Consider the following 54,743-nt stretch of genomic DNA (forward strand, 5'->3'; position numbering starts at 1 on the left):
CGACCGCTACCTGCTCTGCTCCGACGGGTTGTCCGGTATGGTGAGCGCGGAGACGCTGCACGCCACGCTGACGAACATCGACGACCCGGAAGAGGTCGTGCGCCAGCTGATCGACCTGGCCAACCGGGGCGGCGGTCCCGACAACATCACGTGCGTGCTCGCCGATGTGATCGAGCTGACCGACGGGCAACAGGTGCCCGCGGAGGCCGCGGTCGTCGGCGCTGCGGGCATGAATCGCTCCCACCCCTCGGGCAATCCGGCGGGGCGAGTAAGCGCGGTGACCGCGCCCCAGCCGGCCATCACCGACGATGACTTCGACGAGCCGGGCGTCCAGACGTCCCGCCGTTCGCCGAAGCGTCGCCGGGTGTGGCCTGTGCTGGTCACCGTGCTCGCCGTCGGCGCGGTCGTCGTAGGCGTCGGCGGCTACGTCGGCTGGCAATGGACCCAGGACCAGTTCTTCGTCGGAGCTAGGGGCGACGAAGTGGTCATATATCGCGGCATCCAGCAACAAGTCGGGCCGCTTGAGCTCTTCAAAGTAGTCAAGGGGACCGGCCTGCAGATATCCACCCTTTCAGACCCCGACAAAGCCGACATCCAGCAGGGCATCCCTGTCGAAAGCATTGATGACGGCATCAAGAGGATCAGCGGCTTGAAGCCCTCCACGAACAAGTCAACTCCGCCGGCTTCCACCTCGCCCACCCCGACAGCGACGAAGAAGTCGCAGTAGGGTCCGAACAGGTGAGTAACGAAGTGGCAGCAGCCCCCGTCCCCATGCCCGCGAAACGGCGTGTGGCGCAGCTTCTCATGCTCGCGCTCGCGGTGGTCGTCGTGATGGGCGCGTACGCCAACGTCGGCCTGGCCATGGACGAGAAGATCCCGTCCGGCATGCTCACGTACGGCCTCAGCCTGGGCGGACTCATGCTGGCCGCCTACCTGGTTCTGGCGAAGTTCGCGCCCTGGGCCGACCCCCTGATCCTGCCGCTGGTGACGCTGGTCAACGGCCTCGGCCTGGTGATGATCTACCGGTTGTCCGAGTCCGACTCCCCGCTGCCGTCGGCCACGCTGGCCTCGCCCAACACGCAGCTTCTCTGGACGCTGATCGGCATCGTGCTGTTCAGCGCCACCCTGATCTTCCTGCGCGACCAGCGCGCGCTGCAGCGGCTGACCTACACCGCCGGCGCCGCCGGGCTCTTCCTGCTGGTCTCGCCGCTGATCCCGGGCCTGGGCCAGGAGCTCAACGGCGCCCGCATCTGGATCGGCATCCCGGGGGTCGGCCAGATCCAGCCCGCCGAGTTCGCCAAGCTGGCGCTGGTCGTCTTCTTCGCCGGCTACCTGGTCGCCAAGCGGGACGTGCTCGCGCTGGCCGGGCGACGGCTGCTCTTCATCGACCTGCCCCGCGCCCGCGACCTCGGCCCCGTTCTCATCACCTGGGGCGTCAGCCTGGGCGTCCTGGTCATGCAGAAGGACCTCGGGTCGTCGCTGCTGCTGTTCGGCACGTTCATCGCGATGCTCTACATCGCCACCCAGCGCATCTCGTGGGTCATCATCGGCATCCTGCTGTTCGTGGGCGGCGCCGTACTGGCCGGGCTGGTCTTCGACCACGTGCAGCAGCGGTTCGAGGTCTTCCTCAACCCGGGCGACCCCGAGCTCTTCACCAAGATCGGCGGCAGCGAGCAGCTCATGCAGGGCCTGTTCGCGATGGGCTCGGGCGGCATCCTCGGCACCGGGCTCGGGCAGGGGCACCCCGAGCTGATCCCGCTGGCCTTCTCCGACTTCATCTTCGCCGCGACCGGCGAGGAGATCGGACTGACCGGCCTGATGGCGCTGCTGATGGTCTACGCGCTGATCGTGGAGCGCGGCCTGCGTACCTCGATCGCGGCCCGCGACCCGTTCACCAAGCTGCTGGCGGGCGGCCTGTCCTTCCTGCTGGCCTGGCAGGTCTTCATCATCGTCGGCGGCGTGACGAACCTGATCCCGCTGACCGGCCTGGTCACCCCGTTCATGTCCCAGGGTGGTTCCGCCCTACTGGCTAACTGGATACTTATCGCCCTTTTGGTACGCATGTCGGACGCGGCGAGAAGGCCTCCGCCCCAGGCGATCCAGGACGAAGGACTGACGCAGGTGTTCCAGCGATGAACAGCACACTCAAGCGCGCCGCCGTGGCCTGCCTGGCCATGTTCGCGCTGCTCATGATCAACGTCAACTATCTGCAGGCGGTCAAGGCCGACGGCTACCGCGAGGACTCCAGGAACAACCGCAACTACTTCGAGCGGTACGCCGTCCAGCGCGGACGCATCACCGCCAGCGGCAAGACGATCCTCGCGCAGTCGACGGAGACCAAGGGCCCGTTCAAGTTCCTCAGGGAGTACCCGGAGGGCGAGCTCTACGCGCACGTCACCGGCTTCTTCTCCCCGGAGAGCGAGTCGGCCGTCGAGCGCGCCGAGAACAGCCTGCTCGACGGCTCCAGCTCCGACCTGCTCCTGCGGCGCAGCATCGACCTGTTCACCGGCGAGCCCACCAAGGGCGCCAACGTCGACCTGACGATCAACCCCAAGGCGCAGAAGGCGGCCTACGACGCGCTGCGCCAGAGCGGCAAGCGCGGGGCCGCGGTCGCGATCGAGCCCAAGACCGGCAAGATCCTCGCCCTGGTCTCGCTGCCGACCTACGACCCGGCCAAGATCTCGGTGCCGGAGAAGCCGCAGGCGTTCTCGGCGTACAACAAGCTGGAGAAGAACCCCGACAAGCCGCTGATCAACCGCGCGATCGGGGACTTCTACGCGCCGGGCTCGACGTTCAAGGTCGTCACCACCGCCGCGTGGCTGGAGGACGACTCCAGCCGCGACGGCCAGACGGTCGTGGACGCGCCCACCCGCCTGTCGCTGCCGAACACCACCACCACGCTGCCCAACTACGGCGGCGCGGCCTGCGGCGGCGGCCAGGTGCCGATGGTGTACGCGCTGGAGCGCTCGTGCAACACCCCGTTCGGCAAGATCGGCCTGGATCTCGGCTACGCGAAGATCGCCGAGCAGGCCAGGAAGTTCGGCGTGGGCGAGCCGCTGAGCATTCCCATGGGCGTCGAGGCCAGCACGATCGGCAAGGAGGAGACGGACGACCCCGCCGCCATCGCCATGACCTCGATCGGCCAGCGCAGCGCGGTGATGACGCCCCTGCAGATGGCCATGGTCGCCGCCGGCATCGCCAACAACGGCACGGTCATGAAGCCGTACCTCGTCAACAAGATCACTGACGCCAAGGGCGACGCGGTCGACGAGGGCGAGCCCGAGGAGTTCTCCGAGGCGATGAGCCCCGAGAACGCCACCAAGCTCAAGAACATGATGGTCAGCGTGGTCGCCAACGGCACCGCCAAGACCGCCCAGATCCCCGGCGTCGAGGTGGGCGGCAAGACCGGCACCGCCGAGACCCGCGAGGGCAAGGCGCCGCACGCCTGGTTCATCTCCTTCGCCCCGGCCCAGGACCCGCAGGTGGCCGTGGCCGTCTTCGTCGAGTCCGGCGCCGCCAGAGTCGGCGAGGAAGCCACCGGCGGTGGCGTCGCCGCCCCGATCGGCAAGGCGATCACCGAGGCGGTGCTCAACAAGTGACCCCGGGCACGCAGCTGGCCAACCGCTACCTCCTCTTCTCCCGCATCGCCGCGGGCGGCATGGGCGAGGTGTGGCGTGCGCGCGACCAGCTGCTCGCCCGTGAGGTCGCGGTCAAGGTGCTGCGCAGCCACGTCTCCGGCGACCCCACCTTCCGCAGCCGCTTCCGCAACGAGGCGCGCATCACCGCCGGGCTCGCCGACCCCGGCATCGCGCAGGTCTTCGACTACGGCGAGGAGGCCGATCTGGCCTTCCTCGTGATGGAGCTGGTCCAGGGCGAGCCCCTGTCGGCCATCCTCGGGCGCAACGGCTCGCTCGGGCCCGACGTGGCGCTCGACGTCATCCACCAGACCGCCAAGGCGCTGCACACCGCCCACAGCTCCGGCGTGATCCACCGCGACATCAAGCCCGGCAACCTGATGGTCACCCCCGACGGCAAGATCAAGGTGACCGACTTCGGCATCGCCAGGGCCCTGGAGGCCGCGCCGGTCACGCAGACGGGCACCGTGCTCGGCACCGCCCAGTACGTCAGCCCGGAACAGGCCCAGGGCACCACCCTCACCCCGTCGACAGACCTCTATTCCCTCGGCGTCGTGGCCTACGAGTGCCTGGCCGGGCGGCCGCCGTTCCAGGCCGACACCCAGGTCGCCATCGCGCTGATGCACCTCAACGAGACGCCGCCGCCGCTCGGCGTGGACGTGCCGCGGCCGGTGCGCGAGCTGATCATGGCGCTGCTGTCGAAGGACCCCGAGCGCCGGCCCGCCTCGGCGATGGAGCTGGCCGATCGGGCGTACGTGCTGCGCGACTCGCTGGCCGCGCTCCAGCAGCGGACCGATCTGAGCATGTTCACCGACCCGGCCGGGTTCCGGGTGCGGGAGCCGTACACCGGTGAAGCGAGCGGGCCGCGATCGGGCGAGGTCGAGGGCGTGGCTCAGGGGTACGGCGAGCCGTACCCGCAGCCGGAGGGGTCGGATCGCACCACCGACGACCTCGGCGGCGGCGCGCCCCTCACCACGCGGCAGGCCCCGGCGGCCCGCAAGGGCCGGCGCACCGTTGTGCTCTTCGCCACCGCGGCGTCCGTGGCGGCGGTGGGTTTCGGTGCTTTCATGGTGGCAAGAGGGCAGGAGGCGCCACCGCCTGACGTGGCCGAACCCACCCAGGCGTCGCTCAACCGGCCCGCCGAGATAAAGCCGCGCAAGACGAAGACGCCGACCCCGCGTCCGTCGGTGGTTCCGGTGAAGTCGACGCGGCCGGTAACCTCGCGGTCAGCTACCGTAAGCTCGTCGGCAACTCCAAGTCAGAAGCCGACTCCGAAACCGACCCCGACGACGACCCGGACCCGGACCCCGACTCCGACACCCACCCCAACGCCCACGATGTCGCCGACACCGACACCGACGGCCTCACCTGACCCGGGTGATACAAACCCGCCGAAGGAGGAGACGTGATGCGTCTCGGGGTCGATGATGGACACCGGCGGCCACTCGTTACAGCACGGTGCAGGCCGGTACCCAAGATGAACGGTAAGGGACAGTGCAGGAAATGACTCAGCCTCGGCTACTCGGTGGTCGCTACGAACTCGACGGTGTCGTCGGGCGCGGCGGCATGGCCGAGGTGTATCGCGCCCGAGACATCCGGCTGGACCGCATCGTCGCCATCAAGACGCTCCGGGCGGACCTCGCCAGGGACCATACGTTCCAGGCCAGGTTCCGGCGCGAGGCGCAGTCGGCGGCATCCCTGAACCACCCCGCCGTCGTCGCGGTCTACGACACCGGCGAAGACGGCACCGAGGGCACCCCCGTGCCCTACATCGTGATGGAGTACGTCGACGGCCGGACGCTGCGCGACCTGCTGCGCCAGGACCGGCGGCTGATGCCGGAGCGCGCGGTCGAGCTGGTCGACGGCATCCTGCGCGCGCTCGACTACAGCCACCGCGGCGGCATCGTCCACCGTGACATCAAGCCGGCCAACGTGATGATCACTCGGGCCGGCGACGTCAAGGTGATGGACTTCGGCATCGCCCGCGCGATGGCCGACTCGGCCGCCACGATGACGCAGACCGCGCAGGTGATAGGGACCGCCCAGTACCTGTCGCCGGAGCAGGCCCGCGGCGAGCGCGTCGACGCCCGCAGCGACATCTACTCCACCGGGTGCGTGCTCTACGAGCTGCTGACCGGGCAGCCGCCGTTCACCGGCGACTCCCCCGTCGCGATCGCCTACCAGCACGTGCGCGAGGAGCCCATCCCGCCGTCGCAGATCGACCCCGAGATTCCCGCGTGGGCCGACGCGATCGTGCTCAAGGCGATGGCCAAGGACCCCGCCCAGCGCTACCAGAGCGCCCAGGACATGCGCGCCGACATACAGCGCGCGATGTCCGGGATGCCGGTCGACGCGCAGACGATGGCGATGACCAACTACGGCGCGGGCACCCGCACCATGGCCGCCACGCAGCAGCAGGGTGGCCCGGCCACCGGCCGTACCGGCGCCGTCCCGCCCTACGAGTACGGCGAGACCGAGCACGGCGGCCGGGGTGGTCGCCGGCGCGCGGGCGGCGGCGGCAACAAGGCGGTCAAGACCGCCCTGTGGATCGTGATCCCGCTGCTGATCATCGGCGCGTTCATCGGTGTCGCGTACGCCTTCCTCGGCGGAGGCGGCGGCGGCACGCCCACCACCGCGGCGCCGGTGAAGGTGCCGCTGCTCACCGGCATGACCCAGAAGGAAGCCGAGACGCAGCTCACCACACTGGGGCTCACGCCCAAGGTGGAGGAGGAGTTCAGCAGCGACGTCAAGAAGGGCGTCGTGATCTCCAGCAACCCGGCGGTCGGGGCCGAGGTGCCCAAGGGCGGCGAGGTCACGCTCACCGTGTCCAAGGGCGTGCAGAAGGTGAAGGTGCCGGAGGGGCTCGTCGGGCTCGACAAGGACGCCGCCCGGACGATGCTGACCGACCTCGGGTTGAAGCCCGTGTTCAAGACCGGGGTGTCCGGCAAGTCGCAGGGCAAGGTGTACAAGACCGACCCCGTGGCGGGCACCGAGGTCAACGAGGGCACCACGGTCATGCTCTTCGTTCCGGCGGAGCTGTCGGAGGTGCCGAGCGTGCTCGACCTCACCGAGGCCGACGCCGCCGCGGCGCTGCGCGCGGCCGGGTTCCGGGTCAAGGTGGTCCCGCAGTCCAGCGCGGACAAGCCCGAGGGCGTCGTCATCCAGCAGAACCCGGGTGAGGGGACCAAGGTGGCGCCCAAGACCACGGTCACGATCGTGGTCTCCACCGGGCCGGACGTGCAGCCGACCGACACGCCCACCACCGACCCGACGTTCCCCACGGAAGAGCCGACCGGGGAGCCGACGGAGGATGATCCTCCGGGCGACGACTTCTAGGCCAGACGACGGGCCCTCCGGTTTCCGGGGGCCCGTCGGCGTTCCCGGAAGTTGTGGCACAAAAAGGCGCCCCCGCCGCTCGGGGGCAACGGCGGGGACGCTTAATGAGTAGTCGTGTGCGGCCCCGAGCGCGTTACAGCGTTGAGTTCAGCCAGTTCGCCAGGAGTCGGTGCCCATGGTGGGACAGAATCGACTCTGGGTGGAACTGGATGCCTTCCACGGGCGCCGTGCGGTGGCGCAGGCCCATGATGACGCCGTCGGGCGTCCGGGAGACGACGTCCAGGATGTCGGGGACCGTGGCCGGGTCCACGGCCAGCGAGTGGTAGCGGGTCATCTCGACCGGGCTGGGCAGGCCCTCGTAGACGGTCTTGCCGTCGTGCTCCACCTGGCTGGTGCGTCCGTGCATGAGCTCGGGGGCGGTCGAGACGGTCGCGCCGTAGGCGACGGCGATGGCCTGGTGGCCGAGGCACACCCCTAGCAGCGGCAGGCCGCGGTTCGCCGCGTGGTGGACCAGCGGGACGCTGATGCCGGACGCCTCGGGGGTGCCGGGCCCCGGGCTGATCAGCACCGCGTCGAAGGCGTCGGCGTCGGCCGGAAGCACCTCGTCGCGCGGGCGCACGTCGCAGGCGGCGCCCAGTTCGCGCAGGTACTGGACGATCGTGTGGACGAAGCTGTCGTGGTTGTCGACGACCAGCACCCTCGTCACGTGGAGCTCACTTTCTGACGGTGACCTCGTCGAGCGTCACCGCGGGTTCGAGCAGAGGAAAAACCACATACCAGAGTACGGCTGCCGCGATCGCGGCCAGGACCGCGGCCGTCAGGAGCCGTTTGCCCAGCGGGGTGGGGAGCTTGCGCCAGAGCCAGCCGTACATGTCAGACCTTTCGTTCCTCGGTCTCCTTGAGCACGCCGTAGACGATCAGCCGTTGGGCGGCCGAGTACTCGGGATGACAGGTAGAGAGCGTGATATATGAGCGGATGGGGCTGATGTCGGGCTTGCCGGGAACGGGGGCGATGATCTCGATCTCGTTGGGTTCGACGATGTCCTGGGAGGTGACCCGGTAGGTGTAGCGGGCCTCGCGGGCCTCCACGACGATCTCGTCGTCGCGCTGGAGTTCGTCGATCCGGTTGAACGGGGCCGAATACGTGGTCCGGTGACCGGAGACGACGAAGTTGCCGACCTGGCCGGGCAGGGCCGTACCCGGGTAGTGGCCCGGACCCTTCTTCAGGTGGTCGGTTTCCACACCCTCCACCACCGCGTAGCGGTAGTCGCGGCCGAGTTTGGGGATGCGCAGCAGCGCCATCGCCTTCCCCAGCGAGATCTTGGGGATCTTGCCGTCGGCGGCCGGCTGCGCCGGAGTGGCGCTCTCCTCCGCGAGTTGCTGCTGCAGCAGGAGTTGCTGGCGCTGGGTGTAAGCGCTGGTGCCCCAGAGAAGGTAAGCGCAGAAGAGCAGCATGATCACGCCCGCCGTGATGCTCAGCTCGCCCACGCTCCGCAGGATGGCCCTCACCCGGCCAGGGTATTCGTGACTGATCCGGTTCCCTGGGGATCGCCATGTCATGCGCGTGGCGACTATCCTGGGCCACGCTTCAACTACGCTAACCACAGAGCCTGTGGACGATCCGGATGCCCCAGGCCCTCAGCAGGAGTTATCCAGTGTCCAAGCCCAAGGCTCGCAAGAAGGCGGTTTACACACCGCCGCAGAAGACCCAGCAGGTCAAGGTCAGCCCCCGCTGGCTGGCACCGACGATGGTGGGCACGTGGATCATCGGCATCCTGTGGATCGCCGTCTACTACATCGCGCCCGACGCGCCCTTCATCGGCGACCTACAGAACTGGAACCTGCTGATCGGGTTCGTTTTCATCATCTTCGGTGTGGTGCTTTCCACCCGCTGGCGTTAGTTCTTTCCACAGTCTTTTCCACACCTGGGGAAAGTCAGCTCACGATCGCGGACGTCCGGAGCAACACGAGCACGCCGAGGACGACCACCGCCCCCACCACCGTCAGCGTCTGTACCAGGGCGCGGTTGTTCTTGGGGGCGTACGCCAGCGCCGCGGCCAGCGCCGATCCGGTGATCAGGCCGCCCACGTGGCCGGTCCAGCTGATGTTGAACCCGGGCAGGAACGTGATCACCAGGTTGATCACGATCAGCACGGCGATGCCGCGCACGTCCATGTTGAGCTTGCGGCCGACCACGAAGATCGCGCCGAACAGGCCGAAGATGGCGCCGGACGCGCCGACCGTCAGCGTGTCGGGCGTGTCCAGCCAGTAGCCGAGCGTGGAGCCGCCGAGCGCGCTGACGACGTAGATGGCCGTGAACTTCACGTGCCCGAAGGCGCGCTCCAGGTAGGGGCCGACGACGTACAGCGCCCAGCTGTTGAACAGGATGTGGAAAACTCCGCCGTGCACGAACGCGGCGGTGATCAGCCGGTAGTACTGCTCGCCGAAGGCGACGCCCACCGGCCACATCCCCAGCCGGGCCGTGACGGCGTTGCCGGTCAGGTATTGCGCGCCGAAGACCAGGATGTTGACCGCCAGGATGGCCCAGGTGACGTAGGGCGTGGCGACTACCGCGCCGCCGAAGGCGGCTTTGGCCTGCCGTACACCCTTATTGCCTTCGGCTACGCACTCGGGGCACTGGAAGCCCACGGCGGCGTCACGCATGCAGTCGGGGCAGATGGGCCGGTCGCAGCGCTGACAGCGGACCCAGGTCTCACGGTCGGGATGCCGGTAACACGTCGGCACCGCCTCGGCGGGATGCTCGGGCGGGCTGGGCGGCTGGCTGGTCATGCTCGCAGCCTACGGCCTGCAGCCCGCCCGACGCGCACACGAACTCAGGCGGGCTGGCGGTCGAAAGTGAGCGACTCGATGACCACGTCCTGCTGCGGACGGTCGTTGCGACCGGTCGGCACCTTGCAGAGGGCGTCGACGACGTTCTTGCCCTCGATGACCTCGCCGAAGATCGTGTGACCTCCGTTGAGGTGCGGCTGCGCGCTCACGGTGATGAAGAACTGCGAGCCGTTGGTGCCCCTGCCCATGCGGATGCCCGCGTTGGCCATGGCCAGCAGGTACGGGCGGTTGAAGTTGTTCTGGGCGTGGATCTCATCGTCGAAGGCGTAGCCGGGGCCGCCGATGCCCTGGCCGAGCGGGTCCCCGCCCTGGATCATGAAGCCGTCGATGATGCGGTGGAAGATCGTGCCGTCGTAGAGCGGCTTGGTGGACTTCTCCCCCGTCTCCGGGTGGGTCCACTCGCGCGTCCCCTCGGCGAGTTCGACGAAGTTGGCGACCGTGTTCGGAGCAAGCTCAGGGAAGAGCTTGATACGGATCAGGCCGTGGTTTGTCTTCAGGTTTGCGATCAGCTTCTCAGCCACGAGACAGCTGCCCCCCTCTATGCACAGGGTTGGTTTTGTGGTGTTTTGATGACGATGGCCCTTGGGCCGTTGGCAGCATCCTCCCACGGCTCACGATGATTGAGCCGCCTTGTACCGGGAAGGTCACGCTCCGGGGCCCCAATGACAGGGGAGGTTGTCGTGTCCCTGACACTTAGAAGACGCCGTGCGGTGATCGAAGTACCCGATACATGGATGGGCCGCGTCAAGGCTCAGGCCGTGCAGGCGGGCCGCCGGCTCGCGCCGATGGCGGACCAGGCCAAAGTGGCCACCGCCCAGCGCATCGAAGATGCCCGCTACTGGGCAGCGCCCAGGCTGGAAGACGCGGCGCATCACGTGGAGGATCGGCTCGCGCCGGCGGTCAGCACCATGCTGACCCAAGCCGCGCACAAGATCGATCCGACGCCTATGCCCAAGTCCCGCCGGTGGCCGGTGATCCTGCTGATGACCGGACTGGCGGTGGGCGTTATGGGCTACATGTTCTACCGCCGCAACGCGCAGCAGTGGACTGACCACATGAAGGACTCCGCCTCGGACGCCTCACAGTGGGTGAACGACCGGGCGGAGAAGGCTGCCGACCGGGTCTCCGACACGGCGGACAGGACCGCGGACCACATCTCGTCCACGGCCAATGAGGCATCTCGCAAGATGTCCTGATTTATCCGCAGAAAGCGCGCCACCGAAGGGGTGGCGCGCTTTCCGCACCCACTCCCCTAACTAGCCCCACCACGCACCCCCCACCACCGACCGCCCCGCGCCTCACACCCCGCACCCCCGCGCCTTGCACCCGCATCCCGCACCCCGCACCTCACCACCGCGCTGCACCGTGCCCCGGGTCCTCGCACCTCCAAACCCGGCGCCCCGCACCTCGGACGCCGCGCACCCGGGAACAGCAGCACCGCGCAGACCAGAGCGGGCGAGCCAATGGGGGGCACACCGGCCGGGTGGAATGGCCGGGCAGGGGGTGGGGCGTTGACGTTGTACCAAGCGCTTGCTACAACCCTGGCATGGCGCTCTCACCCCTGGACGACTACCCGATCCATCAGGCACCCCAGGTCATGCGGCATGTGGCCACCTCCGACCGCAACTTCTACGACCGCTACTACTTCAACTGCCACGCCGCCACCGACGAGCTCATGCTCATCATCGGCGTAGGCCAGTACCCCAACCTGGGTGTCACCGACGCCTTCGCCTGCGTCAGGACGCAGCGGCTGCACCGGGTGGTCCGCGCCTCGCGGGAGCTGGGCGCGGACCGGATGAACACCGAGATCGGCCCGTTCCGGGTGGAGGTACTCGAAGGGCTCAAGCGGCTCCGGGTGCTGTTGGAGCCGAACGAGCATGGCCTGTCCTTCGACCTCCACTGGGAGGGCACGATCCCGGCGACCTTGGAGCCGCGCCACTTCGTGCGCTGGCAGGAGCGGGTCATGTTCGATTCGGTACGGATGGCACAGACGGGACGGTGGTCAGGAAATATCCGGATCGGGGAGGAAGAGATCGCCGTCACCCCGGACCGCTGGCAGGGCACCCGCGACCGATCCTGGGGCGTACGACCCGTTGGCGAACCCGAGCCGCCCGGCATCCAGTCGAAGAACCCGGGCACGTTCTACTGGCTGTACGCGCCCATGCAGTTCGACGACCACGCGATCCTCTGCATCATCCAGGAGGACGAGAAGGGCCGCAGGGTGCTGGAGGAGGCGACACGGGTCTGGTCGGACGGCCGGGAGGAGGAGTACCTCGGCCGCCCCGAATACCAGCCCGTGTACGCCCCCGGCACCCGTGACGTGGTCGAGGCCGTGATCGGCTTCTCCCCGCCCGGCGGCAAGCCGTTCGAGGTACGCGCCCGTCCGATCCTGCCCGTCCACCTCATGGTCGGCACCGGGTACGGCCTGGAGCCCGACTGGAAGCACGGGATGTACCAGGGTCCGGACCCGGTGGTCCAGGGTGTGACCTATACGCTCCCGGACGACGCGGCGCGCATGTGGGGCATGGTCGACGCGGTCGGCCGGTTCGAATACGACGGCCAGGTAGGGCACGGCCTGTACGAATACTGGGCCCTGGGCCCGCACCCAACCTTCACCTAGACCTCACACCAGAACCCCACACCGCCCGTACTCCCCGTCCGTACGGCCGGCGCACGTCCCATCCGGCACATGACCCCGACACACCCCGCAGCCAACCGATCGGCCACAGTCGGCTGCGGTCGGTCGTGGCCAATCGTGGTCGGTTACGGCGAGCCATGGTCGACCCTGATCGATCGTGGCCAGTCACGATCGGTCGGGGTCAGCCGTGGTCGGTCGTGGCCGCCGCTGCGGGACATGACATCGGTGCGGGACATGTCACCGGTGCGGGACATGACATCGGTGCGGGACATGACATCGGTGCGGGACATGTCACCGGTGCGGGACCGTTGCCCCTGCGGGGGCATGGCACCGGTGCGGGACTGGTTGACGGTGAGGAATGGCTGCCGGTGTGGTTAGTCGACCTTCGCGCACTTGATGGAGATCGTCTTGGCCAGTCCCTCCGCGGGCGGGGCGCCCATCACGGTCAGCGAAGGCTTGGAACCGGCCTCGGTCTTGCCGCCCTGCTCCGTGCCCTTTTCGGCCGGAAGTGCGGGTACCGCCTCCGTGAACTCCAGGACGCCGCCCTTGACCGGGTCGTCGGCCTTCTCGGCGTCCTTGCCGGAGGTGGGCGTGGCGCCCTCGGCGGGCACGCCTTCCGCGTCGGCCGAGGTGGTGACCTTGCCGTCCTTGTCGATGGCGATCGCCTTGGTCGCCTGGGTGAGTTCGGCGATGACCTTCCCGTTCTCGTCGGTGCAGACGACCTTGCCGCCTGCGCCGGGCGCGGGTGTCTCGTCGGCCATCGCCGATCCGGCCAGGGCGGCGAGCCCCAGCACGCCTACCGCACTGAGGACCATTACGCGGCGCTTGAACATGAATTCTCCTGTCGTGTGGGTCGGACGGGAACGAATCTGCTCTGCCGTACCTGAAGAGAGGCTGAAGGCGCCCTAAATGATCTTCAGGTTGGCTTTAGGTGGCTTGCTGCACTCTGAGAGGCGTGCGAGTGCTATTGGTTGAGGACGAGCAGCGGCTGGCCGACCTGGTGAAGGGCGGGCTGACCGGCGAAGGGTTCGCGGTGGACGTGGCCTACGACGGGCGCGACGGGCTGTGGATGGCCACCGAGAACGACTACGACGTGATCGTGCTCGACGTGATGCTGCCCCGGATGAACGGCTACGCCGTCTGCGCCAAGCTTCGTGAGGCGGGCAACTGGACGCCGATCATGATGCTGACCGCCAAGGACGGCGTCTACGACGAGGCCGAGGCACTCGACACCGGCGCCGACGACTATCTGGCCAAGCCGTTCTCGTACGTGGTGCTGCTGGCCCGGTTGCGTGCGCTGGTGCGGAGGGGCGGGCGGGAGCGGCCGGTGTCCATCACGGTCGGGGACCTGGTGATCGACCCGGCCGGGCTGCGCTGCCGCAGGGGTGAGACGGAGGTGTCGTTGACGCCGAAGGAGTTCGCGGTGCTGCACGGGCTGGCCAGGCGGGCGGGCGAGGTGGTGTCCAAGAGCGACCTGCTGGCCGCCGCCTGGGACTTCTCCTACGACGGTGACGCGAACATCATCGAGGTGTACATCAGCGCGCTGCGCCGCAAGATCGATCTGCCGTTCGGCAGGACGACCCTGGTGACCGTCCGCGGCGCAGGCTACCGGCTGGAGGCGGAATGACCGGCAACGGCGACACAACCCCCCACAACCCCCAGCCCCACCCGCACCCCGCCGCTCAATTGCCCAAGACCACTCAGCCAGCCACGCGAGAGCACAAAACCACGGGTGAAAGCCAGGCAGCGAGGGAACACGAGGCCACGGGGGCGCACACCGCGAGGGAACGCCAGACCACGCGGGACCAGCAGACCACGGGCGCGCACAAGACCGTGCGGGCGCGCCAGGACACTCCCGCTGCCGTGCAGATGCGCACGGATGCCCCGGCCGCACGGGGGCGCCAAGACGCTCCCGCGGCTGCGGAAATGCGCACGGACGCCTCGGCTGTTCGGGGGCGGAAGACCGTGCGGGCGCACGTGGCCGTGGAGGAGCACGAGGGTGTGCGGGCGCGCAAGGCCGCCGTGCGAGGGGACAGGGCTGTGCGGGGGGCTCGGGGGCGGCGGGGTGTGCGGGGGGACGAGGTGCGGGGGCTGGGCTCGGGGAGGGGTCGGGTGGGTGGGTCTCTGGTTGCTCGGGTGCGGGAGGGGGCCTCCTCGGTACGGCTGCGCGCCACCCTAGCCGCCACCCTGGTGGTGGCCCTGGCCCTGGGGGTGACGGCGCTCGTGCTGACCCAGTCCATGCGCGGCAGCCTCCTGGCCAGCGTCGACGCGGACGCCACCCGGCGGGCCGTCGAGGCGGCGCCCGTTCTGCAGGCGTCGGTGGCGCGGGCCGATGCGCAGAAGGCCGAAATGGCCACCCTGACCGGCACTACCCTGCCCTATCAGCCCACCATCGGCACTACCCAGCCCTACCAGACGACCCTCGTCGATCCGGACGTCATGCTCAGTGCGGACGGCAAGACGTTCACCACCGCCTGGGAGCAGGTCGACGGGTTCCGGGTGGTGGGGATGTCGGTGGCCACGGAACTGGGGCCGGGTATGGTGCTCGCGCGTTCCTCGCTGGCCCCGGCGGAGGAGGCGCTGACCACGCTCAACAGCGTGCTGCTTCCTGGCGTGCCCGCGCTGCTGCTGGTGGTGGCGCTGATGACGTGGCTGTCGGTGGGCCGGGCGCTGCGCCCGGTGGCGGCCATCCGGGCCAAGGTCGCCGACATCACCGCCCGCGACCTGCACCAGCGGGTCCCGGTCCCGCGTTCGGGGGACGAGATCGCCGCCCTGGCCACTACGGTCAACGGCACCCTCGACCGGCTGGAAACGGCGGTCGACCGGCACAAGGGCTTCGTCGCCGACGCCGCCCACGAGTTGCGCAGCCCGATCGCGACCCTGCGGGCCAGGCTGGAACTGGCCGAGCCGAGCGAGCTGACCGCCGAGGCCCTCGCCGACGTCGAACGCCTCCAGGCGCTGGCCGGTGACCTCCTCCTGCTGGCCCGGCTGGACGCGGGCGAACCACTCCAGGCGGCCGACGTGGACCTGGGCCAGATCGCCGCCGAGGAGGCCGTGCGGGTCGAGCGCCGTTCCGAGGTGGAGCTGAAGCTGGACGTGCAGCCGGACGTGGTGATCGAGGGTGCGCGCGGGCACGTCGGCCGACTCGTGACAAACCTCGCGAGCAATGCGGTACGGCATGCCGCCTCGACCGTCGTGGTCCGGGTCCGCCGGGAGGGTACGACGGCGGTGCTGGAGGTCGAGGACGACGGGCCGGGGATTCCGGAGGGGCAGCGGGAGGCGGTGTTCGGCCGGTTCACCAGGCTGGACGAGGCCAGGGCGCGCGATGCCGGTGGCGCGGGTCTGGGCCTGCCGATCGCCAGGGACATCGCGACGCTCCACGGCGGCACCGTGCACGCCATCTCCGGGGGATTTGTCGCACGTTTCCCCATGAACCACTACGCCGATGCGGTACGTGTGGACGGTTGAAGGAGGCAACCATGCTCACACGCCGTGCCTTAGTCACCCGCGGCACCCTCACCGGCACCGCGATCGTGTTCCTGTGGCCAAGCCGGGCCGACGCGGGCTCAGGGTCCACCACGCCAAGCCGGGCCGACGCCGAAGCGAACGCCGCACCGAGCCGGGCCGACGCGGACGCGGAGTCTGCCAAGCCGGTCCTGGCCCTCACGAAGAACATTCGCGTCGGCGGTGGAAGGATCATCAAGAACAAGTACGTGATCACCCAGCCGAAGAAGAACGTCTTCCGCTGCTTCAGCGCCAAGTGCACCCACCAGGGCTGCACGCTGGCCAGCGTCAGCCGCGGCACGATCAACTGCCCGTGCCACGGCAGCAAGTTCAACATCTCCACCGGCGCCGTCGTCCAGGGCCCAGCCACCCGCGCCCTCCCCCGCAAGAAGATCAAGGTGGCGGGCGGCAAGATCAGGCTGGCGTGAGCATCCTCGTGTAGGCGGAGGTGCGCTGGACCACGGTGAACCCGGAGCGCTCATAGACGCCGAGTGCTCCGGTGCCGTTGTCGGCGTCGACGCTGAGGCCGGCTCTGCCGTACCCCTGACTCCTGAGTTCGGTGAGGGCGTGTGAGATGAGCGCGCTCGCCACGCCCTTGCCGCGCCAGGGCGCGAGGGTGCCGATGATCTGGATCCACGCCTCGCGCACGCCGGTCACGGCGGTGTCGGCGGCGAAGTAGTGGGTGATCAGGATGCCGACGACCTCGTCGCCGTCGAGGGCGAGGAAGGAACCTTCCGGGACGAAGGCGCGGGTGCAGGTGATCTTTTCCTTCCAGCTTGCCGGGGTGTGGGGTGTGGTGCCCCAGTGGCCGCTGAAGGCTTCGTTGCGCACGTTCAGGGCGCCCGCGTCGCGGTCGGGGGTCCAGGTGGTGAGACGCAGGCCGGCGGCGGGCGGGCGGGACTCGATCTCGGTGGCCAGGTCGCGTTCCATCTGGAAGAACCAGCGCGCCTGGGCGAAGCCTCTGCTCTCGAAGAGTTTCGCCGCCCAGACCTGCGTGTCGCGGGAGTGGAGCTGGAGTTCGAGCGGCCTGCCGGGGTACGCGCGCTCGTGCAGGCGCGGCGCGGCCTCGACGGCCCAGTCGAGGACGCGCGTGCCGAGGCCGGTACGGCGGTGCTCGGGGTGGACGCCCGCCCACAGCCCCATCCGGTGCACTTCCGGCGCGGTCTGCCTGATCGGGAGGAAGGCGAAGGCGACGAGGCGGTCGCCGTCCCTGGCGGCGAGCGTGCCTTCGGCGAGGTCGACCAGCGGGCTGGTGAGGCTCTCCGTGAGGTCCTCGGCGCCGTAGTTCTCGCCGTCCTGGTCGACGGCCTGGATCGCGGCGGTCAGTTCCGCCCATCGTCCGGCGTCGTCCTTGCGCAGCGGCCCCCACGTGATGCTCATGGAGCGGCAGCCTAAGCCAGCCTGGTCGAACACCCCAAACGATTTCCTAGCTGGACAAGCCGCTCGGCGAAGCCCTCCCGGGTGGACTCCTTGAAGCCGACGAAGAAGCGGTTGGCGAGCGGTACGCCCCAGCGCATCCAGGTCGCCACGTTGAAGACGCGGTGGACCAGGAGCGAGCCCTGCGGGTGCGGCTCGACGCTCCATTCGCCCCGGTACCACCACCCGCCCTGGAAGGCGATGGTCCGCCCGGCGACCTCGACGGTCGAGGTGTGGCCGGGGGCGTCCTCCACGGTGAACCGGCCCTCCTGGTGGCCGCCGGGCAGCAGGCTCCGCGCCAGGTCGTCCCAGACCTTGGCGCCAGGGGCCTCGACCACGCCGGACACCTCGGTGATGAGCTTCTTCACGGTTTCCTCCTATTCGAGGGTTTTCTCCATCAGCTCGCGGGTGAGCGTCCCCTGCCAGGACAGCTCGCCCTTCTCCAGCCGCGCGATCAGGTCGTCCATCCAGGACAGCTCGGCCTGGCTCAGCGTCCGCTCGTAGTCGACCTCGATCATGAGCAGTTCGGGCAGGCCGTTGTCGCGCATGGCGGCGACGTGTCCGTCCATGGCGGTGATCAGCCCGCGTACCGAGGCCGCTCTGGACCGCAGCGCGTTGAGCGCCTCGGGCACGGGCAGGCAGCCGATCAGCGAGACCGCCGCGGTGAACGCGCGGCGGTCGCCGCCGGGGCTCTGCAGGAGCGACCTGAGCCGGGTGGACAGTTCCTTGCGGCCTTCGCCGGTGATCTCGTAGACCGTCCGCTCGGGGCGGCGGCCCTCCTTGGTGGTCTCCACCGGGACGATCAGCTCGTCGCCGGCGAGCTTCTCGACCGCGTGGTACAGGCTTCTCGGGAGCCCGGTCACGTAGTCCTTGTGCGTGTCGACGATGAAGCGGTGCAGCTCGTACGGGTGGCTGGCGCGTACCGAGAGCATGGCCAGCACGGTCAGGCCCACCAGATCGGGACGACGCGCCATGTTGCCTCCTTCTATATTGCATTATGCACTAGTGCGTACCGGCTAGTCGAGCTGCTTGAAGGCGCGCTCGATCGCCTGGCGGGCCACGTCCTCCGGGTAGGGGAAGCGGCCGATCAGGTCGCGCAGGCCCTCGGCGTGGGCGCGGCGGGCCAGTGCGGCGACCTCGGCCAGCTCGTCACGCTGGCCCTGCGCGAAGGCGAGGTCGACGACCGCGCCGTGGCCGGGCACGATCACGGGCTCCGGCAGGCCGGCCAGCATCGCGGACATCGTGGCCGGCCAGTCGAGCGGGTAGGAGTCGCTGAAGGCCGGCGGCGCGCCCTCCTCGACCAGGTCTCCGGCGAAGACCACCCCGGCGTCCGGCACGTGCAGCACGATGTCGTTGTCGGTGTGCCCCCGCCCGAAATACCGCAGATGTACGGCCCGCCCGCCGATGTCGAGCGTGGCCCGGTCGGTGAAGGTGTGGTCGGGCGCGACCAGGTCGATCTCCTCGACCTCCGCCCGCCGCTCCTCCGCCACGAAGCCCAGCACGCCCGCCCGCTGCGCCTCGCCGCCGGACCTGATCTCCTCCGCACACCGGGCGTGCCCCCAGATCTCCGCGGGCAGGAACATGGCGTTGCCGAAGAAGTGGTCCCAGTGGGCGTGGCTGTTGACCACGGTCCACGGATCCGGCGTGATCCGGCGGACGGCGGCGATCAGGTCCACGGCCTCCCGGTGGGACATGCGGGTGTCGAACACCAGGCAGTGCCCGTCGCCGACGACCAGGCCCACGTTGAGGTCGACGGACTCGTGCCTGCGTACGAAGACGCGGTCGCCGACCTCCTGCCACTGCTCGTTCACGCGCCCGTCCCGAAGGTCAGCTCGGGCCGTTCCCAGGTGATCCTCGGCGGCTTCGGCGGCGACGTGCCCACGCGTACCGCGCCCATGCGCAGGTAGAAGGCCTCGGCGGGCGGGTGGGAGACCACCCGGACCCGGGTCAGCCCGGCCGCGCGGGCCTGGGCCAGCATGTGCTCGACCAGGCGGCGGCCGAGACCCGTGCCCTGCGCCCGGTCGGCGACGAACAGCAGGTCCAGTTCGTCGCCGACCAGGGCGTAGAAGCCGAGATGGCCGTCGGTGGTGAAGACCGGGTGGGCGGCGATGTACGCGGCGGTGACCTGGTATCCCTCCAGGATCGTGGCGTACTCGCCGTGGTAGGCGCTGGAGGCGTGCATGAGCGCGGTGAGCGCCCCGGCGTCGCGGGGCTCGGCGCGGCGGATCGTTTCAGGCATGGTCTGGCCTATGTTGTCGAACATGAGCTATGGCTTCCAAGTGAGCGTCGACGCGGCCGACCCGCACGCGCAGGCCGACTGGTGGGCGGACGCGCTCGGCTGGGAGGTGGAACCCCAGGACGCGGACTTCATCCGCGACATGGTCTCCAAGGGGTTCGCCACCGAGGCCGACACCATCGTGCACGACGGGCAACTTCGCTGGCGGGAAGGCGTGGCCATCCGGTGCGAGGGGCATCCGCGGGTGCTCTTCCAGCTCGTGCCCGAGTCCAAGACCGTCAAGAACCGGGTCCATCTCGACGTCCAGGTCGGTCAGGACAACGTCGAGGCGGAGGTCGAACGGCTGACCGCCAGGGGCGCGAGCTTCTCGCATCGGGGACAGCAGGGACCGCACTCGTGGGTGACGATGACCGACCCCGAGGGCAACGAGTTCTGCGTCACCTAGTCAGGTAGGCCAGCACCGCCAGTACGCGGCGGTGACCGTCCTGTGTGGGCGGCAGGTCGAGCTTGGCGAAGATGCTCGCGATGTGCTTGGCGACGGCCGCCTCGGTGACCACGAGTTCCCTGGCGATGGCGGCGTTGGCCCGGCCCTCGGCGATCAGCGAGAGCACCTCGCGCTCGCGCGGGGTGAGGCGGGAGATCGGGTCGCGGCGGCGGCCGAGCAGTTGCCGGACGACCTCGGGGTCCACGACGGTGGCGCCGGCGGCGACCCGGCCGAGGGCGTCGGCGAACTCCTTCACGTCGCCGACCCGGTCCTTGAGCAGGTAACCGACGCCGGTGCCGGTCTCCAGGAGTTCGGCGGCGTAGGTCTGCTCGACGTACTGGCTGAGCACGAGCACGGGCAGGCCGTCGCGCCGCAGTTCCAGGGCGGCGCGCAGGCCCTCGTCGGCGAACCCCGGCGGCATGCGCACGTCGGTGAGCACGATGTCCGGCGCGTGCTCGCGGACCGCGGCGAGCAGGGCGTCCGCGTCGCCGACGGCGGCGGCCACCTGGTGGCCGAAGCGTTCGAGCAGGCTCACCAGGCCCTCGCGCAGGAGGACGGCGTCCTCGGCGATGACTACGCGCACGGGATCTCCGCTCTGATGGTGGTCGGGCCGCCCGGCGGGCTGGACAGGGACAGTCTGCCGCCCACCACGTCGAGCCGGTCGGCCAGGCCGGTGAGCCCGGTTCCCGCCGCCGTGTCGGCGCCGCCGCGGCCGTCGTCGGTGACGGCGATCGACAGGCTTTCACGCGATTTTTCCACTTTTATCGTGATGTTGGTGGCGTTGCTGTGTTTGGTGGCGTTGGTGAGGGCTTCGCTGGCCACGTAGAAGGCGGCGATCTCCACGGGCGGCGGGAGCCGTACGTCCAGATCTGTCGTGATCGTCACGGGGATGGCCGAGCGCGCGGCCAGTTCGCCGACGGCGGCGGCGAGGCCGCGGTCGGTCAGCACCTGGGAGTGCACCCCGCGGATCAGCTCCCGCAGCTCGGCCAGCACCTGCTTGGCCTCGGCGTGCGCCCGGTCGAGCGTACGCGCCAGCGGGGCCTCGTCGGGAACGTCCAGCCTGGCCAGCCCGAGCGTCATGGTCAGCGCGACCAGCCGCTGCTGCGCGCCGTCGTGCAGGTCGCGCTCGATCCGGCGCCGCTCGACCTCGAAGGCGTCGACCAGCCGCGCCCGCGACCGCCTGACCTCCTCCAGCTCCGCCCGCTCGGGCGCGAGCACCGCCCTGACCATCGCCGCGCGCACCCCCGCCCAGGCCGTCAGCACATACGCCCCCACGGGCACCAGCGCCGCCCCCACCAGCGACCCGGCCACTGCGACCCCGCCCGCGGAATCCGGCTGCACCACGGGCGAGAGCACCAGCAGGATGGGCCCGCCCACCGCGACGCCGACGATCGCCAGGTCGATCCACCAGAACGCGACCAGCGTGAGCACGGCAAGACCGATCTCCCGCCGCCGCTCCCGGGTCCCGGGCACCGGCGACAGGTCCACAAGCCGCATCCGCCACCGCTCGAAGCGCGTCACGAACGGCCCGAACGCCACCAGCGCGACAATCCCGGCGCCCACCGCGGCCCATCCGGGCAGCACCTCCGACAACGCCGCCACCACCAGCGGCACGACGCAGAAGACCGCTCCGGCCAGCAGGTACGCCAGCGCCCGCCAGGGCCAGGACGAACGCAGGAACGGCAGCGGCCGGGAGCCGAGCGCTTCGAGGGCGGAGGTGCTCACCCCGTCAAGGTAACCAGAGGGCGGAAACCTAAATTTAGGTCAATGACAAAGTTGAGTCGGTCATGCCAAAATGGCGGCATGACGACAGGGCTCCGCGCGATGAAGAAGCAGCAGACCAGGGAGAACATCTCCCAGCACGCCACCAGGCTCTTCCTCGAACGCGGCTACGACAAGGTGACGATCGCCGACGTCGCCACCGCCGCGCAGGTGGCCAAGATGACGGTGACCAACTACTTCCCCCGTAAGGAGGACCTGGCGCTCGACCTGGGCGACGCGTTCGTCTCCGGGCTGGCGCACACGGTCGCCGAGCGGCCCGCCGGTCAGTCGGCGCTGGCCGCGCTCCGTGCCGCCTTCCTGGCCGCGGTGGAACGCAAGGACCCGGTGATCGGCTTCGCACCCCTGGAGTTCGCCCGGATGATCACCGACAGTCCCGCGCTGGTGGCCAGGCTCCGCGAGTTCCACGACGAGCGGGAGGCCGCCCTGGCCGACCGGCTCGCGGCCGAGACCGAGCCCGGCTTCCTGCCCCGGCTCGCGGCGGCCGAGCTCGGGGCGGCACACCGGCTGCTGTTCGACGAGACGCTGGCCCGGGTGCTCGACGGCCAGGACCACGACGGGATCGCCGCGGCGCTGACCGAGGCCGGGCGCATGGCCTTCGACCTGCTGGAGCCCTCCCTCGGAACCTATGCCGTCGCCGCGGATGCGTAGCCGCAACGAGCTCGCCGCCGACTACGCCGCCTTCCAGACCCGCGGGCGGCGGGCACTGCTCGACGGCGAGTCCACCCACGACCTCCCCTTCACCGAAGGCAGCCCGCGCTGGGGCATGACCACCATCCTGCGCCCGACGGGCCCCGCGCTGGACCGCCTGGAGTCGCTGGCCAGAGCGGCTGGCGAGGCCGCGGGCCCCGGCCACTGGACTCACGGCCGCGGCGTCCTGCACGTCACCCTCCGCTCGCTGGAGGCGTACCGGCAGGTGATCCCCGCCGCCGACCCGGCCCTGCTGACCTTCGCCGCCGCCCTGCGGACCGCGGCCCGGGGGCTGCCGCCGGTGCGGATGCGCGTCGAGGGCGTCAGCCCGCACGCCGGTGGCGTCCTCGCCTTCGCTTACCCGGAGGACGACACGATCTGGACCCTCCAGCGGCGGTACGCCGAGGCGCTGGGGGTACGCGGGGCGTTCGAGTCGTGGCCCCGGGAGCGCTGGTACATCAGCCTGGTCCACTTCGCCGCGCCGCTGACCGACCCCAAGAAGGTGGTCGCCTGGTGCGACGACCACGCGGGCGAGGCGCCGGGCACGACCGAGATCCCGGCCGCCGACCTCGCCCACGCCACCATCGCCGGCCCGCACGTCCGCCTCACCACCCTGGAACGGGTCATACTGGACAGGTGATGATCGCCTTAACCTGGGTGACCCTCGGTTTGCTGGCCGCCAACACCGTCGTGGCCGCGTACGTCATCTTCTTCGACCGTTTCCCGCCCTGGACGCCCTGGTTGCGCAGGCACGGCTTCAACCGGATCAGCGGCTGGGGAAACCTGCTGATGTCGGCCGCAGTGGCGCTGAACGTCATCAACGGACCACTCCCTTGCGCTCATGGCGGTCGGGTTCCTGTGCCTGGTGGGAGCGGCGGTGTTCTGGTATGTGGGCGGGACTAGAAGCTCGTCCCCAGCAGGCGGGCCACCTCCGTACGGTCGTTGACGCCCAGCTTGTCGTAGACCGCCTGCAGGTGGTTGGCGGCGGTGCGCATGGACAGGGTGAGGCGGTCGGCGATCTGGCGGTTGGTCAGGCCGGCCGCGGCGAGCTGGACGATCTCCCGCTGGCGCGGGGTCAGGTCCGGGGTGGCCAGTTCGACCAGGGCCGGGGTCGTGACGCCGGGGCAGCGCCTGGCCAGCGCCCAGGCGCGGGTCTGGGCGCCCTTGGCGGCGGTGCCGCGGCCCATCCGGCGGTAGGCGGCGGCCTCCTGCGCCGTGGCCTCCGCGGCGTACAACACCATGCCGAGCGACTCGAACTCGGCCGCCACCGCGCGCAGGCCGGGCGGGTCGTTGCGGGCGGCGGCGCGGGCGTGGCGGACGCAGATCTGGGCGAAGGGGCCCTCCATCCGACCGGCCAGCTCGTCCAGCGGGCCGGTCACCAGGTCGGCGGCGCCCATTCTGACGACGTCGTGCAGAGCGAGCATCCGGTAGCCCAGGTAGGGGCAGTCGGCGGCCATGGACAGCGCCGTCCGAACGGCCCCGTCGAGGTCACCGTCGGCGGCGGCCAGCCAGGCCTTGGCCAGCAGCACGGGCTGGAGCGTGTAGTTCCAGCATCCGGCCAGTTCTTCGGCTTCGGTCAACGCCTTTCTGGCGGTTTCCAGGTCGCCCAGGAGCGCCGCCGAGTGGGCCAGTTCTGCCAGGCACCTGCCCAGGTACGGCGAGCGGGCGCGCAGCCGTACGACATCCTCGCGGCACCAGCGCAGGGCGGCGGCCACGTCGCCGCGCAGGCGGCAGATCCGCGCGCGGTAGACGCCGAATCCGCAGACCGACAGGTCCGGCGCGGCCAGTTCGGTGCCCTGGACGGCGACGCGGGCGGCGTCGGCGAGTTCCCCCGCGAACAGGTGGGCCGCGCACCGCGCGTCCAGCATGACCGGCAGCGCGTGCGGGGCGCGGTCGCGCCAGGCGTCCGCGTCGGCCATGGCACGTTCCACGACGGACACGCAGCGGGCGCTGCGGCCGGAGTGGGCGCTCACCCAGGACTCCAGCGCGGCCAGGTGCCCGCTGCCGGGCGCGGTGTCGGGGGCGAGGTCGCGGGCGCGCGTGAGCGTGTGCTCCGCGGCGTCGAGGCGGCCGGTGAAGAAGTCGACGACGCCGCGGTGGACGAGCAGTTCCTGGCGCCAGGCCGGGTCGGCCAGTGTGTCGGCGGCGCCTTGGAAGACGCGGCCGGCCTCGTGGGTGTCGCCGGACCAGAGCATGTTGACGCCGAGCGCGAGCGCGTGCTGGGCGCGTTCGGCGTCGGTGGCGCCGGAGCCGCCCTGACGGCGCAGCACCTCCTGCGCGCCGCCGGTGTCGCCGAGGATCGTCAGCACCTGCCCGAGCAGCGCCACCGCCTCGATGCCCGCGCCCGCCTCGACCGCGGCCCGGCCGAGCCGGGCGGCCAGGTGCGGGTCCTGGCGCCCCCACGCCAGGTGCGCGGCGACCAGGAGCATGCGCGGGTCGGCGGGCGAGCCGCTGTCGAGCCGCCACACGGCCGCGCGCAGCATGTCGTCGCGTCCGCGCATCCCGCTGGCCTCCAGCGACTCCGCCAGCGTACGCAGCCGCCGCCGGGCCCTGAGCGTACGGCAGCGCCCCCGCACCACCTCGCCATAGAGCGGATGGCCGAGCCGCATGCCGGGTCCGTCGGCGACGATGAGCCCGCGGTCCTCCACCCGTTCGACCGCGCCCGCCGAGGCCATCGTGACCAGCAGGTCGGTGCCGAGCGGTTCGCCGAACGCCACGAGCTCCAGCACCTCGCGCTCGTCCGGGTCGAGATGCCCGATCCGCTCGCTGACCAGCTCGCGCAGGCGGGTGGTCATCGACAGCCCGCCCCGCCAGCGCCACTGGCCGCCCTGCTCGGACAGGCAGCCGAGGTCGCGCCCGGCGTGGACGAGCTCGCGCAGGTAGAGCATGTTGCCCTCGCTCACCCGCGCCAGGTGGCGTACGGTCTCGGCCGCCACGTCGCCGCGCAGCGCCGCGGTGAGCGCCTGGCCGACCTCGTCGCGGGTCAGCGGCGCCAGCTCGATCCTGGTGACCAGCTCCTCCTTCCAGAGGGCGGCCACCGGCTCGGGCACGGGCTCGCCGGTCCGCACGGTGACCAGCAGTGCCGCCTCGCCGCGCGTGGCCAGGTAGTGCAGCAGCGCGGCCGAGGCGGCGTCCAGCCGGTGCGCGTCGTCCACGGTGACCAGCAGCGGGGCCTGGCCCGCCCGGGTCCGCAGATGCCGGGCGGCCCAGCCCAGCAGGTTCTCCCCGCCGTCCGGCGGCCCGCCCAGCACGTGCGCGAACGCCCCGAACGGGATCATCGCCGCGGTCTCCGTGCCCAGGGCCCGTACCACGCAGTACTCCGTCAGGCCCGCCGCCACCTCGGCCGCCAGCCTGCTCTTCCCCACTCCGGCCTCGCCCGCGATCATCGCTCCCGTGCAGGATCGCAGCGCCCGGCGGACGGCGGCCAGCGGGCCCTGCCGTCCGATGAATGGCCATCGATTGCTCATCGCAGCCCCTCCTCCCGGATCTCATCGTCTGGATCCCGGTTCGCGGGAGGTTCAGGTCTTCAGTCCCGCCGCCGCCAGCAGGAGATCCACCACCGCTTCGGTCCCGCTGAACGGCACCGGTTCGCCGCCCACCTCCTCGAGCAGCCCGCGGAGCTGACCGCCGGACTGCTCGGGTTCTACCAGGCGTACGATGACCGTCCTCATGCCCGCACGATCCACCGGCGCGGTTCAGGTCTGGTTCAGGTGAGTTTTCAGGTGGGGAACGGCGCGGGCTCGACCTCCAGCTCGCGCATGCGCTCGGTGTAGACGTGGTAGCGGCGGCGGGCGTCGCCGCGCCGTCCCGCCTGGTCGAGGGAGCGGATGAGCCCCAGGTGGGCGCGCTCGTCGTAGCCGTCGCGCTCCAGGAGCCGCAGCCAGTAGCGGGCCGCCTCGTGATGGCGGCCCTCCTCCGCCCGCGCGCCGGCCAGCCGCGCCGCCGCCTGCACGTAGGCGAGCCTGGCCTGCTCGCGCAGCCCCACGGCCCAGTCGGCGTAGGGGTCCTCCTCGCAGAACTCCCCGCCGTAGGCGGCCTCGGCCGCCTTCCACCGCGCCAGCGCCTCACCGCCGCGCCCGGCCTGCTCCAGCCGTACGGCCGCGCCGACCAGCCCCAGGAACCGCTCGATGTCCACGTCGGCATGGTCCAGGTCGAGCCGGAGCGCGCCCTCGTCGGAGACCACGATCTCCACCTCGTGCGCCGGGTCGAGCACCGCGCGCAGCGTGGAGACCATCACGTTGAGCCGTTTGAGCCCGACCGCCTCGTCCTCCTGCTCCGGCCAGAGGATCTCGACCAGGCGCTCCCTGCCGATCGCCCTGCCTCTCCTGCTGACCAGGATCTTCAGCAGGTCACGGGCCTTGCGGGACTGCCATGCCGTACGCGGGACGGGGAAGGAGCCGCGCAGCACGCGGAAGGCGCCCATCGTCTCGACCGTCACCCGCGCGCCCGAGGCGGGGGTGACGCGCGCCAGCAGCGCGTCGATGCGGTCGTCGAGCATGCGGCAGCCGATGGCGTGCATGCGCTCGGCCACCTGCCCGGCCACCTCGGCGCCGACGGCGGGGTCGGCGAGCGCCGCTCTGACCAGTTCGGCTCTGGCGCGTCCGACGGGGTCGCCGAGCGTGCTCCAGATGCGTACGGCGTCGTCGGCGCGGTCGTGGTCCTTGTCCAGTTCGGCCCGGAGTTCGGCGATGCCGGCCAGGCCGGTGTGGTGGCGGCGTTCGGCGGCGATGGGCTCCGCCTCGTCCAGCAGTTTCCTGGCGGCCTCCGCGCGGCCTGCGACGACGGCCACGCGGGCGGCGGCCACCCGGGCGCTCACCGCGGCCATGCCCTCGGTGTGCTTGAGCGCCTCGGCGGCCAGGCGGGCGGCCTCGTCGGGGTCCTCGGCGGCCAGGAGCTCGGCCAGCTCGGTCAGCGTGTTGCCGAGCGCCTGGGCGTCACGCGAGCGCCCGGCCTCCACCTGGACCCGGCGGTAGGTGGCCGCGGCCGCGGCGCGCTCGCCGCGCAGCGTCTGGATTCTGGCCAGTTGCAGCAGGCCGTAGCCGATGCGCGAGCCCATGGCCTCCCAGCGCGCGACGGCGTCGGCGGCGTCCACGGCGGCCTCTTCGAGCCGGCCGAGCCCGATGAGCGCCTTGGCCCGGTTGGAGACGGTCAGGGCGGCCCACGGTGCGAACGCCACCAGGTCGGACAGCCGGCCGGCGATGTCCACGTCGGCCAGCGCGGCGTGGTAGTCGGCCTCGTCGATATGGCGTGATGCCCGGTTGGCCCGGATGCGGATGAGCTGGAGGATGTCGCCGGCGCGCTCGGCGTACTCCAGCGCCCGCAGGTAGTAGGCGTCGTTGGCGCGGCGGTCGCCGTCGAGCGCGGCGACCATGGCGATCACCGTGGTGGCGGCGGCCAGCGCACCCGGGTCGCCCAGCAGCGCGGCGGCGTCGAGCGCCCGCTCGGCCATCTCCGCGCAGGCCGCCCGGTCGCCGCGTAACCACAGCACCGAGGCGGCCGAGGCGGTGCAGATCACCGCGTCGGCCTGCGGCGAGCCGTGCTCGGCGCCGCGCAGGTACATGGCCATGGCGGTGTCGAGGTCGCCGCGCAGGTGGTCGATGAAGCCGAGGCGCCGGGCCAGGAAGGCGTCGAAGGCGGGGCTGCCGGCCGCTCTGGCGAGCAGTTCGCGGGCGCGCCGCCAGTCGCCGCGGTTCTGCTCGGCGATCCCGGCCAGCCTCAGCATGGCCGGGCTCTCCCGCCGGTCCTCCGGCAGCAGCGCCAGCCCGGCCAGGACGTCGTCGCCGCGCTCGGCCAGCCGGGGTCCGTGCGCGGTCAGCAGCGACGCGGTCAGCTCGGGGTGCCCGGTGGCGACGGCGGCGCGCAGCGCCTGCTCGGGCTGGTCGTGCTCGACGTACCAGCGGGCGGCCACCTCGGCCGTGTCGTGGGACTCGTGCCGGTCGAGCGGCGCGTGCCTGGCCAGCACGTGCCGGCTGGTGGCGGTCAGCCGGTGACCGTCCTGGGCCGCTTCCAGGAAGAGCCCGCGGCCGGCCAGCGAGGTCAGCGTGTCGGGCGGCACGCCGAGCGTGGCGGCCAGGTCGGCGGTGAGCACCGGCAGGACCGTCGCCGCCCGCAGCAGCTCGCGCATCTGGGCGGGCAGATCGCGCAGGGCGTCGAGCGTGAGGCGTTCGAGCGTGTCGGAGGTCGCGGCCAGGCCCGAGGCCATCGCGGGCCACAGCGCGGGCTCGGCGCGGGCCATGGCGTCGAGCGCGGCCCGCACCGCCGCGGGCCAGCCGCCGCTGGCCGCGTGCAGGGCGGGGGCGATGGCGGCGCCGGACGCGCCGAGCCGGTCGCGGGCCCAGTCGGCGCACTCTCCGACGCTCAGGGCGAGGTCGGTCGCGTCGAAGGTCAGCACTTCGAGGTCCTGGCGCAGCCGCGCGGTCGGGAACGGCAGCGGCGCCCTGGACGCGGTCACGATGTGCAGGTGCCGGGGCGCCGCGCGCACCAGCGTCTCCACGAACCGCACCGGACCCGGCGCGCCGGCGATCACGTCGAGGCCGTCGAAGACCACCACCAGGCCGCGCCGCAGCCGTAACCGCAGAGCCTCGGCCAGCGCGCCGGCCAGCGCCGCCGCCCTGGCGGGTTCGTCGGCGTCGGGGCCGAGCGGGGCGTCAGCGGCGGCGGGCAGTTCCGCGGGCAGGTCGGGCACGCGCGTGGCCAGCTCCGCGATCACCGCGGCGGAGAACGGCGCGAGCTCCCGGTCGCCAGGGCCGAAGCGGTGCAGCACGCCGCCGACGGCCTGGCTCCACCCGGCCAGCGCGATCGACTTGCCGTAGCCGGTGGCCGCGACGAGCGTGGTGAGCCTGTGCGTCAGCGCACCGTCGAGCCGCCGGTCGAGGGCTGGACGGGGCCGCACCCACCCGCGTTCCACCCCCGCATGTTACGCCCCGTTTCGCGGGCGACTCCAGAGTTCGGAAAGTGCCACCTCCCGTTCACGCGCAGAGAGGAGCACTATGGTCAGGTACCTCTTTCCGAGGAGGGCGCCGTGGATCAAGACCTGCCCGGCGGAGCGCGCGTGATCGTCGGTGTGGACGAGTCGCCGGCCGCGCGCTTGGCGCTGGCCTGGGCCATCGGCGCCGCACGACTACGCCGCATGCCGCTGGTCGCCGTGCACGTGAGCCGGGCGCCGATCCATCCTTTCCCCGAGGCACTGCCGCTGCAGCACGCGGCCAGGTCCGGAGAGGAGGCTCGAAGTACGGAGGTGGTCGCCGACGCCTTCGCCGAGGTGTGCGGCGGTGTGCCCACCGACATCGTGACCGCGGTCGTCGGCCGGATGGGCGACCCCGGCTACCACCTGGTCGACCTGGCCGGCGAGTGCGACCTGCTGGTGCTCGGCCGCAGCAGGCGCGGCCTGCTCAGCCGGATGCTGCTGCCCTCGACCAGCATGTACTGCGCCCGCCACGCGCGGGCCACGGTGGTGATCGTGCGTGAGCCCGCGCCGCCCGACGAGCCGGAGGTCTCGGGCGAACGCGGGCACCGGCGATTCTGGAGCCGTTGACTTACCTCGGGCGATTTGTCAGGAGAAGCAGGGCTTTGTCCAGCCGGTCCCGGCGGGCCTCCGGCGTCAGCGCCTGAAGCACCGGCAGCATGGCCAGATAGCGCCCGGTCTTGTCGAGCCGCTCGAACGCCTCCTTGGCGGCGGGATCCGCCTCCAGCGCCGCCGCCAGGTCAGGCGGCACCGCGGCCGTCTTCTGCGACTCGTAGGCGGCCGCCCACCTGCCGTCCTCCTGCGCCCTGCGCACCTCGGCCAGGCCGGGCTCGCGCATCCGGCCCGCCGCCGCCAGCATGGCGACCTTGTCCACGTTCACCTGCGACCACAGGCTCTTGGCCCGGCGCGGCACGTACTTCTGCAGGTAGTACCGCTCGTCCAGCGAACGGCGCAGCCCGGAGACCCAGCCGTAGCAGAGCCCGATGTCGACGAGCTCGTCCTCGGTCACCGTCGCGATGCCCGACTTCTTCTTGGCCACCTTGATCCACACGCCTTCCTGCCGCGTGTGGTGTCCGGCCAGCCAGCTCTCGAACGCCGGGCCGTCGGCGAAGGCGAGGACCTCCACCCCGTCGAGCTCATCCATGCGCGTCAGGCTAGCGCTAGCACTTCTTGACGCCCGGGAAGGGGTCCTTCCAGGTGTAGAGGGTGCTGGCCGGCACCCAGCCGTAGCGGCCGCTGTCGTCGCCCTGGGTGTAGTACCAGACGTTGTTGCCGCCGCTGTGCTTCTCGCCCCTGGTGTAGCACTTGAACCAGCTCGGGTTGGAGCGGAGCGTGTCCACCCTCCTGGGCCAGGTGTGCTGGTTGTCCGGGTCGCCCCAGCTGGTCTTGTTGTAGACCGGCCTGGGCGCGTAGTTGCCGCACTTCAGGCTGCCGTCCCCCTGGGCGTAGCAGGGCGGGTTCTGGGCCTGGGCCGCCGCCCCGATGCCGACCGTCACCCCGGCCGCCGCCACAACCGCCATGACCACCGTACGTACTCGCATGATGTTGATTCCCCTCGTATCCGCGAACAGGGGAGACGCTAGACGCGCGGGCTATCGATTCGCTTTAGAGCGGTTATCAGCAGGCGGACGCCCTCGGGGATGGCGGTGCGGGAGATGCCGCCGTAGCCCAGGACCACGCCGTGGGCGGGTGTGCCCTCCGCGTAGTAGGAGGACAGGGACTCCACGGCCAGGGACGGCGCCGGCCGTACCTCCAGGGTGGGGTCGAGGCGGGCGCAGACGTGCAGGCCCGCGGCGGACGGGACCAGCCGGAAACGGCCGTCGGCGGCGAGCAGGGCGGTGATCCGCGCGTGCCGGGCCGCGTACTCCTTGGTGGCCTTTCTGATGTGCCTGGCCAGCAGGCCCTCGTCGATGAAGCGGGCCAGCGCGGCCTGCGCGAACGGGTCGCCGTGCCAGTCGGTGAGCTGCTTGGCGGCGCGCAAGGCGGCGCGGAGGGAGGCGGGCGCGACCAGGAAGCCCAGCCGCAGCGTGGGCAGCAGCGTCTTGGAGAAGGAGCCGACGTAGACGACCCGGCCGGCGCCGTCGAGGCTCTGCAACGGTTCCAGCGGGCGTTCGCCGAAGCGGAACTCGCTGTCGTAGTCGTCCTCGATGATCACCGCGTCGCGGTGCCGCGCCCACTCCAGCAACGCGGTACGGCGGGCCAGCGACATCGGCACGCCCAGCGGGAACTGATGCGACGGCGTCACGTAGACCAGCCGGGCTGCCTTGGGCAGGGCTGCGACGTCCAGGCCCTCCTCGTCCACCGGCACCCCGGCCACGCGGGCGCCGAGCGAGCGGAAGAGCCGGCGGGCCGGCGGATACCCGGGCTCCTCGACGGCCACGCACGCCCCGGGCTCGATCAGCACCCGTCCGATCAGGTCGAGCGCCTGCTGGGCGCCCTGGGTGACGATCACGTCGTCGGCGCCGGCCCGTACCGAGCGGCTGATGCCCACGTGCCGCGCGATCGCCTCCTTGAGCGAGCCGTCGCCCGCGGGGTCGATGTAGCCCGCCGAGCCCACCCGCAGCTCCCGTGCCAGCAGCCGCCGCCAGCTCGCGATCGGGAACAGCTTCGGATCCGGCAGCCCGACCGTGAAGTCGTGGAGCACCCGGCCGCACGGCGGCATCAGCGGCTCGGCCGCGCGCCAGAACGCCCTCGGCTGCACCACGCCTCTGGGCGCCGACCTTCCCCTGACCGGCTCGCCCGTCACGAACGTGCCCGCCCCGGCCCGGCCGGTCAGGAAGCCGTCGGCCACCAGCCGGTCGTAGGCCACGGCCACGGTGTTGCGCGAGACGTCGAGGCGCCCGGCCAGCTCGCGGGTGGGCGGCAGTCGTTCGCCCGGCCGGAGCCGGCCGTCGAGTATCGCGTCGAGCAATTGCCGGTATATTCGCGCGGCCAGGTCGCCGCGGCCTTCGAGGCTGACGTGGAAGTCCACTCTTCACCCTCCTTTTCGGCCGGGTGGACCTAGCTCCACCCTGGCGTGCATCTGAGTGCATTCCTGGGGCTGTGCCGTACTTCTAGCGTCATTGATATGAATGTCACGCGTCGAGGTTTCATCGGTGGCACGGCCGCTGTGGGCGGCACGGCGATGCTGGCGGAAAGCGCGTACGGCGCCGCCGGCGACCACCCGGCCATCGGTCCGGTGATCGTCAAGCCTACCGACCCCCGCTACGACGACCTGGCCGAGCGCCGCACCAACCAGCGCTTCCGCCACGAGCCCGAGTACTTCCACATGGCCGGCTCCACCGAGCAGGTCGTGGCCGCGGTCAACCAGGCGGTACGGGCCGACCGCCGCGTCACGGTCCGCAGCGGCGGCCACTGCTACGAGAACTTCGTCGGCGACGGCGCGCAGGTGGTGATCGACCTGTGCGAGATGAAGGAGGTCACCTACGACGAGAAACGGCGGGCTTTCCTGGTCGAGGCGGGCGCGACGCTCATGCAGGCGTACCGGACCCTCTACTTCGGCTGGGGCGTCACTCTCCCCGGCGGCCAATGCGGGGGCGTGGCCGCCGGGGGCCACATCGCCGGCGGCGGGTACGGCCCGCTGTCGCGCCGGCTCGGTCTCACCGTCGACTACCTGCACGCCGTCGAGGTGGTCGTCGTCGACGCGTCGGGCCGTGCCCGCGCCGTCGTGGCCACCAGAAACCCGTCCGACCCCAACCACGACCTGTGGTGGGCCCACACCGGCGGAGGCGGCGGCAACTTCGGCATCGTCACCCGCTACTGGCTGCGCGACCCGGCGGCCCGCGGCGACGACCCGGCCAAGCTGCTGCCGAAGCCGCCGGCGAAGGTCGTGTCCGGCATCGCCATCTGGTCGTGGGCGGGCATGACCAAGGAGTCCTTCCGCCGGCTCCTGCGCAACCACGGAACCTGGCACGAGCGCAACAGCTCCCCCGACTCCCCCTACGCCGGGATGATGGGCTCGCTGATCATCCCCGGCCGCAAGTCCGGCGACGACCCCGGCGGCATGATCCTGCCCACCCAGATCGCCGGGGACGTACCCGACGCCGAGCGCCTGCTACGCGACTTCTTCGCCGCCGTCGGCGAGGGCGTCACCCCGGAGGCGTTCGTCCCGCCCGTCCTGCACCAGCCCTGGTTCCAGGCGGTCCGCGACCTCTCCCTCGGCGCGGAGCAGGAGACCGGCCGCTACAAGGGCAAGTCCGCCCATCTCCGCAAACGTTTCACCGACGCGCAGGCCGACGTCGCCTACGACCACCTCACCGCCCCCGGCCCGGTGGCCGACGGCGGAATGCTCTGGCTCCTGTCGTACGGCGGGCGGATCAACACCGTCGCCCCCACCGCCACGGCCACCCACGAACGTTCGTCCATCCTGAAGGTCATCCACCTGGCCGGATGGGCCCCGGAACAGGACGGCAAGGCCCACCTGGAATGGGTCCGCAGCCTCCACAGCAAGACGTTCGAGCGAACCGGCGGCGTCCCCGTCCCCGGCGGCAACTGCGGCGGCGCCTACATCAACTACCCCGACACCGACCACGCGGACCCGCGCTGGAACACCTCCGGCGTCCCCTGGTCCACCCTCTACTACGGCGAGAACTATGCCCGCCTGCAGCGGGTCAAGGCACGCTGGGACCCCCGCGGCGTCTTCCACCACGCACTGTCCGTGCGCGCCTGACGAGTCTGTGCCCCGGGAGCGGCTGGCGTGGGCGCGTTCCCGGGGCGTTGGTGGTCTCCGCGTCCACCCGGGGGGCGCCATTCCCGTCGGGCAGGCCGGAAGCCGCGTCCCTGTTCTTTCAGGACGACTTTTCTCGATAAAGGCTTTTGTGTCACGAACGATCACTAAGATAGCCGGACGATTTGCGGATGCGCCAATGTATTTATCCGCCCCTTCACTGCACCCTTCCCCCTAAAAGGTAGGCTTTGGGGGGTTGAGTGGATACTGTCCTGAACTGGACAAATGCCCGCTCATTGCTTTGATGGTGAGAGTGGCCCTTCTGAGAAGATCGCTTGCCGCTTTCGCCCTAACCGGTTTCGCCAGCGCCCTCTACCAGAGCTGGCGCTCACATCAGGATCGCCTCCGGCACCCGCCGCCAGGACGCCTCGTGGACGTCGGCGGACGCATGATCCACATGCTGGAGGCCGGTCGCGGCTCCCCCACCGTGGTGATCGTCCCGGCGCTCGGGACGACCTCGATCGAGTACGCCCCCCTCCTGCCCGTCCTCGGCCGGGAAACCTCGGCCGTGGTCTTCGACCGCGCCGGCATGGGATGGAGCGACCCCGTCAGCTCGCCGCTGGCCATGCTCGACGCCGCCGCCGACCTGCGCAGAACCCTCGCCCTGTCCGGGTACGGCCCGCCGTACGTGCTGGTGGGGCACTCGATGGGCGGCTACGTCGTCCGGCTGTTCGCCGCGGCCCACCCCGGCGAGGTGTCCGGAGTGGTGCTCGTGGACTCCAGCCACCACGACCAGGCCAGCCGCTACCCGGGCTACCACCTCACCACGATCAGGCGCGCCCTCATCGAGCGGCTCACCCCGTACGGCCTGCGCCGCCTGGCCATCGACCTCGGCCTTCTGGACAGCCCCGGCCATCTCGACCTCGGCGACCACCAGCGCCGCACCACGTGGTGGGAGCAGACCCTGCGCGCCCAGATCGGCACGGAGACCGGCCGCCGCGCCCCCACCCTGGGCGACATCCCGCTGACGGTGGTGACGTGCAGCGAGCACAACGAGGACAACAGGACGCCCGAGCAGGCCGCCAGCTTCAGCCGCCACTACCGCATCTGGTTCCCGATGCAGCGGGAGCTGACCGGCCTGTCGACCAGCAGCAGGCACATCGTGGCCGAGAACGCCGGGCACTACGTGCACCGCGCCCGCCCGGACGTGGTCACGAAGGCGATACTCGAGCACGTGAAAGGCGCCGGCCCCCTGTGAGGTCGGGGCCGGCGCCTAGAACTGAGAATCTACTTGAAGGCCTTCAGCCGCAGGCTGTTGGACACCACGAAGACGCTGGAGAAGGCCATCGCCGCACCCGCGATCATGGGGTTGAGCAGGCCCAGCGCCGCCAGGGGCAGCGCCGCCACGTTGTAGGCGAACGCCCAGAACAGGTTGCCCTTGATGGTCTTCAACGTCTTGCGGGACAGGCGGATCGCGTCGGCCGCCACCCGTAGGTCGCCGCGGACGAGGGTCAGGTCGCTGGCCTCGATGGCGGCGTCTGTGCCGGTGCCCATCGACAGCCCGAGGTCGGCCTGGGCGAGCGCGGCGGCGTCGTTGACGCCGTCGCCGACCATCGCCACGACCTTGCCCTCCTGCTGCAGCTTCTTGACCACGTCGACCTTGTCGGCCGGCAGCACCTCGGCGATGACCTGGTCGATGCCGACCTCGGCGGCGACGGTGGCCGCGACGGCCTGGTTGTCGCCGGTGAGCAGCACCGGGGTCAGGCCGAGCGCGCGCAGCCGCTCGATCGCCTCCTTGCTGGTCGGCTTCACGACGTCGGCCACGACGAGGACCGCGCGGGCCTTGCCGTCCCAGCCGACCGCGACGGCGGTACGGCCGGCGTTCTGCTCGGCCTCCAGCGCCTCGACCAGGTTCGCGGGCAGGTGCTGCGACCACTCCTCCAGCAGCCTGGGCCGCCCGACCAGCACCGCGTGCCCGTCGACGATGCCCTGCACGCCGAGGCCCTCGACGTTGGCGAAGTCCTCCACCGTGGCATCCGACTGAGCGGCCTTGGCGACGGCCTGCGCGATCGGGTGCTCGGAGGCGTGCTCCAGCGCTCCGGCCAGCCTGAGCACCTCGTCGCGGTCCTCGCCCTCGGCCAGGTGCACGTCCGTGAGCGTCATCCTGCCCTCGGTGACGGTGCCGGTCTTGTCCAGGACGATCGTGTCGATCTTCCGGGTGGACTCCAGCACCTCCGGGCCCTTGATCAGGATGCCCATCTGGGCGCCCCGGCCGGTGCCGACCAGCAGAGCCGTCGGCGTGGCCAGGCCCAGAGCGCAGGGGCAGGCGATGATCAGGACCGCGACCGCCGCGGTGAAGGCGGCACCGGCGCCGTTGCCGGTGCCGAGCCAGTAGCCGAGCGTGCCCACTGCCAGCGCGATCACGATCGGGACGAAGACGCCCGAGATGCGGTCGGCCAGGCGCTGCACCGCGGCCTTGCCGGTCTGCGCGTCCTCGACGAGCTTGGCCATCTGGGACAGCTGCGTGTCGGCGCCGACCCGGGTGGCCCGCACGATGAGCCGGCCGCCGGCGTTGACGGTGGCGCCGGTGACGGGGTCGCCCGGCCGTACCTCCACCGGGACGGACTCCCCGGTCAGCATGGAGGCGTCTACCGCGGAGCTGCCTTCCTGGATCACGCCGTCGGTGGCGATCTTCTCGCCGGGCCGTACGACGAAGATGTCGCCGACCGCGAGCTGGTCGGTGGGGATGCGGCGCCCGTCGGCGAGCTCCACGTCCTTGGCGCCGAGCTCCAGCAGAGCGCGCAGGGCGGCGCCCGCGCGCCGCTTGGAGCGCGACTCGAAGTAGCGGCCGGCCAGGATGAACGCGGTGACGCCCGCGGCGGCCTCAAGGTAGATGTTGCCCGAGCCGTCGGTGCGCTCGATCGAGAACTCGAACGGGTGCGTCATCCCCGGTACGCCCGCGGTGCCGAGGAACAGCGCCCAGATCGACCAGAGGAACGCGGCGATCGTCCCGATGGAGACCAGCGTGTCCATGGTGGCGGCGCCGTGGCGCAGGTTCGTCCAGGCGGCCTTGTGGAACGGCCAGCCCGCGTAGACCACGACCGGCGCGGCCAGCGTGAGCGACAACCACTGCCAGTACTCGATCTGCAGCGCCGGGACCATCGCCATCGCGATCACCGGGATGCCGAGGACGAGCGAGGTGATGAGCCGGTTGCGCAGCGGCCTGAGCTCGTCGTCCTCTTCGGCGGCGGTTCCCGCCTCGGCCTTCTCGACCTTGGGCAGCGCCGCGGTGTAGCCGGCCGACTCGACCGTCGCGATCAGCTGCTCGGGGTCCAGACCTTCAGGAAAGGTGACCTTCGCCTTCTCCGTCGCGTAGTTGACCGTCGCGGTCACGCCGTCCATCTTGTTCAGCTTGCGCTCGATGCGGTTGGCGCAGGACGCGCAGGTCATGCCGCCGATCGATAGCTCGACGGCGCCCTGGGGCTGGTCGTCGGTGAGGGAGGACATCACCTCTCCTTTCTGTACGTCGCGTCCTGCTAGTGGCCGTGCGGGGTGGAGTCGTGGTCGTTCTTGGCGGTCGGCTTGGCGACCGTGCCCTCACCGGCCTTCGCGGTGAAGTCCGCCGTGTGTACGGCTCCGCCGTGCTGGAAGTCCAGGAACAGACGGTAGTCGCCCCCACTGGGTGCCTCGGCGTAGAACGTGATTCCCGGGCCCGGCTGCGTCTTGCCGTCGCCCGGCGCGCCGTCGGGGTGCACGTGCAGGTAGGCCAGGTCGCCGGCGCGCAGGGCCACGAGGTGTCCATATGCCCCTAGATACGGCTGCAGGTCGGTGACCGGCTTGCCGTCCTTGCTGACGTTCAGCGTGAGCTTGCTCGACTGGCCGGGGACCAGGTCTCCGTCGAGCGTCACTGTGTAGCCGTCGACCTCGGAGGTGCGGCTGACCGCCTTCAGCGGCTTGGGCTGGAAGTCGCCCGCGACCTGGATGTCGGCGCCGAGCGTCAGGGCCTGGCCGCCGGTCGGGGTGAAGTCGGCGAACGCGCGGAAGGTTCCGGCGGCCGGGAAGGCGATCTTGACCGACCAGGTGCCGTCGGCGCTCATCTCGGGGTGGACGTGCTGGAAGCTGGACAGGTCACGGGAGACGACGATGAAGTGGAGCTTCTTGTCGTGCTCGACCTGGTAGTCGGTCACCGGCTTGCCGCTGGGGCCCGTCACGGTGAACTGGAAGTCGGTGGGCGCACCGGCCTTGGCGGCGGTGAGCGGGTTGAGGGTGTAGCCGTTCTGCGACACTTGGAGCCCCCCGGGGGTATCACTGGCGCTTTGCGTTGTTGCTGGCTTGGAGGTTGGCTGCTTGGAGGTTGGCTGCTTCGACATTTCCGACATGTCGTGACCTGCGGTGACGGGCTTCTGCGGGGTGGCCTGGGGGCCGGCCAGGTTGCCGACGCCCCAGGTTCCGCCGAAGACGACCGCAAGACCGAGCACATATGTCCCGAGCTTCGCGGCGGTGTTCACTTCGTCACCAGCTCATATCCGGCCTCTTCGACGGCCGAGCGGATGTCCGCGGCGTCGATCGGGCTCACGCTCTCCACGGTCAGCAGTCCACTGGCCAGGTCGACCTCCACAGAGGAGACTCCCGCGACCTCGCTGACCTCTTCCTTGACGGAGCTGACGCAGTGGCCGCAGGTCATGCCCTTGACGGTGTAGGTGGCGCTGGTCATGTCGATCTCCTTAGCTTCTCTGTCTGCCTCTGAGTGTAACACCGTACCCCCCTAGGGTATTTCGGGGCTACACGGAAACCTCGTTCTGATCCTGTACGGCGGCGCGCGGCCGGCGCATGAGCACCACGCTCAGCAGGGCGCCGAGACCCGCCACCACCGCGGCGCCGATGAAGGCGCCCTGGAAGCCGTCGATGAGCTCGGCCTGGGAGGTCGCGATGGCCGTCATGACGGCCAGCCCGACCGCGGACCCGACCTGGTAGGTGGTGTTCACGATGCCCGAGGCCAGCCCGGCCTCCTCCGGCTTGGCGCCGGACATCGCCGAGATCATGGCCGGGATGTAGGCCAGGGACATGCCCACGGCCGCGATCAGGCTCGCCGGCAGCACGTCCACCACGAACGTCCCGCCGGGCCGCGCGAACGACAGCCCCGCCACGCCCGCGGCCAGCACCGCCAGCCCGAGCACGATGAGCGGCTTGGCCCCGAACCGGCCGAGCAGCCTGGCCGTGATGCCGATCATGAAGATCATGACCGCGACCGTCATCGGCAGCAGCGCCGCCCCGCTGGCGAACGCGCCGTAGCCGAGGGTCTGCTGCAGGTAGAGGTTCAGGAAGTACCACATCGGGATCCAGGCGGCGCCGAGCAGCGCCATGGCCAGGTTGGCGGTGGCCAGGCCGGGCGTACGCCAGATCGACAGCGGCATCAGCGGCTGCTTGACCATGCGCTGCACGATCAGGAACAGCACCAGCAGCGCCGCGCCGGCGGCTCCGGCGATCAGGTTCTCCGCCACGATCGCGTACACGACCAGCGCCAGGCCGGCGGTGACCGAGATCGCGCCCACGACGTCCACCGAGCCGCGCCTGCCCTTGACCGCGGGGAGCAGTCCGGTGGCGGCCAGCGTGGCCAGGCCGATCGGGATGTAGACGATGAAGACCCACGGCCAGCTCAGGTACTCGGTGATGACACCGCCGAGGAAGACTCCCGCGGTGCCGCCGGCGGGGGCGGCGGCGCCGTACAGGGCCATGGCCTTGCCGAGCTCCTTCTGGTTGTGCCCGAAGAGCATCATGAGCAGCGTCATCGCCGCGGGCGCGATGAGCGCCCCGCCCACTCCCTGTACGGCGCGGCCGAGCACCTCGACCCACGCGGTGCTCGCGGCGGCGGCCAGCACCGAGCCGGCGATCAGGATGATCCAGCCGGTGGTGAAGACCTTGCGCGCGCCCAGCAGGTCGGACAGCCGGCCGCCGAGCAGGAGCAGACCGCCGAACGCGATCACGTAGGCGTTGAAGACCCACTGGAGCCCGCCCGGGGTGAACCCCAGTTGCCGCTGCATCTCGGGGAGCGCCACGCCGATGATGGACGTGTCCATGATCACCATGAACTGGGCGGTCGCGAGCACGAGTAGCGCCCACCACCGCCTGGGATTTTCGGTAGCCACTGCGATCTCCTTTGTACTTATACCCCCATGGGGTATCTCGACGGCGAGGAACGTAACATACCCCATGGGGGTTTGTCTACTTGCCTGATTCGGGAGGTTCCTGGGTGCTCGACAGCGGGAGTACGGCCATCACTTGCTAGGCTGCATCCAACCGTTGGGTCTCACCCCGGCAGGTGAGACCGTCGAAGAAGTGGGGTCACACCGTGAAGAAGCTGATCGTTCTGGCGCTGATCGCCCTTGGGGGGTTGCTGATCTGGCGTAAGGTGCAGGCCGACCGCGCCGAGCTCGACCTCTGGACCGAGGCGACCGGCAGCGAGAACTAACCGACCTGGCGAGGCGATGAGCGACGTCGTCGTCCCCATCAAGCTGGCGTGCATCGACCTCGCCGGCACAACGATCGGTGACATCGCCATGGTCGAGCGTGCGTTCGCCGAGGCGATCGCAACTCAGGGCATCGTCCCCGGGACCGGGGCCTATGCGCGTGCCATGGTTCACGTGCACCGGTCCCGGGGATGTCCCAAGATCGAGGTCTTCCGCGGGATCTTCCCCGGCAACGAGGCCCAGGCACAAGCGGCGAACCTGACGTTCGAACGCTCCTACGAGGGCGCCCTGGACCGCGCCGGGCTTGTCCCCATCCCTGGGGTGCTGGAGACGCTCGACAAGTTGCGGGGCTCCGGTGTGCAGCTCGCGCTGATCACCGGATTCAGCCGCGCCACCTTAGGCCGGGTGCTTGGCGTACTCGGGTGGCATGACCGGGTCGATCTGGCCATCTGCCCTGAGGATGCTGGGGGGCGTGGTAGGCCTTGGCCGGATATGGTGCTGCATGCCGTGCTCCGGTTGGGTATCGAGGATGTCCGGCAGGTCGCCGTCGTCGGAGACGCCGAGAGCGACATGCTGTGCGGGCGGCGGGCCGGGGCTTCGGTGGTGGCCGGGGTGATGACCGGAGTACACAGCCGCGAACGCCTCCTCAAGGGCGGCGCCACCCACATCCTGGACTCGATCGCCGACCTTCCTGACTTGATCTTGATCGAAGACTTGGGGACGCACCAGGTAGCCGCTGCGGGCCGGTAAGCTAGTGCGTCGTAAGGGGCCTTAGCTCAGCTGGCAGAGCGCCTGCTTTGCAAGCAGGATGTCAGGAGTTCGAATCTCCTAGGCTCCACAGGCATGGTCTTGCCCCTCATGCGCGCTTCGCGCGTGGGGGGCAAGGCTGTTTCTCCAGTCGAGCTGAAGCTCGACCCCTGAAGGGCCTCCCTCCGGTCGGACGCCCTCCCCGGCCCGCCCGTTGCCCTGCTAAGTGGTTGGGCAGCTGGATCCCACCCCGGTCAAAGGTGCTCCGCTTCGCTCCGCGCGCTTCTCCATGCCGCTCGCGCCCGAGCATGCCCATCGTTCCTACGTCAGCGGCTTCACGGACGTCCATTGGCATCCCCGTGCAAGGTCGACAGTTCTACTTCAGGGCGGGCACTTCTTGCTCTGCACCGGAGATGATGACTCGCCATAAGGCGACACCACCTGCGCAAAGGCAGCACGCCGCCGTGGCGTCGTCGTGTGCCTTGCCCCGCGGCCAGCGGTTGCCTTCAGGGTCGGAGTGTTCGGCGTCGCGGACCTGCTTGAGCAGGGCTTGGGGGCCCTTCTCAGCGAGAAGGTCGAGGGTTTGTTGCCGGCCCATCCGAGTATCGGACGGAGACCGCTGGACAAATGCTCGCGGACGCGGCCGAGCGGCCCGTTCAGAAGGCACAGATTGCCCTGCCGTTCCCCGCCACCAGTACCGCCCTGGCGTCGCTGCCGCTGGAGATCTCCAAGATTCAGACACCGCTCACGGAGATCGAGCGTGTCCACGAGACGAAGCTGGACGAGATCCTGAAGATTCTCCGCGACGGTGAGAGCTCCGGCTCGTAATCGGCGTTGGCGACAGGGTCCCCCGCTGTCCCCCAACTCGTTCTGACCGCACAAACAGAACTGATCCAGAGGGCGCTCGCCATTGTTCAGTGTCCCCTGTGTTCCCGCTCAATCACGCGGGCGACGGCCCGTATAGCGCCTCAATCACGAACACGGACGCCATGCCGATCAAGGGGAGCACTGGCATCGAAGCCACCACCAACCAACGAATGCCGATCCGACCTTTCTGCAACCACAAGAGGGTAAGGCCGGATATCACCCAGGCCAGCGGAGAAGCCAGCCAAGACCAGAATGTGACGCTGCTCCACGCGGCTACAGGCGCGCACATGGCGGTCTCGTGGTTGGTTAGAGGGTCAAGACCGCACTCCTTGTTCTCTATTGCACCGGGAACGAGAAAGTACGCGAAGAACAGCAGAGCCCAGACAACCACCGAGATTCCCAGAACGCACACCGCAACTACTCGCTGTAAGTACAGAGTGTCCGACATCTCAGCATCCACTCGCGACTCCACCATGGCGGCGAACTTAGAGCCTCCCCCGGGGACAGGCAACCTCGGCGGAGCCGTCGGGTTGCTGGCTCAGGAAGTGTCCCCATGTCACCGCTGTTCCCCTAGTCTGTGCTGACCAGCGCGAACGGTACCGATCAAGAGGGACACTCACCGATAGCCGGTTTCCTCGTGTCCCAGGAGAGGTGCGAGACGCCTACTTGACCTTTCCTGCGGGAGCCTGGTCAACCAGGTTGAGGGGGCGATTACGGCTGATGCCGATCGCGTGAGCCCTGTCCGTATATCAGTCTGTTGGAACTTCTAAGAATGCCTATGCAGTGCAAGCTTGGACGGGGTCGCCCTGCAGCCGACCGACACGCTATGTGCTATCTACTCCCGCTTCGCAGAAGTGCTAGCGGGTGCGCAGATTGTGCATGGGTCGTGATCGAAAGAGCGCTGCTCGGTCAAAGACTCACCAGCGTTTACTGGTCGCCTTCGGTGAGCATCCCCCATCGCCGCCCAGCATCCGGATCCAATGGTTGACTCGCGAGAGAGGCATAGGGTTCGGCCGACATAACAGCAGTGATGGCCGAAACTGCATCGCTTGGATTCAGGAGGTCCCTTAGAGCCCGTGACGCTACGTCGATTTGGACTCCGCGTGCCGCTCGAAACGTTGCGAGGAGGACGTGTTCTACTCCAACAAATCCATGACCCATATCGCGCGCGATCTGCTCAGCGTCATGAAGCCTTGCTATCAGTTGCGGCGTGGGGCTGGGGCGTTCAATAAGGGACACTGCCTCTCCTTCTCTCATCGAAAAGCACTAGGAGCACTTTGCAGGTTCTGTTAGTGCTACTGGACTTCTGCGAGCATAGGTAAGGTAGCTCTAGAATTTTCGGAATGCAAGCATTCAAGGCAGATTCGGTTCAGACAATATCAAGCAAGCCATTTGGCTGTCGGTTGCCCAATCCAGATAAGGCCGACACGGGAGAGTGTAATGCACTTTATGGCCAGGCCGAATCTTTTCTAGAATAACCCTGCCATACACTTCGCACACCGGCGACGGCTCATACCAGACGTTGGGCATTGCCCCTCGGGTCCCGGTGTCCCCCAACCCATTTTACCGGCGCAAACGGAGCTGACCAAGAGGGATGCTCTGGTCCATCCAGCATCCCTCGTGCCCGCCGAAGAGATAGAAAGACGCTCCGCATACAAGTGCGGCTGAAACACTTTGGGGTAATCCACGTGGTCGCCCGGGATGTCTCTCGGAGTTGATGGTGTTTGAAGCGCGTTGAGGCCCGGTGCCCTGGACGGCGGAATGCGGTGGCGATGTCGGCGCCGACGCCGGCAGGCGGCTACGTGGTTCCAAAATCCGAAACGAGCGCCATGACGCGTGAAGCGCCTATCCGACCTAACGTAGCGGCGGTGGGCGTGGGTGTGCTCCGGGGTGTCAGATGGGAGTTCATCTCAGCCCGATGGCGGTGCCGATCTGGCTTCACGGTCGTCGCAGATGACCATGGGTTCCCCTGTACCGAATCGGGCCAGCACCAGCCGTTCCACGGCGTCAGCCGTACGGCGACGGTCGCGGACGGAGAGCCGGGATGGGGCAGATCGCAGGTGCGTCAGCGCAAGGGAGGAGAGTGCAGGCGTTTGTCGCTATTCTGGGCCAGACAATTGGCGCAGTTCGCTCGGAGGCAAGAGATGTGGCGACGTCGCAGCCGCACGGTCCAATCCGACTCGGTCCCGACGGACGCCGAGACGACGGAGATGATGCAGAGCCTCGCTGAGACCTTTGTTCATGGAGCCACGCTTCAGGGATTCTCCATTGACTGGACCTCGGCCTCTGCTCTGCAGCTCGATCTATATTGCGATGCGTTCATGGCTGGAGAGCTCAGCCCGACGAGTCGCTGGACCGGTAGGCCGACGAAGGACTACATCCACACCATGGTGATGAGTATGGGGGCGTATCTCGGCGAGCTCTTGGTCCGTAATGGCGGTGGACGGTGGGCCTATGACATAGAGCAGAACAACGCCTGTGTCGATCTGGACAACGACCTCCGAATCTGGCCGCACAACAAGGTCTTCAAGCGGCTCACCATAGGACCTGAGCATTCTCTGGCGCCGTACTACCACTACGGCCTCACCCAAGAAGTTCTGGACGGGTCGATCGCGCGCGAATGGACCGACGACACCAAGCCCTCGTGATCGGTGGGTCCGCGGCGTCACCACGAAGCCATCCAGTCGTGCCCGTTGCGTGCCCGATGGGGAAGAGCGGAGAGTCACGAGGACACGATCGAGGTCGACATGTGTACCTGGAAGCAGGATGTCAGGAGTTCTGATCTCCGGATATACGGCCTGCTAGAAGGCCGGGTCCACTTCTAACCCGCGTCTTCTTCATCTGAAAGCCTGGGTCGCGGACGCGATAGAAGGGCCCGTCGATCTCGATCATGAAACCCACTCTGTCAGGCTTGCCGCAGGCCATTCAGAACCGTTCAGAGTGGACCGGCCACACCAGTTGCCCCACATCGACATGAGCGGCCAGACATCACAACCCGTGCCTTCCGATCGGTCCAAGAACCAACCCACGGACCTGGCCATCACACCATGCATGAGGTCATTTCAACGAGCGAGCGCGTGGCTGGCCGCGTTCGTTATCGGTCTGCCCGCGCTGGGCCTGGTCGCGGTGATGGTCGCGTTGCGGGGGCGGTCGTGGGTGCTGTTCTCGGTGCCGTACCTGGTGCTGTTCGTGCTGGCCTACCTCGCGAGCCTGGTCCTGCTCGTTCTGCTGCGCTTCCGGCCGGACTGGCTGCGCGCGCTGGTGGCGGCCGTGGTCGTGTACATGATCGCGTCGGTCACGCCGTTGGTCGGGACGATGATCCATTATCCGTATCACGTGCTCAGATGCGGTGGCCTGCCCGTCGTCGCCACCGGCTTCGCGGCCGCCATGAGCTACAACGTCCCCGGTGACGAGAGCTACGCGGTGACACCGTTCGACGAGACGTTCTTCTGCACTGAGAAGAAGGCCAAGGCCGCCGACTACCACCACTACGACTTCTGAGCGGGTTCACGAAGTCCTCCCGCAGCCGGTGGCGTGGCGACGCTTCAACGGATGACCAGGTTTCGAGCGCACAGTGAATCGATAATCAGTTCGATAAAGACTTCCCTGTACGGCCGTGGGCGTTTACGATCTTCATGCTGCTTCACCTAGGCCATCACCGATGGGAACGGGGAAGATCGACATGAGACGCAAGTTGCTCGCCTGCGGTTTCGCGTTAGGCCTGCTCACCACCGCCGCCCCTGCCGCGCTCGCGCAAGCGGCCGACGTGGTGTCGGCCCCGCTCGTCTTCGGAGTGCCGGCGGCCCAGCAGGCCGTGGCGTATTGGCTGGCCGACGGGGGCGCCAAGCTCAAAACTGCCACTCCCCTCGGCCAGCCGTACGACATCAGTGGAGAACGCGTCTCCGACCCCATCGTGCCGTCCGGCAAACCCATCCAGTTCAGCCCCATGGCCCCGCTGGCGGAGGACGAACCACCTCAGACCGCGGGCAAGGTGTACTTCGTCGGCGGCGACCACCAGCCGCACTGGTGTTCGGGCGTCTCCGTCTACAGCAAGTACCGCAACCTCGTCGCCACATCCGCGCACTGTGTGTACGACATGGTGAGCGCGCCCGCCACGAACTACCACTGGGTCTTCATCCCAGGCCCCGCCACCGACGGCACGGCCCCGTTCGGCATCTATGCCGGCAAACAGGTGTTCACTCACTACGACTTCACCCAATACCACGACCCCGACCGCGATGTCGCCTTCGTCAACGTCTACAGCGGTGTCGTCCCCGCCGACGACGGCACGCTGACCACCAACGGCCATCTGGGGGAGATCGTCGGCATGCAGGGCCTGGCCTACAACCGGACGATCAACGAGACGACCGCCCCTGCGGCGGACCTCTTCGGCTACCCCGCCGGCCCCCACCCCGACGGGACCCGGCCCTACACCGGCCAGAGTCTCGAACGCTCCGCCGGGCAGGTGTCCGCGACGAACCTGTCCAGCCCGTCCGCCGACCAGCTGGTCGGCGTGGAGTCCCCGTTCACCGGTGAGGGCTCGCTCGGCTCCGCCTGGCTGCAGGACTATCAGGACGATCAGGGCCTCGGCTACCTCAACGGCATCACCGTGGGAGTCTCCGACACCGACAGCGACGGCCGCTACGACACGGGGGTCTCCCCGTACTTCGACACAGGGCTGTTCAGCGTCTACCGCGCCGCGGCCTCCTACTGGACCGGCCGCATCACCTGAAGCACTCGGCCGCGCGTTCAGCGAGCAGGCGTACTGCCAGCCATCGACAGACGTCCTTCTACGACCACATCACGCAACGCTCCGTTGACCTCGGGGTCGAACAGAACCTGGACGTCATCCCACAACAGGTCGGGCACAGCATTCATCATCCCTTGAGAACTTGCCTTCGGGGAGCCTGATCATCTCGTCCACCATCGACTAAGCGTCGCCAGTCAGCCGCGCGTCATCCCCGAAGTGGGGACGACGCCGCTGCCGCCACCATGGCAAGTCAGGTGAGGCACGGGGATCCGGCGACGTTCGGACGAGGAAGCTTCTGTCGATGGGAAGCACCAGGCCGTAGAGATACGGCCTGGCCCAGCGGGGCAGCGCTACGAGTATCCGTTCGAGGTCTCCACGCGGATCTTCCCAAGAGCATCCATCGCATGGGCACGTTGGCGGGAGTTCGGTGGTGGTGCCGGGGCTTACGTCCCGCGTCCAGGTGAGAAGCGCAGTTGCCACCTCACCAGGCCTCAGGATGGTGTGTTCCAGGGCAATCACCGCGGCCATGGGTCGGCGCGTGAGACCGGGAACCTGGTGGATGGAGGGTCTGTGGGTTCCGCATGGCAACCTTCCCGAGCGGACCTCGGAGGGGCGCCTACGCGGCATGACCCTTTCTGGTCGATGTCATGGCATCGATGATCTCACGTTGAGGCCGATCTCCAGGTTCGGTCTGCAGCTGAACGGGGCCACGACAGGATCACGATGCTTCTCAAGCGGCATAAGGCTGAGAAGCGGTGGTCGCAGGCGATGGGAGTGCCGAGCGGGGTGGCTGTCCCGCTCGGAGTTCGAGCGGGACAGCCGTGCGCAATTCGGAGCGTGTTAACGCACAGTCGTGCCTAGCGCTGGCTGCCGAAGGCGGCTACGGCATCTTCTGTCGTGTCGTACAACACGAAAGGGAGTGCTGCCTCGTGGAAACGTTCGGCCAAGTCGGGTGGTGCGGCGGCGATGACCAGCCATCCAGCCTCGGACCAGGCCTGCTTTCCGGCGGCGATGAGGGCGCTAACTGTCGTCTCATCCCAGTCCGTCATTTCGGCCACGTCCAGCACCACGCATGCGGGAGTAGGGAGCAGGTCCATCACCTCTCGGAGCCGCATCGCCGGCTCGGTTTCCGTGCCGAACGTGCCGACGAGTCGCAGGACGGTGCAAGTGTCGTGATCCACCCGCTGGACATCAGACATCGATAACTGCCTTCCGCTCGGCCGTCTTTCGCTTCATTGTGCCGTCGGCGGGGCCTCGCTGCTTCCTGAACGATCGATGGCGTCGAGGACTTACGCGGGCCGACGCCCGCAGAATCGGCTGAATAACTCAGGTTTGGGAGGTCATGTCCTGGACGTCGCAGTCGTGAATGAGTGGTACTGGTATGGCGACCATGACACAAACTGGCCCTAGGGATCTAAAAGGCGTTTATCCGGTACGGCGTTCGCCGCTATGTTTTGCGGCGGCCGGCTGCCCACTCAGGGAGTTTGCTGGACATGGCGGCGGTGGCGAAGGCGCAGCGTTCGTCCATGTCGGCTTTGCATTCGGCTGGATCCATGTCGCGCCATGTCGACTGAGACCACAGGCCGTTCGGGGTCAGGTATGGAGCTGCGTGGCGGGCGTCCAGGTGTAGGAGTGCGCCGAGGGCGTCGTTCTGGTCGTAATGGCAGTCGAGGCGGGGCAGGTAATAGTCCAGGTAGGCGGTCAGGATTTCCGTGTCTCGGGGTTCGGCGAAGCGGGCCAGTGCGAAGCAGTAGCCGCTGCCGGCGTAGACGAGTTCGCTTTCCAGGAGTAGGCGGCCCAGGTACTCGCGGAACTGGGTTCGGGGGTCCAGGCCGATCAGCCAGGCCGCTGTCAGGCGCGCTGTGGCGCGTGGACATTATCCAGAAGCGTTGTCCACAGGGTGTGGAAAGTGCCTGTTGTTTGGACACGCTGCCGCTCCCGGGGGCGGCAGGTGGCTGGGCTCAAGGCAGGTCGAAGTGCTCGATGGTGCGTGCCGCCACTGCTTCAGGCGATAGGGCGGTGTTGTCGATGCTTAGGTAGTCCGCCCGGTGGTCGAACTCGCCGTTTGAGTTGAGGCGGTACTGGGCGTCGGCGTCCAATAGGAGCTGTCTTGATTGGGTGAGGTCGCGTTTGGAGGGCTTTTCGGCAAGGCGGAGTTCTCCTTGGTTTCGCTCCAGGCGCACTTCCTGGGTTGCGGAGAGTTCCAGGTGGAGAATTCGGCTGCCGTTGTTGCGGAACGGGGTGGTGTAACCGTCCAGTTCGGCTTGGCCCTCCGGGACGTCGAATGCGCAGACGTAGGTGAAGATCAGGCCGGGTAGGGAACTCGCGGCCACCTCCTCGAATATTCGCCTGCGGAACTCTCCGACCAGTCTGCCGAAGGGCTCGGTGCCGAAATCGAAGAATCGCAGCACCGGCTCGATCGACAGATGATTGTGGAACAGCTTGTAGCCGGTTCGTTTCGCGATTTCCTCGCCGACCGTCATCTTGCCGACCGCGGGTGGACCGACAATGCACAACAGGGTGGGGCTGTTCGATTCGATATCTCTCACCGTGACACGGTAGACAGGACGTCCGGGATTCAGCAACGGCTTTCCGCACCGCCCACAGATGCCATCTATGGTTAGTCGATCCAGTGGAACCAGGCGTCGAACACCCTGTACGGCGGGTCGCCGAGGAATGTCTCCACCCGGAGTCGCGGGTCCAGAGGCAGGGCGAGTGTCTGGGAGTCGAGCAAGGCGATGCCGTGCTGATCGAGGATATGGCGGAGCTCCCGGCATTCCTCTTTCCATCCCGGGACGTCGCAATCCGCGACCCGCCCCAGCTGAGGCATTTCACGGAAGCTCGAAGACCTGATTCCAGGCTCGAAGAGCGCTGCGAAAGGAGCGAGCCGGCACAGTGCCAGGCCCAGCCCCTCGATATCCGGACCGGCCCGCCTGGCCACGAACACATCGACGTAGGACGCGTATCCGGAGCCGTAATTCCGGAACTCCGCGTGGGGAACTCTCACGTGAGGAAGCCGGCCGATATCGGCGACGACCCTCCGGAGAAATCCCTCGACGGCGGCTACTCCACCGCCCCAGGCTCCTGCCGTGCATGCCGGCTCATCCTTCACGGCCTTTTGGAGGGCTGCCAGATCGGCCGGTTCTGTACTCACGAAGCGGATGCCCATTCTCGCGTCCACGGCCAAAGGCACGGTCTCCGGTGCTGTCCAGCTTCCTCGGCGTCGTGCCCGATCGCCTACCGCTCGGCGTACCGAGCCGTACCCACGCGGGAAGGAGCGGCGCAATGCCGAAGACCGTACCCATGAATGTTAGCCCCGGGTCTCAACCCAGACGCCGATCGTGATCCGGGTGAAGGAGACGGATCCCCCGGGGCCGGCCTCTGGGGAGAAGTGTCGCTGGACGACGTGGATGCGGTGTTCGATGTATCCAGATCAGGCAGGGCAGATGTACTTCTTGATCGCGTTGTTGATGCCCTTGCCCTTCGCCGCCCCGAACCCCTTCGGGTGGCCCGGGGAGGTGAAGCGCTTGTCCACCTGGATGAGCGCGTCCATCTTCACCTTCGGCCACTGCTGAAGCCACGGGCACTGGTTACGCCCACGGTCCACGGCCTTCTGCTCGTCGCCGTGCACGATGTCCCGGTCGATCGTGTCCAGCGCGCGGATGTAGCCGGCCCACGCCTCCGGGCCCGGAGCCGGCGGGATACGAACGTCTTGAGAAGCGCGGGGAGAAGCCGGGGCACCGGCGCAACCTGAGATGAACGCCGCGATGGCGATCGTGGCAACGGCTAGGCGCATGGAAGGCTCCTTAAGCGGGGGCGTTCCATCCTCGCAGCTTGGTAACGTCGCCGACCATGCGGATCCTTGTTCTTGGCGGCACGTCCTTCATCGGCCGCGCCATCGTGGAGGACGCCCTGCGGACGGGCGCCGAGGTGAGCCTGTTCGGCAGGGGGAGGACGGGGCCGGAGTTGTTCCCGTCGGCGATCCGGTACCGAGGAGACCGGGACGTCGGCGACTACGCGGCGCTGCGCGACGGTGCCTGGGACGCGGTGGTGGACGTCAGCTGCTACCTCCCACGCCACGTGGAGCAGGCGATGGCGACGCTGGAAGATCGGGTGGGCCGGTATCTGTTCATCTCCAGCCATGCCGTCTACCAGCGCACGGGCGTGGGACCCGGCTCGGATGAGGACACTCCGAGAAGGCCGCCGTTGCGCGACGCCGAGGAGATCGACGACGACACCTACGGCCCGCTCAAGGTCGCGTGCGAGGACGCCGTCGTGGCCAGGTACGGCTCGCGGTCCACGATCGTGCGACCGGGCAAGGTGGCCGGGCCGTACGACCCGTCGGACATGTTCACTTATTGGGTACGGCGGGCCGCACAAGGCGGCCGGGTGGCGCTCCCCGCGGACCCCGAGCAGCCGATCCAGATCGTCGACTCGCGCGACCTGGCCCGCCTGGTGGTGCGGTTGCTCGCCGACGAGCGTCCCGGCGCGTTCCACGCGGTGGGACCGGCCGAGCCGGCCACGCTCGGCGGGCTCATCGAGACCTGCGCGCGGGTGGCGGGCAGGTCGGTGGAGATCGTGCCGGTTCCGCCCGAGTCGGTGCCGCCGTTCTTCCCCCTCGTCCGCCCGAACTGGCCCTCGCAGCAACGCAACCCCGCGAAGGCCCGAGCGGCGGGCCTGCCCGCGACCCCGCTGGAGACGACGGCGGCCGACGTCCTGGCGTGGGATCGCGAGCGCGGCGAGCCGCCGCTGCGCAGCGGATTCACGGCGGCCGAGGAACAGGCCGTACTGGCAGCGGCCACTCCCCGGTGACCCGGACAGTGACCGCCAAAAGCCAAAACCACTCTGGAGCAGGTCAGCCGCAGTGTTCGAACGGGCTGGTGTACGCGCTGCTGCCCACCGAGCCGCCCCACCTGACGCACTGCTTGGCCGCGTTCGACCGGACCGGACCGGCGTAGTAGCCGTAGTTACCCGAGTCGGCGGCGCGGCTCTCGCCCTGCGGTTCGAGGAAGGCCGAGACCGCCGACGCCGTGCCGAGGTTCGTCGACTTCATGGTCACGACGCAGTTGTTGCCGTTGCCCGCGTTGTAGAGCAGGTAGGTACGGCCGCCGGTGAGCGCGGCGGAGTCGATGACCGCGTAGCCGCTGCCGCAGGCCTTCTCGGGCGTGTACGGGTTGGTCGGGTTGCCGCCACCGCCGCAGCCGTTGGTGCTGCTGATGGGCCTGCGCTGGCCCAGCGACACGGTCACGCCCTCCACGGTCGGGCTGGTGTCCATCGCACCGCCGGAGGTCCGCTGCTCGTAGTGGAGGTGCGGGCCCTTGGAGCCGCCGGTCGAGCCGACCGCGCCGATGACGGTGCCCTGGCCGACGCTCATCGAGCCCCCGGCGCCCCGGACCATGCTCGACAGGTGCGCGTACCGGGTTCTGCTGCCGTCACTGTGGCGGATTTCAACCCACTTTCCGTAACTGGAGCCGCCCGCGTCGCGGAAGTACGCGGTTCCGGCGGCGGTGGCGCGCACGGTTTCACCGTTGATGTCGTCGCCGTTGTGGTTCTGCCAGTCGATGGAGCCCACGGGGTTGTGGTTCGGGGTCCAGTTATTCGCGCTGAAGGTCTTACCGCAGTTGAACGGGCTCTTGTGGGACACGGCCAGGACACTCGCGTCCTGTGCCGAGGCAACCTGGGGGATCGTCGCGACGGCGAGCGCGCATAACGCGGTCACGGTCGCGGACTTGAGGAGCTTCGGCATGCTCACCTCTCTGAAGGCGCATTTCGGGGGGTGCGGTCCCCCGATATAGATCATGAAGATAGTGGCGAAGGTTGTCTTCATTCAATCTTTGTCGAATGAAATTTTGCGGCTCTTAATCTTGGTGTCGTACGCCATAAACACCTGGAGAGATTGACCAGCTACGGACGGTCTCGTACGTTCCATTCAGCGCGTTGGACGTATCGCCAGGAGGCGACCTCAATGGAACAGTCCAGCACCACATGGCCCTGGCCGGACCTGCCGCCCGGCCCTCTCGGCTCACCCTCGCCCGACCTGCCCCGCCGGCACGCCGAGGCTCCGCTGGAGCCGACGACGATGCCCAGCGGCGACAAGATCGTGATGGCCGTCCGGTACGAAGACGTCCGCACCCTGCTGACCTCGCCTTCGTGCAGCCGGAACCTACGGACCCCCGGCCTGCCCAGGATGGTCAGCGGCACCAGCGTGGACGACGACCCCGCCGCCCTCATCAACCAGGACCCGCCGGAGCACACCCGGTACCGGCGCATCATGCAGGGCACGTTCACGCCCCGGCACATCGAACGCTGGCGGCCGCGCGCCGCGGCCATCGCGAACGAGCTGCTCGACCGGGCGGGCACGGACTTCGACGTGGTGACCGACTTCGCGCTGCCGCTGCCCGCCCGGGTGATCTGCGAGATGCTCGGCGTCCCGATGGACCGCTTCGAGCAGTTCCGCGGCTGGACCGAGACGTTCCTGTCCACCTCCGACGCCGGCGCCGAGGCCAGGGCGGCGGAGTTCGGCGCGTTCCTTGACTACGCCCGCGAGCTCATCGCCGCCCACCGGGCCGAGCCCGGCGACGATCTGCTCGACCTGCTCATCGAGGCCCGCGACGAGGGCGACCGGCTGAGCGAGGACGAGCTGACCAACATGGTGTTCACGCTGATCCTGGCCGGGCACGAGACCACCGCCTCGATCATCATCAGGGGCGTGTTCCGCCTGCTGAGCCATCCTGAGCAATACGGGCAACTGGTGGCGTACCCCGGACTGCTGGGACCCGCGGTGGAGGAGATCCTCCGCTACGAGGGGTCGGGCGGCAACGGGCTCCTGCGGGTGGTGACCAGGGACGTCGAACTGTCCGGCGGGGTCGTGCCCGGCGGTTCCGTCGTGCTGCCCAACCCGTCGGCCGCCAACCACGACCCGTCCGTGTACGCCGATCCCGGCCGGTTCGACATCCGGCGCTTCGCCGCGTCTCCGCCCCAGCCGCACCTGTCCTTCGGGCATGGGACGCATTACTGCCTGGGCGCGAACCTGGCCCGGATGGAGCTCCAGGAGGCCTTCCGCGCGCTGTCCGGGCGGCTGCCCGGGTTGCGGGCGCGGGAGGACCTGGCCTCGATCCGATGGAGCTCCGACGGGCTGATCTACCGGCCGCTGCGGCTGGAGGTGAGCGCCTGAGCGGGTGGGCCCAGATCCACCCATAGGGAACGCAGCCCCCGGAGGCGGTCGCTCCGCATCCAGACGGGAGGGCGTCCGGGGGCTCGGGAGAAGGCGGGGAAACGGGCCAGCAGCGCGGTGAAGGCGATCTCCGCCTCCATCCTGGCCAGCGGCGCGCCGAGGCAGTGGTGGATGCCGTGGCCGAACCCCAGGTGACCGGAGGCGGGGCGCCTGACGTCGAGCGCGCCGGCCTCGGTGAAACGGGCCGGATCCCGGTTGGCGGCCAGCAAGGACACATGGACGACCTCGCCGGCCGGGATCTTGACGCCGCCGTAGGACACCGGCGCGGTCGTCACCCGGAGGCTCGCCTGACCGACCGGGCCGTCGAAGCGCAGGAACTCCTCGACCGCACCCGGGACCAGGGACGGGTCCCCGCGTAGCGCGGCAAGCTGGTCAGGATGGTCGAACAGGGCGTTCAGGGCGTTGCAGATCAGGTTGACGGTGGTCTCGTACCCGGCGACGAGCAGCAGGAACGCCGTGGCGATCAGCTCCCGCTCGGTG

The 54,743-nt window shown here is 69.3% G+C and carries 58 protein-coding genes and 1 tRNA gene (2 of these 59 running past the window's edge); 26 read left to right on the top strand and 33 right to left on the bottom strand.

The features are described 5' to 3' along the window. The 5 genes from ACFWY5_RS12840 to pknB all read left to right on the top strand — a co-directional run. On the top strand, positions 1-727 hold the 3' portion of the coding sequence (locus ACFWY5_RS12840; RefSeq protein WP_379631838.1) for a Stp1/IreP family PP2C-type Ser/Thr phosphatase. The gene continues 542 nt to the left of window position 1, outside the view; 727 of the gene's 1,269 nt are visible here — the last part of the coding sequence; its start codon lies off the left edge, out of view; it ends in the stop codon at positions 725-727. Positions 728-771: 44 nt separating this feature from the next. After that, positions 772-2,136, top strand: coding sequence for an FtsW/RodA/SpoVE family cell cycle protein (locus ACFWY5_RS12845; RefSeq protein WP_379615798.1), 1,365 nt, complete (start codon positions 772-774; stop codon positions 2,134-2,136). Next, complete coding sequence (locus tag ACFWY5_RS12850; RefSeq protein WP_379615688.1) at positions 2,133-3,599, top strand: peptidoglycan D,D-transpeptidase FtsI family protein; 1,467 nt, start codon at positions 2,133-2,135, stop codon at positions 3,597-3,599. The genes ACFWY5_RS12845 and ACFWY5_RS12850 overlap by 4 nt, the downstream gene beginning before the upstream one ends. Continuing rightward, entirely contained in the window at positions 3,596-5,044 is a 1,449-nt protein-coding gene (locus tag ACFWY5_RS12855; RefSeq protein WP_379631840.1) for a serine/threonine-protein kinase, read from the top strand. Before ACFWY5_RS12850 ends, ACFWY5_RS12855 begins: the two co-directional genes overlap by 4 nt. Before the next feature lie 94 nt (positions 5,045-5,138). Beyond that, entirely contained in the window at positions 5,139-6,971 is a 1,833-nt protein-coding gene (gene pknB, locus ACFWY5_RS12860; RefSeq protein WP_379615692.1) for a Stk1 family PASTA domain-containing Ser/Thr kinase, read from the top strand. A gap of 133 nt (positions 6,972-7,104) precedes the next feature. Here pknB and ACFWY5_RS12865 read toward each other — a convergent pair whose 3' ends face one another. From ACFWY5_RS12865 to ACFWY5_RS12875, 3 genes are read right to left on the bottom strand one after another with little or no spacing between them, the layout of a single operon-like run. Beyond that, positions 7,105-7,677 (bottom strand): anthranilate synthase component II, encoded by a 573-nt coding sequence (locus ACFWY5_RS12865; protein WP_379615694.1) that lies wholly within the window; start codon positions 7,675-7,677, stop codon positions 7,105-7,107. Positions 7,678-7,684: 7 nt separating this feature from the next. After that, the gene (locus ACFWY5_RS12870; RefSeq protein ID WP_379615696.1) at positions 7,685-7,843 is read right to left on the bottom strand and encodes a hypothetical protein; all 159 of its coding nucleotides are present in this window, start codon (positions 7,841-7,843) and stop codon (positions 7,685-7,687) included. Position 7,844: 1 nt separating this feature from the next. After that, a complete protein-coding gene (locus ACFWY5_RS12875) occupies positions 7,845-8,480 on the bottom strand; it encodes a class E sortase (protein WP_379615698.1) in 636 nt (211 codons plus the stop codon). Between the two features lie 116 nt (positions 8,481-8,596). Here ACFWY5_RS12875 and ACFWY5_RS12880 point away from each other — a divergent pair, with 116 nt between their 5' ends. Next, positions 8,597-8,872 carry a cell division protein CrgA gene (locus ACFWY5_RS12880; RefSeq protein ID WP_184959033.1) on the top strand — a complete coding sequence of 92 codons (276 nt, stop codon included), beginning with the start codon at positions 8,597-8,599 and terminating at the stop codon, positions 8,870-8,872. Positions 8,873-8,906: 34 nt separating this feature from the next. Here the strand turns inward: ACFWY5_RS12880 and ACFWY5_RS12885 are convergent, their stop codons facing one another. Continuing rightward, a complete protein-coding gene (locus ACFWY5_RS12885) occupies positions 8,907-9,761 on the bottom strand; it encodes a rhomboid family intramembrane serine protease (RefSeq protein ID WP_379615700.1) in 855 nt (284 codons plus the stop codon). Between the two features lie 44 nt (positions 9,762-9,805). Next, positions 9,806-10,342 carry a peptidylprolyl isomerase gene (locus ACFWY5_RS12890; protein WP_379615702.1) on the bottom strand — a complete coding sequence of 179 codons (537 nt, stop codon included), beginning with the start codon at positions 10,340-10,342 and terminating at the stop codon, positions 9,806-9,808. A gap of 159 nt (positions 10,343-10,501) precedes the next feature. Here ACFWY5_RS12890 and ACFWY5_RS12895 point away from each other — a divergent pair, with 159 nt between their 5' ends. Both ACFWY5_RS12895 and ACFWY5_RS12900 read left to right on the top strand, forming a co-directional pair. Continuing rightward, entirely contained in the window at positions 10,502-11,017 is a 516-nt protein-coding gene (locus ACFWY5_RS12895; protein WP_379615704.1) for a hypothetical protein, read from the top strand. A 350-nt stretch (positions 11,018-11,367) separates the two neighbouring features. Further along, the gene (locus ACFWY5_RS12900) at positions 11,368-12,441 is read left to right on the top strand and encodes a hypothetical protein (protein ID WP_379615706.1); all 1,074 of its coding nucleotides are present in this window, start codon (positions 11,368-11,370) and stop codon (positions 12,439-12,441) included. 392 nt (positions 12,442-12,833) lie between these two features. Here the strand turns inward: ACFWY5_RS12900 and ACFWY5_RS12905 are convergent, their stop codons facing one another. Further along, positions 12,834-13,292 (bottom strand): hypothetical protein, encoded by a 459-nt coding sequence (locus tag ACFWY5_RS12905; RefSeq protein ID WP_379615708.1) that lies wholly within the window; start codon positions 13,290-13,292, stop codon positions 12,834-12,836. Positions 13,293-13,414: 122 nt separating this feature from the next. On the opposite strand from ACFWY5_RS12905, the gene ACFWY5_RS12910 reads away from it, so the two are divergent. From ACFWY5_RS12910 to ACFWY5_RS12920, 3 genes are all read left to right on the top strand, one after another. Next, positions 13,415-14,086: a response regulator transcription factor gene (locus ACFWY5_RS12910; RefSeq protein ID WP_184959038.1), complete on the top strand. Its 672-nt coding sequence runs from the start codon at positions 13,415-13,417 to the stop codon at positions 14,084-14,086. A 509-nt stretch (positions 14,087-14,595) separates the two neighbouring features. Then, positions 14,596-15,927 (top strand): ATP-binding protein, encoded by a 1,332-nt coding sequence (locus ACFWY5_RS12915; protein WP_379631843.1) that lies wholly within the window; start codon positions 14,596-14,598, stop codon positions 15,925-15,927. An 11-nt stretch (positions 15,928-15,938) separates the two neighbouring features. Beyond that, positions 15,939-16,391 carry a Rieske (2Fe-2S) protein gene (locus ACFWY5_RS12920; RefSeq protein WP_379631845.1) on the top strand — a complete coding sequence of 151 codons (453 nt, stop codon included), beginning with the start codon at positions 15,939-15,941 and terminating at the stop codon, positions 16,389-16,391. Here the strand turns inward: ACFWY5_RS12920 and ACFWY5_RS12925 are convergent. Genes ACFWY5_RS12925 through ACFWY5_RS12945 form a run of 5 tightly spaced genes read right to left on the bottom strand, consistent with a single transcriptional unit; the run spans position 16,378 to position 19,618 of the window. After that, complete coding sequence (locus tag ACFWY5_RS12925; protein WP_379631847.1) at positions 16,378-17,343, bottom strand: GNAT family N-acetyltransferase; 966 nt, start codon at positions 17,341-17,343, stop codon at positions 16,378-16,380. The two genes, ACFWY5_RS12920 and ACFWY5_RS12925, sit on opposite strands and share 14 nt — an antisense overlap. An 11-nt stretch (positions 17,344-17,354) precedes the next feature. Beyond that, positions 17,355-17,747: a hypothetical protein gene (locus ACFWY5_RS12930; protein ID WP_379615716.1), complete on the bottom strand. Its 393-nt coding sequence runs from the start codon at positions 17,745-17,747 to the stop codon at positions 17,355-17,357. 9 nt (positions 17,748-17,756) lie between these two features. Further along, positions 17,757-18,353, bottom strand: a complete 597-nt coding sequence (locus ACFWY5_RS12935; protein WP_379615718.1) for a PadR family transcriptional regulator — start codon at positions 18,351-18,353, stop codon at positions 17,757-17,759. 42 nt (positions 18,354-18,395) lie between these two features. Then, a complete protein-coding gene (locus ACFWY5_RS12940) occupies positions 18,396-19,190 on the bottom strand; it encodes an MBL fold metallo-hydrolase (RefSeq protein WP_379615720.1) in 795 nt (264 codons plus the stop codon). Next, entirely contained in the window at positions 19,187-19,618 is a 432-nt protein-coding gene (locus ACFWY5_RS12945; RefSeq protein WP_379615722.1) for a GNAT family N-acetyltransferase, read from the bottom strand. The genes ACFWY5_RS12940 and ACFWY5_RS12945 overlap by 4 nt, the downstream gene beginning before the upstream one ends. A gap of 22 nt (positions 19,619-19,640) precedes the next feature. On the opposite strand from ACFWY5_RS12945, the gene ACFWY5_RS12950 reads away from it, so the two are divergent. Beyond that, positions 19,641-20,060, top strand: coding sequence for a VOC family protein (locus ACFWY5_RS12950; RefSeq protein ID WP_379615724.1), 420 nt, complete (start codon positions 19,641-19,643; stop codon positions 20,058-20,060). Here ACFWY5_RS12950 and ACFWY5_RS12955 read toward each other — a convergent pair. After that, positions 20,053-20,682 (bottom strand): response regulator, encoded by a 630-nt coding sequence (locus ACFWY5_RS12955; protein WP_379615727.1) that lies wholly within the window; start codon positions 20,680-20,682, stop codon positions 20,053-20,055. The genes ACFWY5_RS12950 and ACFWY5_RS12955 overlap by 8 nt on opposite strands. Continuing rightward, entirely contained in the window at positions 20,673-21,824 is a 1,152-nt protein-coding gene (locus ACFWY5_RS12960) for a histidine kinase (RefSeq protein ID WP_379615729.1), read from the bottom strand. The genes ACFWY5_RS12955 and ACFWY5_RS12960 overlap by 10 nt, the downstream gene beginning before the upstream one ends. A 78-nt stretch (positions 21,825-21,902) precedes the next feature. Here ACFWY5_RS12960 and ACFWY5_RS12965 point away from each other — a divergent pair, with 78 nt between their 5' ends. Both ACFWY5_RS12965 and ACFWY5_RS12970 read left to right on the top strand, forming a co-directional pair. Then, complete coding sequence (locus tag ACFWY5_RS12965) at positions 21,903-22,529, top strand: TetR/AcrR family transcriptional regulator (protein WP_379615731.1); 627 nt, start codon at positions 21,903-21,905, stop codon at positions 22,527-22,529. Then, positions 22,522-23,208 carry a hypothetical protein gene (locus ACFWY5_RS12970; protein WP_379631849.1) on the top strand — a complete coding sequence of 229 codons (687 nt, stop codon included), beginning with the start codon at positions 22,522-22,524 and terminating at the stop codon, positions 23,206-23,208. Before ACFWY5_RS12965 ends, ACFWY5_RS12970 begins: the two co-directional genes overlap by 8 nt. On the opposite strand, the gene ACFWY5_RS12975 is transcribed toward ACFWY5_RS12970, so the two are convergent. From ACFWY5_RS12975 to ACFWY5_RS12990, 4 genes are all read right to left on the bottom strand, one after another. Beyond that, positions 23,192-23,386, bottom strand: coding sequence for a hypothetical protein (locus ACFWY5_RS12975; protein ID WP_379631851.1), 195 nt, complete (start codon positions 23,384-23,386; stop codon positions 23,192-23,194). The genes ACFWY5_RS12970 and ACFWY5_RS12975 overlap by 17 nt on opposite strands. Before the next feature lie 81 nt (positions 23,387-23,467). Continuing rightward, positions 23,468-26,035: a LuxR C-terminal-related transcriptional regulator gene (locus ACFWY5_RS12980; RefSeq protein WP_379631853.1), complete on the bottom strand. Its 2,568-nt coding sequence runs from the start codon at positions 26,033-26,035 to the stop codon at positions 23,468-23,470. 51 nt (positions 26,036-26,086) lie between these two features. Further along, positions 26,087-26,239, bottom strand: a complete 153-nt coding sequence (locus ACFWY5_RS12985; protein ID WP_379615739.1) for a hypothetical protein — start codon at positions 26,237-26,239, stop codon at positions 26,087-26,089. Between the two features lie 47 nt (positions 26,240-26,286). Then, positions 26,287-29,475 (bottom strand): BTAD domain-containing putative transcriptional regulator, encoded by a 3,189-nt coding sequence (locus ACFWY5_RS12990; protein WP_379631855.1) that lies wholly within the window; start codon positions 29,473-29,475, stop codon positions 26,287-26,289. A 114-nt stretch (positions 29,476-29,589) separates the two neighbouring features. Here ACFWY5_RS12990 and ACFWY5_RS12995 point away from each other — a divergent pair, with 114 nt between their 5' ends. Next, complete coding sequence (locus tag ACFWY5_RS12995) at positions 29,590-30,102, top strand: universal stress protein (protein ID WP_379615743.1); 513 nt, start codon at positions 29,590-29,592, stop codon at positions 30,100-30,102. Position 30,103: 1 nt separating this feature from the next. On the opposite strand, the gene ACFWY5_RS13000 is transcribed toward ACFWY5_RS12995, so the two are convergent. Genes ACFWY5_RS13000 through ACFWY5_RS13010 form a run of 3 tightly spaced genes read right to left on the bottom strand, consistent with a single transcriptional unit; the run spans position 30,104 to position 32,503 of the window. Next, positions 30,104-30,676: a YdeI family protein gene (locus ACFWY5_RS13000; protein WP_379631857.1), complete on the bottom strand. Its 573-nt coding sequence runs from the start codon at positions 30,674-30,676 to the stop codon at positions 30,104-30,106. 16 nt (positions 30,677-30,692) lie between these two features. Continuing rightward, positions 30,693-31,073, bottom strand: a complete 381-nt coding sequence (locus tag ACFWY5_RS13005) for a hypothetical protein (protein ID WP_379615747.1) — start codon at positions 31,071-31,073, stop codon at positions 30,693-30,695. Between the two features lie 38 nt (positions 31,074-31,111). Further along, positions 31,112-32,503, bottom strand: a complete 1,392-nt coding sequence (locus ACFWY5_RS13010) for a PLP-dependent aminotransferase family protein (protein ID WP_379631859.1) — start codon at positions 32,501-32,503, stop codon at positions 31,112-31,114. Positions 32,504-32,599: 96 nt separating this feature from the next. On the opposite strand from ACFWY5_RS13010, the gene ACFWY5_RS13015 reads away from it, so the two are divergent. After that, positions 32,600-34,201 (top strand): FAD-binding oxidoreductase, encoded by a 1,602-nt coding sequence (locus tag ACFWY5_RS13015; protein WP_379631861.1) that lies wholly within the window; start codon positions 32,600-32,602, stop codon positions 34,199-34,201. A 427-nt stretch (positions 34,202-34,628) separates the two neighbouring features. Further along, positions 34,629-35,456 (top strand): alpha/beta fold hydrolase, encoded by an 828-nt coding sequence (locus tag ACFWY5_RS13020; protein WP_379631863.1) that lies wholly within the window; start codon positions 34,629-34,631, stop codon positions 35,454-35,456. A 29-nt stretch (positions 35,457-35,485) separates the two neighbouring features. Here ACFWY5_RS13020 and ACFWY5_RS13025 read toward each other — a convergent pair whose 3' ends face one another. The 4 genes from ACFWY5_RS13025 to ACFWY5_RS13040 form a co-directional block, all read right to left on the bottom strand. Next, positions 35,486-37,705, bottom strand: coding sequence for a heavy metal translocating P-type ATPase (locus ACFWY5_RS13025; RefSeq protein ID WP_379631865.1), 2,220 nt, complete (start codon positions 37,703-37,705; stop codon positions 35,486-35,488). Positions 37,706-37,734: 29 nt separating this feature from the next. Beyond that, a complete protein-coding gene (locus tag ACFWY5_RS13030) occupies positions 37,735-38,706 on the bottom strand; it encodes a hypothetical protein (protein ID WP_379615757.1) in 972 nt (323 codons plus the stop codon). Further along, positions 38,703-38,912 carry a heavy-metal-associated domain-containing protein gene (locus ACFWY5_RS13035; protein WP_184959061.1) on the bottom strand — a complete coding sequence of 70 codons (210 nt, stop codon included), beginning with the start codon at positions 38,910-38,912 and terminating at the stop codon, positions 38,703-38,705. The genes ACFWY5_RS13030 and ACFWY5_RS13035 overlap by 4 nt, the downstream gene beginning before the upstream one ends. A 67-nt stretch (positions 38,913-38,979) precedes the next feature. After that, positions 38,980-40,344, bottom strand: coding sequence for an MFS transporter (locus ACFWY5_RS13040; protein ID WP_379615760.1), 1,365 nt, complete (start codon positions 40,342-40,344; stop codon positions 38,980-38,982). 203 nt (positions 40,345-40,547) lie between these two features. Here ACFWY5_RS13040 and ACFWY5_RS13045 point away from each other — a divergent pair, with 203 nt between their 5' ends. The 4 genes from ACFWY5_RS13045 to ACFWY5_RS13060 all read left to right on the top strand — a co-directional run bounded on the left by ACFWY5_RS13045 (position 40,548) and on the right by ACFWY5_RS13060 (position 42,240). Beyond that, positions 40,548-40,667, top strand: coding sequence for a DLW-39 family protein (locus tag ACFWY5_RS13045; RefSeq protein WP_214319204.1), 120 nt, complete (start codon positions 40,548-40,550; stop codon positions 40,665-40,667). 16 nt (positions 40,668-40,683) lie between these two features. Next, complete coding sequence (locus ACFWY5_RS13050; protein ID WP_379615762.1) at positions 40,684-41,415, top strand: HAD family hydrolase; 732 nt, start codon at positions 40,684-40,686, stop codon at positions 41,413-41,415. 15 nt (positions 41,416-41,430) lie between these two features. Further along, a tRNA-Ala gene (locus ACFWY5_RS13055) sits at positions 41,431-41,503 on the top strand. Between the two features lie 536 nt (positions 41,504-42,039). Beyond that, positions 42,040-42,240, top strand: coding sequence for a hypothetical protein (locus ACFWY5_RS13060; protein WP_379631867.1), 201 nt, complete (start codon positions 42,040-42,042; stop codon positions 42,238-42,240). A 112-nt stretch (positions 42,241-42,352) separates the two neighbouring features. Here ACFWY5_RS13060 and ACFWY5_RS13065 read toward each other — a convergent pair whose 3' ends face one another. Together ACFWY5_RS13065 and ACFWY5_RS13070 are read right to left on the bottom strand one after the other, a co-directional pair. Beyond that, positions 42,353-42,727: a hypothetical protein gene (locus ACFWY5_RS13065; RefSeq protein ID WP_379615766.1), complete on the bottom strand. Its 375-nt coding sequence runs from the start codon at positions 42,725-42,727 to the stop codon at positions 42,353-42,355. A 479-nt stretch (positions 42,728-43,206) separates the two neighbouring features. After that, a complete protein-coding gene (locus ACFWY5_RS13070) occupies positions 43,207-43,536 on the bottom strand; it encodes a Clp protease N-terminal domain-containing protein (protein WP_379631869.1) in 330 nt (109 codons plus the stop codon). Positions 43,537-44,489: 953 nt separating this feature from the next. On the opposite strand from ACFWY5_RS13070, the gene ACFWY5_RS13075 reads away from it, so the two are divergent. From ACFWY5_RS13075 to ACFWY5_RS13085, 3 genes are all read left to right on the top strand, one after another. Continuing rightward, entirely contained in the window at positions 44,490-44,927 is a 438-nt protein-coding gene (locus ACFWY5_RS13075) for a hypothetical protein (protein WP_379631871.1), read from the top strand. A gap of 403 nt (positions 44,928-45,330) precedes the next feature. Then, the gene (locus tag ACFWY5_RS13080; RefSeq protein WP_379631873.1) at positions 45,331-45,780 is read left to right on the top strand and encodes a hypothetical protein; all 450 of its coding nucleotides are present in this window, start codon (positions 45,331-45,333) and stop codon (positions 45,778-45,780) included. Between the two features lie 181 nt (positions 45,781-45,961). Then, positions 45,962-47,011, top strand: a complete 1,050-nt coding sequence (locus ACFWY5_RS13085; protein ID WP_379631874.1) for a hypothetical protein — start codon at positions 45,962-45,964, stop codon at positions 47,009-47,011. An 875-nt stretch (positions 47,012-47,886) separates the two neighbouring features. Here the strand turns inward: ACFWY5_RS13085 and ACFWY5_RS13090 are convergent. The 5 genes from ACFWY5_RS13090 to ACFWY5_RS13110 all read right to left on the bottom strand — a co-directional run bounded on the left by ACFWY5_RS13090 (position 47,887) and on the right by ACFWY5_RS13110 (position 50,825). Next, positions 47,887-48,228, bottom strand: coding sequence for an STAS domain-containing protein (locus ACFWY5_RS13090; protein ID WP_379615778.1), 342 nt, complete (start codon positions 48,226-48,228; stop codon positions 47,887-47,889). Between the two features lie 248 nt (positions 48,229-48,476). Beyond that, the gene (locus tag ACFWY5_RS13095; RefSeq protein WP_379631901.1) at positions 48,477-48,884 is read right to left on the bottom strand and encodes a DUF6000 family protein; all 408 of its coding nucleotides are present in this window, start codon (positions 48,882-48,884) and stop codon (positions 48,477-48,479) included. Positions 48,885-48,990: 106 nt separating this feature from the next. Then, positions 48,991-49,578, bottom strand: coding sequence for a hypothetical protein (locus tag ACFWY5_RS13100; protein ID WP_379631876.1), 588 nt, complete (start codon positions 49,576-49,578; stop codon positions 48,991-48,993). Positions 49,579-49,649: 71 nt separating this feature from the next. Then, a complete protein-coding gene (locus tag ACFWY5_RS13105; protein ID WP_379631878.1) occupies positions 49,650-50,198 on the bottom strand; it encodes a hypothetical protein in 549 nt (182 codons plus the stop codon). Positions 50,199-50,462: 264 nt separating this feature from the next. Next, a complete protein-coding gene (locus tag ACFWY5_RS13110; RefSeq protein ID WP_379631879.1) occupies positions 50,463-50,825 on the bottom strand; it encodes a hypothetical protein in 363 nt (120 codons plus the stop codon). A 56-nt stretch (positions 50,826-50,881) separates the two neighbouring features. Here ACFWY5_RS13110 and ACFWY5_RS13115 point away from each other — a divergent pair, with 56 nt between their 5' ends. Beyond that, on the top strand, positions 50,882-51,841 hold the full coding sequence (locus ACFWY5_RS13115) for an NAD-dependent epimerase/dehydratase family protein (protein WP_379631881.1): 960 nt from the start codon (positions 50,882-50,884) through the stop codon (positions 51,839-51,841). Between the two features lie 43 nt (positions 51,842-51,884). Here the strand turns inward: ACFWY5_RS13115 and ACFWY5_RS13120 are convergent, their stop codons facing one another. After that, positions 51,885-52,775, bottom strand: a complete 891-nt coding sequence (locus tag ACFWY5_RS13120; RefSeq protein WP_379615790.1) for a M23 family metallopeptidase — start codon at positions 52,773-52,775, stop codon at positions 51,885-51,887. A gap of 219 nt (positions 52,776-52,994) precedes the next feature. Here ACFWY5_RS13120 and ACFWY5_RS13125 point away from each other — a divergent pair, with 219 nt between their 5' ends. Beyond that, entirely contained in the window at positions 52,995-54,203 is a 1,209-nt protein-coding gene (locus ACFWY5_RS13125) for a cytochrome P450 (RefSeq protein WP_379631883.1), read from the top strand. Here ACFWY5_RS13125 and ACFWY5_RS13130 read toward each other — a convergent pair. Further along, positions 54,170-54,743, bottom strand: partial view of a cytochrome P450 gene (locus ACFWY5_RS13130; protein ID WP_379631903.1) — the 3' portion only. Its footprint extends 644 nt past the window's final position; 574 of the gene's 1,218 nt are visible here — the last part of the coding sequence; the start codon falls outside the window, past its right edge — the gene reads right to left on this strand; the stop codon is at positions 54,170-54,172. The genes ACFWY5_RS13125 and ACFWY5_RS13130 overlap by 34 nt on opposite strands.

This window comes from Nonomuraea sp. NPDC059007 (genome assembly GCF_042740555.1).
GTDB lineage: Bacteria > Actinomycetota > Actinomycetes > Streptosporangiales > Streptosporangiaceae > Nonomuraea.

Excerpts from the sequence above, each read along its gene's own strand:
- ACFWY5_RS12845 (WP_379615798.1), top strand. The coding sequence starts at position 772 with ATGCCCGCGAAACGGCGTGTGGCGCAGCTTCTCATGCTCGCGCTCGCG.
- ACFWY5_RS12850 (WP_379615688.1), top strand. The coding sequence starts at position 2,133 with ATGAACAGCACACTCAAGCGCGCCGCCGTGGCCTGCCTGGCCATGTTC.
- pknB (WP_379615692.1), top strand. The coding sequence starts at position 5,139 with ATGACTCAGCCTCGGCTACTCGGTGGTCGCTACGAACTCGACGGTGTC.
- ACFWY5_RS12870 (WP_379615696.1), bottom strand. The coding sequence starts at position 7,843 with ATGTACGGCTGGCTCTGGCGCAAGCTCCCCACCCCGCTGGGCAAACGG.
- ACFWY5_RS12880 (WP_184959033.1), top strand. The coding sequence starts at position 8,597 with ATGCCCCAGGCCCTCAGCAGGAGTTATCCAGTGTCCAAGCCCAAGGCT.
- ACFWY5_RS12885 (WP_379615700.1), bottom strand. The coding sequence starts at position 9,761 with ATGACCAGCCAGCCGCCCAGCCCGCCCGAGCATCCCGCCGAGGCGGTG.
- ACFWY5_RS12900 (WP_379615706.1), top strand. The coding sequence starts at position 11,368 with ATGGCGCTCTCACCCCTGGACGACTACCCGATCCATCAGGCACCCCAG.
- ACFWY5_RS12905 (WP_379615708.1), bottom strand. The coding sequence starts at position 13,292 with ATGTTCAAGCGCCGCGTAATGGTCCTCAGTGCGGTAGGCGTGCTGGGG.
- ACFWY5_RS12920 (WP_379631845.1), top strand. The coding sequence starts at position 15,939 with ATGCTCACACGCCGTGCCTTAGTCACCCGCGGCACCCTCACCGGCACC.
- ACFWY5_RS12925 (WP_379631847.1), bottom strand. The coding sequence starts at position 17,343 with ATGAGCATCACGTGGGGGCCGCTGCGCAAGGACGACGCCGGACGATGG.
- ACFWY5_RS12935 (WP_379615718.1), bottom strand. The coding sequence starts at position 18,353 with ATGGCGCGTCGTCCCGATCTGGTGGGCCTGACCGTGCTGGCCATGCTC.
- ACFWY5_RS12945 (WP_379615722.1), bottom strand. The coding sequence starts at position 19,618 with ATGCCTGAAACGATCCGCCGCGCCGAGCCCCGCGACGCCGGGGCGCTC.
- ACFWY5_RS12950 (WP_379615724.1), top strand. The coding sequence starts at position 19,641 with ATGAGCTATGGCTTCCAAGTGAGCGTCGACGCGGCCGACCCGCACGCG.
- ACFWY5_RS12965 (WP_379615731.1), top strand. The coding sequence starts at position 21,903 with ATGACGACAGGGCTCCGCGCGATGAAGAAGCAGCAGACCAGGGAGAAC.
- ACFWY5_RS12970 (WP_379631849.1), top strand. The coding sequence starts at position 22,522 with ATGCGTAGCCGCAACGAGCTCGCCGCCGACTACGCCGCCTTCCAGACC.
- ACFWY5_RS12975 (WP_379631851.1), bottom strand. The coding sequence starts at position 23,386 with ATGACGTTCAGCGCCACTGCGGCCGACATCAGCAGGTTTCCCCAGCCG.
- ACFWY5_RS12980 (WP_379631853.1), bottom strand. The coding sequence starts at position 26,035 with ATGAGCAATCGATGGCCATTCATCGGACGGCAGGGCCCGCTGGCCGCC.
- ACFWY5_RS12985 (WP_379615739.1), bottom strand. The coding sequence starts at position 26,239 with ATGAGGACGGTCATCGTACGCCTGGTAGAACCCGAGCAGTCCGGCGGT.
- ACFWY5_RS13000 (WP_379631857.1), bottom strand. The coding sequence starts at position 30,676 with ATGGATGAGCTCGACGGGGTGGAGGTCCTCGCCTTCGCCGACGGCCCG.
- ACFWY5_RS13005 (WP_379615747.1), bottom strand. The coding sequence starts at position 31,073 with ATGCGAGTACGTACGGTGGTCATGGCGGTTGTGGCGGCGGCCGGGGTG.
- ACFWY5_RS13015 (WP_379631861.1), top strand. The coding sequence starts at position 32,600 with ATGAATGTCACGCGTCGAGGTTTCATCGGTGGCACGGCCGCTGTGGGC.
- ACFWY5_RS13025 (WP_379631865.1), bottom strand. The coding sequence starts at position 37,705 with ATGTCCTCCCTCACCGACGACCAGCCCCAGGGCGCCGTCGAGCTATCG.
- ACFWY5_RS13035 (WP_184959061.1), bottom strand. The coding sequence starts at position 38,912 with ATGACCAGCGCCACCTACACCGTCAAGGGCATGACCTGCGGCCACTGC.
- ACFWY5_RS13050 (WP_379615762.1), top strand. The coding sequence starts at position 40,684 with ATGAGCGACGTCGTCGTCCCCATCAAGCTGGCGTGCATCGACCTCGCC.
- ACFWY5_RS13060 (WP_379631867.1), top strand. The coding sequence starts at position 42,040 with ATGCTCGCGGACGCGGCCGAGCGGCCCGTTCAGAAGGCACAGATTGCC.
- ACFWY5_RS13065 (WP_379615766.1), bottom strand. The coding sequence starts at position 42,727 with ATGTCGGACACTCTGTACTTACAGCGAGTAGTTGCGGTGTGCGTTCTG.
- ACFWY5_RS13070 (WP_379631869.1), bottom strand. The coding sequence starts at position 43,536 with ATGAGAGAAGGAGAGGCAGTGTCCCTTATTGAACGCCCCAGCCCCACG.
- ACFWY5_RS13075 (WP_379631871.1), top strand. The coding sequence starts at position 44,490 with ATGATGCAGAGCCTCGCTGAGACCTTTGTTCATGGAGCCACGCTTCAG.
- ACFWY5_RS13080 (WP_379631873.1), top strand. The coding sequence starts at position 45,331 with ATGAGGTCATTTCAACGAGCGAGCGCGTGGCTGGCCGCGTTCGTTATC.
- ACFWY5_RS13085 (WP_379631874.1), top strand. The coding sequence starts at position 45,962 with ATGAGACGCAAGTTGCTCGCCTGCGGTTTCGCGTTAGGCCTGCTCACC.
- ACFWY5_RS13090 (WP_379615778.1), bottom strand. The coding sequence starts at position 48,228 with ATGTCTGATGTCCAGCGGGTGGATCACGACACTTGCACCGTCCTGCGA.
- ACFWY5_RS13105 (WP_379631878.1), bottom strand. The coding sequence starts at position 50,198 with ATGGGCATCCGCTTCGTGAGTACAGAACCGGCCGATCTGGCAGCCCTC.
- ACFWY5_RS13110 (WP_379631879.1), bottom strand. The coding sequence starts at position 50,825 with ATGCGCCTAGCCGTTGCCACGATCGCCATCGCGGCGTTCATCTCAGGT.
- ACFWY5_RS13115 (WP_379631881.1), top strand. The coding sequence starts at position 50,882 with ATGCGGATCCTTGTTCTTGGCGGCACGTCCTTCATCGGCCGCGCCATC.
- ACFWY5_RS13120 (WP_379615790.1), bottom strand. The coding sequence starts at position 52,775 with ATGCCGAAGCTCCTCAAGTCCGCGACCGTGACCGCGTTATGCGCGCTC.
- ACFWY5_RS13125 (WP_379631883.1), top strand. The coding sequence starts at position 52,995 with ATGGAACAGTCCAGCACCACATGGCCCTGGCCGGACCTGCCGCCCGGC.